51 protein-coding genes, 4 tRNA genes and 1 pseudogene (1 of these 56 running past the window's edge) are annotated in these 57671 nt (G+C 70.0%); 23 read left to right on the top strand and 33 right to left on the bottom strand.

What is annotated here, in order from left to right:
* From ACYVHU_RS25800 to ACYVHU_RS25765, 8 genes and pseudogenes are all read left to right on the top strand, one after another.
* Positions 1-839: the 3' portion of a putative type IV secretion/conjugal transfer ATPase gene (locus ACYVHU_RS25800; protein WP_498949731.1), read on the top strand. The gene continues 331 nt to the left of window position 1, outside the view; the window shows 839 of its 1170 coding nt (coding positions 332-1170); its start codon lies beyond the left edge, outside the window; the stop codon is at positions 837-839.
* Positions 836-1399, top strand: a complete 564-nt coding sequence (locus tag ACYVHU_RS25795) for a hypothetical protein (protein ID WP_498949730.1) — start codon at positions 836-838, stop codon at positions 1397-1399. Before ACYVHU_RS25800 ends, ACYVHU_RS25795 begins: the two co-directional genes overlap by 4 nt.
* A complete protein-coding gene (locus ACYVHU_RS25790; RefSeq protein WP_498949729.1) occupies positions 1396-3180 on the top strand; it encodes a type IV secretory system conjugative DNA transfer family protein in 1785 nt (594 codons plus the stop codon). Before ACYVHU_RS25795 ends, ACYVHU_RS25790 begins: the two co-directional genes overlap by 4 nt.
* A gap of 93 nt (positions 3181-3273) precedes the next feature.
* Complete coding sequence (locus ACYVHU_RS25785; protein ID WP_498949728.1) at positions 3274-3750, top strand: single-stranded DNA-binding protein; 477 nt, start codon at positions 3274-3276, stop codon at positions 3748-3750.
* A gap of 23 nt (positions 3751-3773) precedes the next feature.
* Positions 3774-4382 (top strand): hypothetical protein, encoded by a 609-nt coding sequence (locus ACYVHU_RS25780; RefSeq protein WP_498949726.1) that lies wholly within the window; start codon positions 3774-3776, stop codon positions 4380-4382.
* A 9-nt stretch (positions 4383-4391) separates the two neighbouring features.
* Positions 4392-4589: a hypothetical protein gene (locus tag ACYVHU_RS25775; protein ID WP_498949725.1), complete on the top strand. Its 198-nt coding sequence runs from the start codon at positions 4392-4394 to the stop codon at positions 4587-4589.
* A gap of 150 nt (positions 4590-4739) precedes the next feature.
* A complete protein-coding gene (locus tag ACYVHU_RS25770) occupies positions 4740-5291 on the top strand; it encodes a recombinase family protein (RefSeq protein WP_498949724.1) in 552 nt (183 codons plus the stop codon).
* A pseudogene (locus tag ACYVHU_RS25765) lies at positions 5288-5884 on the top strand (recombinase family protein); the annotation flags it as partial. The gene ACYVHU_RS25770 and the pseudogene ACYVHU_RS25765, both read left to right, overlap by 4 nt.
* 60 nt (positions 5885-5944) lie before the next feature.
* On the opposite strand, the gene ACYVHU_RS25760 reads toward ACYVHU_RS25765, so the two are convergent.
* The 6 genes from ACYVHU_RS25760 to nadD all read right to left on the bottom strand — a co-directional run bounded on the left by ACYVHU_RS25760 (position 5945) and on the right by nadD (position 9097).
* Entirely contained in the window at positions 5945-6346 is a 402-nt protein-coding gene (locus ACYVHU_RS25760) for a hypothetical protein (protein WP_498949723.1), read from the bottom strand.
* A gap of 88 nt (positions 6347-6434) precedes the next feature.
* Positions 6435-6507 (bottom strand) — tRNA-Ala (locus ACYVHU_RS25755).
* Between the two features lie 627 nt (positions 6508-7134).
* Positions 7135-7207 (bottom strand) — tRNA-Ala (locus tag ACYVHU_RS25750).
* 81 nt (positions 7208-7288) lie between these two features.
* On the bottom strand, positions 7289-7915 hold the full coding sequence (locus ACYVHU_RS25745) for a histidine phosphatase family protein (protein WP_498949722.1): 627 nt from the start codon (positions 7913-7915) through the stop codon (positions 7289-7291).
* A gap of 96 nt (positions 7916-8011) precedes the next feature.
* A complete protein-coding gene (gene rsfS / locus ACYVHU_RS25740; protein ID WP_078763010.1) occupies positions 8012-8407 on the bottom strand; it encodes a ribosome silencing factor in 396 nt (131 codons plus the stop codon).
* Positions 8408-8461: 54 nt separating this feature from the next.
* Positions 8462-9097 carry a nicotinate-nucleotide adenylyltransferase gene (gene nadD, locus ACYVHU_RS25735; RefSeq protein ID WP_078763069.1) on the bottom strand — a complete coding sequence of 212 codons (636 nt, stop codon included), beginning with the start codon at positions 9095-9097 and terminating at the stop codon, positions 8462-8464.
* A gap of 194 nt (positions 9098-9291) precedes the next feature.
* On the opposite strand from nadD, the gene ACYVHU_RS25730 reads away from it, so the two are divergent.
* Positions 9292-10335, top strand: a complete 1044-nt coding sequence (locus ACYVHU_RS25730; protein ID WP_078763011.1) for a M48 family metallopeptidase — start codon at positions 9292-9294, stop codon at positions 10333-10335.
* A 38-nt stretch (positions 10336-10373) separates the two neighbouring features.
* Here the strand turns inward: ACYVHU_RS25730 and ACYVHU_RS25725 are convergent, their stop codons facing one another.
* The 4 genes from ACYVHU_RS25725 to ACYVHU_RS25710 all read right to left on the bottom strand — a co-directional run bounded on the left by ACYVHU_RS25725 (position 10374) and on the right by ACYVHU_RS25710 (position 16740).
* Positions 10374-11636, bottom strand: a complete 1263-nt coding sequence (locus ACYVHU_RS25725) for an ROK family transcriptional regulator (RefSeq protein WP_078763012.1) — start codon at positions 11634-11636, stop codon at positions 10374-10376.
* Between the two features lie 97 nt (positions 11637-11733).
* Entirely contained in the window at positions 11734-12705 is a 972-nt protein-coding gene (locus ACYVHU_RS25720) for a hypothetical protein (RefSeq protein WP_078763013.1), read from the bottom strand.
* Between the two features lie 70 nt (positions 12706-12775).
* Positions 12776-15559, bottom strand: a complete 2784-nt coding sequence (locus ACYVHU_RS25715) for a PQQ-dependent sugar dehydrogenase (RefSeq protein ID WP_498949721.1) — start codon at positions 15557-15559, stop codon at positions 12776-12778.
* A 215-nt stretch (positions 15560-15774) separates the two neighbouring features.
* On the bottom strand, positions 15775-16740 hold the full coding sequence (locus tag ACYVHU_RS25710) for a sugar phosphate isomerase/epimerase family protein (protein ID WP_498949720.1): 966 nt from the start codon (positions 16738-16740) through the stop codon (positions 15775-15777).
* Positions 16741-17256: 516 nt separating this feature from the next.
* Between ACYVHU_RS25710 and ACYVHU_RS25705 the strand changes: the two genes are divergently transcribed.
* The 7 genes from ACYVHU_RS25705 to ACYVHU_RS25675 are packed head-to-tail and all read left to right on the top strand — an operon-like array spanning position 17257 to position 24372.
* A complete protein-coding gene (locus ACYVHU_RS25705) occupies positions 17257-18492 on the top strand; it encodes an inositol-3-phosphate synthase (protein ID WP_498949719.1) in 1236 nt (411 codons plus the stop codon).
* Positions 18489-19340, top strand: a complete 852-nt coding sequence (locus tag ACYVHU_RS25700) for an SCO3242 family prenyltransferase (RefSeq protein ID WP_235001089.1) — start codon at positions 18489-18491, stop codon at positions 19338-19340. The genes ACYVHU_RS25705 and ACYVHU_RS25700 overlap by 4 nt, the downstream gene beginning before the upstream one ends.
* Complete coding sequence (locus ACYVHU_RS25695) at positions 19337-20212, top strand: sugar phosphate isomerase/epimerase family protein (RefSeq protein ID WP_235001090.1); 876 nt, start codon at positions 19337-19339, stop codon at positions 20210-20212. Before ACYVHU_RS25700 ends, ACYVHU_RS25695 begins: the two co-directional genes overlap by 4 nt.
* Positions 20209-20940: an EboA domain-containing protein gene (locus tag ACYVHU_RS25690; RefSeq protein WP_078763017.1), complete on the top strand. Its 732-nt coding sequence runs from the start codon at positions 20209-20211 to the stop codon at positions 20938-20940. Before ACYVHU_RS25695 ends, ACYVHU_RS25690 begins: the two co-directional genes overlap by 4 nt.
* A gap of 21 nt (positions 20941-20961) precedes the next feature.
* Complete coding sequence (locus ACYVHU_RS25685) at positions 20962-21819, top strand: TatD family hydrolase (protein WP_078763018.1); 858 nt, start codon at positions 20962-20964, stop codon at positions 21817-21819.
* Between the two features lie 4 nt (positions 21820-21823).
* Positions 21824-22996 carry a metabolite traffic protein EboE gene (gene eboE / locus ACYVHU_RS25680; RefSeq protein WP_078763019.1) on the top strand — a complete coding sequence of 391 codons (1173 nt, stop codon included), beginning with the start codon at positions 21824-21826 and terminating at the stop codon, positions 22994-22996.
* The gene (locus ACYVHU_RS25675; protein ID WP_078763020.1) at positions 22993-24372 is read left to right on the top strand and encodes an alkaline phosphatase family protein; all 1380 of its coding nucleotides are present in this window, start codon (positions 22993-22995) and stop codon (positions 24370-24372) included. The genes eboE and ACYVHU_RS25675 overlap by 4 nt, the downstream gene beginning before the upstream one ends.
* A 46-nt stretch (positions 24373-24418) precedes the next feature.
* Here ACYVHU_RS25675 and ACYVHU_RS25670 read toward each other — a convergent pair whose 3' ends face one another.
* The 17 genes from ACYVHU_RS25670 to ACYVHU_RS25590 form a co-directional block, all read right to left on the bottom strand.
* Positions 24419-25675 (bottom strand): glutamate-5-semialdehyde dehydrogenase, encoded by a 1257-nt coding sequence (locus ACYVHU_RS25670; protein ID WP_432939381.1) that lies wholly within the window; start codon positions 25673-25675, stop codon positions 24419-24421.
* A gap of 160 nt (positions 25676-25835) precedes the next feature.
* Complete coding sequence (gene proB, locus ACYVHU_RS25665; RefSeq protein WP_078763072.1) at positions 25836-26942, bottom strand: glutamate 5-kinase; 1107 nt, start codon at positions 26940-26942, stop codon at positions 25836-25838.
* A 157-nt stretch (positions 26943-27099) separates the two neighbouring features.
* Positions 27100-28464: a GTPase ObgE gene (gene obgE / locus ACYVHU_RS25660; RefSeq protein WP_078763022.1), complete on the bottom strand. Its 1365-nt coding sequence runs from the start codon at positions 28462-28464 to the stop codon at positions 27100-27102.
* Positions 28465-28615: 151 nt separating this feature from the next.
* Entirely contained in the window at positions 28616-28876 is a 261-nt protein-coding gene (gene rpmA, locus ACYVHU_RS25655) for a 50S ribosomal protein L27 (protein WP_078763023.1), read from the bottom strand.
* A 12-nt stretch (positions 28877-28888) separates the two neighbouring features.
* Positions 28889-29200 (bottom strand): 50S ribosomal protein L21, encoded by a 312-nt coding sequence (rplU, locus tag ACYVHU_RS25650; RefSeq protein WP_078763024.1) that lies wholly within the window; start codon positions 29198-29200, stop codon positions 28889-28891.
* Positions 29201-29427: 227 nt separating this feature from the next.
* Positions 29428-32316 carry an Rne/Rng family ribonuclease gene (locus ACYVHU_RS25645; protein WP_078763025.1) on the bottom strand — a complete coding sequence of 963 codons (2889 nt, stop codon included), beginning with the start codon at positions 32314-32316 and terminating at the stop codon, positions 29428-29430.
* A gap of 156 nt (positions 32317-32472) precedes the next feature.
* Complete coding sequence (locus ACYVHU_RS25640) at positions 32473-33288, bottom strand: TIGR03936 family radical SAM-associated protein (RefSeq protein ID WP_078763026.1); 816 nt, start codon at positions 33286-33288, stop codon at positions 32473-32475.
* 524 nt (positions 33289-33812) lie between these two features.
* The gene (locus ACYVHU_RS25635; protein WP_078763027.1) at positions 33813-35747 is read right to left on the bottom strand and encodes a TIGR03960 family B12-binding radical SAM protein; all 1935 of its coding nucleotides are present in this window, start codon (positions 35745-35747) and stop codon (positions 33813-33815) included.
* 103 nt (positions 35748-35850) lie between these two features.
* Positions 35851-37017 carry a rod shape-determining protein RodA gene (rodA, locus tag ACYVHU_RS25630; RefSeq protein ID WP_078763028.1) on the bottom strand — a complete coding sequence of 389 codons (1167 nt, stop codon included), beginning with the start codon at positions 37015-37017 and terminating at the stop codon, positions 35851-35853.
* A 9-nt stretch (positions 37018-37026) separates the two neighbouring features.
* Positions 37027-39210 carry a penicillin-binding protein 2 gene (mrdA, locus tag ACYVHU_RS25625; protein ID WP_235001091.1) on the bottom strand — a complete coding sequence of 728 codons (2184 nt, stop codon included), beginning with the start codon at positions 39208-39210 and terminating at the stop codon, positions 37027-37029.
* Positions 39207-39755 (bottom strand): rod shape-determining protein MreD, encoded by a 549-nt coding sequence (mreD, locus tag ACYVHU_RS25620; RefSeq protein WP_235001092.1) that lies wholly within the window; start codon positions 39753-39755, stop codon positions 39207-39209. The genes mrdA and mreD overlap by 4 nt, the downstream gene beginning before the upstream one ends.
* Positions 39752-40867, bottom strand: coding sequence for a rod shape-determining protein MreC (gene mreC / locus ACYVHU_RS25615; protein WP_078763030.1), 1116 nt, complete (start codon positions 40865-40867; stop codon positions 39752-39754). Before mreC ends, mreD begins: the two co-directional genes overlap by 4 nt.
* Before the next feature lie 51 nt (positions 40868-40918).
* Complete coding sequence (locus tag ACYVHU_RS25610; RefSeq protein WP_078763031.1) at positions 40919-41953, bottom strand: rod shape-determining protein; 1035 nt, start codon at positions 41951-41953, stop codon at positions 40919-40921.
* Positions 41954-42183: 230 nt separating this feature from the next.
* Positions 42184-42591: a nucleoside-diphosphate kinase gene (gene ndk, locus ACYVHU_RS25605; RefSeq protein ID WP_078763032.1), complete on the bottom strand. Its 408-nt coding sequence runs from the start codon at positions 42589-42591 to the stop codon at positions 42184-42186.
* Between the two features lie 155 nt (positions 42592-42746).
* Complete coding sequence (locus ACYVHU_RS25600) at positions 42747-43142, bottom strand: DUF4233 domain-containing protein (protein WP_078763074.1); 396 nt, start codon at positions 43140-43142, stop codon at positions 42747-42749.
* 2 nt (positions 43143-43144) lie between these two features.
* Positions 43145-44473 carry a bifunctional folylpolyglutamate synthase/dihydrofolate synthase gene (locus ACYVHU_RS25595; RefSeq protein ID WP_078763075.1) on the bottom strand — a complete coding sequence of 443 codons (1329 nt, stop codon included), beginning with the start codon at positions 44471-44473 and terminating at the stop codon, positions 43145-43147.
* A 189-nt stretch (positions 44474-44662) separates the two neighbouring features.
* Positions 44663-46117: an LVIVD repeat-containing protein gene (locus ACYVHU_RS25590; RefSeq protein WP_078763033.1), complete on the bottom strand. Its 1455-nt coding sequence runs from the start codon at positions 46115-46117 to the stop codon at positions 44663-44665.
* 246 nt (positions 46118-46363) lie between these two features.
* Here ACYVHU_RS25590 and ACYVHU_RS25585 point away from each other — a divergent pair, with 246 nt between their 5' ends.
* Positions 46364-47056 (top strand): DUF305 domain-containing protein, encoded by a 693-nt coding sequence (locus tag ACYVHU_RS25585; RefSeq protein ID WP_078763034.1) that lies wholly within the window; start codon positions 46364-46366, stop codon positions 47054-47056.
* 32 nt (positions 47057-47088) lie between these two features.
* Here the strand turns inward: ACYVHU_RS25585 and ACYVHU_RS25580 are convergent, their stop codons facing one another.
* Positions 47089-47619, bottom strand: coding sequence for a hypothetical protein (locus ACYVHU_RS25580; protein WP_078763035.1), 531 nt, complete (start codon positions 47617-47619; stop codon positions 47089-47091).
* 102 nt (positions 47620-47721) lie between these two features.
* On the opposite strand from ACYVHU_RS25580, the gene ACYVHU_RS25575 reads away from it, so the two are divergent.
* The 3 genes from ACYVHU_RS25575 to ACYVHU_RS25565 all read left to right on the top strand — a co-directional run bounded on the left by ACYVHU_RS25575 (position 47722) and on the right by ACYVHU_RS25565 (position 50372).
* Complete coding sequence (locus ACYVHU_RS25575; protein WP_078763036.1) at positions 47722-48429, top strand: response regulator transcription factor; 708 nt, start codon at positions 47722-47724, stop codon at positions 48427-48429.
* Entirely contained in the window at positions 48426-49697 is a 1272-nt protein-coding gene (locus ACYVHU_RS25570) for a HAMP domain-containing sensor histidine kinase (protein ID WP_078763037.1), read from the top strand. Before ACYVHU_RS25575 ends, ACYVHU_RS25570 begins: the two co-directional genes overlap by 4 nt.
* 102 nt (positions 49698-49799) lie before the next feature.
* Positions 49800-50372, top strand: coding sequence for a PepSY domain-containing protein (locus ACYVHU_RS25565; protein ID WP_078763038.1), 573 nt, complete (start codon positions 49800-49802; stop codon positions 50370-50372).
* Positions 50373-50443: 71 nt separating this feature from the next.
* Here the strand turns inward: ACYVHU_RS25565 and clpX are convergent, their stop codons facing one another.
* The 5 genes from clpX to ACYVHU_RS25540 form a co-directional block, all read right to left on the bottom strand.
* The gene (clpX, locus tag ACYVHU_RS25560) at positions 50444-51718 is read right to left on the bottom strand and encodes an ATP-dependent Clp protease ATP-binding subunit ClpX (RefSeq protein ID WP_078763039.1); all 1275 of its coding nucleotides are present in this window, start codon (positions 51716-51718) and stop codon (positions 50444-50446) included.
* A gap of 276 nt (positions 51719-51994) precedes the next feature.
* A complete protein-coding gene (locus ACYVHU_RS25555; protein WP_078763076.1) occupies positions 51995-52654 on the bottom strand; it encodes an ATP-dependent Clp protease proteolytic subunit in 660 nt (219 codons plus the stop codon).
* Positions 52655-52721: 67 nt separating this feature from the next.
* Positions 52722-53285 carry a ClpP family protease gene (locus ACYVHU_RS25550; RefSeq protein WP_078763077.1) on the bottom strand — a complete coding sequence of 188 codons (564 nt, stop codon included), beginning with the start codon at positions 53283-53285 and terminating at the stop codon, positions 52722-52724.
* A gap of 284 nt (positions 53286-53569) precedes the next feature.
* Positions 53570-54964: a trigger factor gene (gene tig / locus ACYVHU_RS25545; RefSeq protein ID WP_078763040.1), complete on the bottom strand. Its 1395-nt coding sequence runs from the start codon at positions 54962-54964 to the stop codon at positions 53570-53572.
* A 236-nt stretch (positions 54965-55200) separates the two neighbouring features.
* Positions 55201-55275, bottom strand: a tRNA-Pro gene (locus ACYVHU_RS25540).
* A 109-nt stretch (positions 55276-55384) separates the two neighbouring features.
* On the opposite strand from ACYVHU_RS25540, the gene ACYVHU_RS25535 reads away from it, so the two are divergent.
* The 3 genes from ACYVHU_RS25535 to ACYVHU_RS25525 all read left to right on the top strand — a co-directional run.
* Positions 55385-55455 (top strand) — tRNA-Gly (locus tag ACYVHU_RS25535).
* Between the two features lie 198 nt (positions 55456-55653).
* Positions 55654-56157, top strand: a complete 504-nt coding sequence (locus ACYVHU_RS25530; RefSeq protein WP_432941679.1) for an adenylyltransferase/cytidyltransferase family protein — start codon at positions 55654-55656, stop codon at positions 56155-56157.
* Between the two features lie 187 nt (positions 56158-56344).
* Positions 56345-57671, top strand: a 1327-nt coding sequence (locus tag ACYVHU_RS25525; protein ID WP_498949743.1) for an ABC transporter ATP-binding protein, incomplete at its 3' end; no start/stop codon positions are given.

Genomic DNA, 57671 nt, shown 5'->3' with positions numbered 1-57671 from the left:
CCGTGGCGTCCCGACGCCGCGACCTCATCGGCGCGCTGGCAGAGACCGTGCTCGCCCGCCCGCTGACACCGTTGGAGCACACCGCCATCGACCTGGCTCTGACCGCCGTGGTGCGGGAGAACGACGTGCCGATCCTGCCGATGGTGGTCGACCACATCCTCAACCCCGCCGATACCCGCGACGACGAGAGACGGATCGCGGAGGACGGGCGTCTGGTCGGGCATGCGCTGCGCCGCCTCGTCGCCAGGGATCTGGCTGGCCTGTTCGACGGTCCTTCAACGGTCGCGTTCGATCCCGACCTGCCAATGATCAGCCTCGACCTCTCCCGCGTCACCGAGAACTCCACCCTGATCTCGGTGCTGATGACCTGCTCCTCGGCGTGGATGGAATCAGCGCTGCTGGACCCGAACGGCGGGCAGCGGTGGGTGGTCTACGACGAGGCATGGCGGCTGATGTCCCATCCGGCGCTGCTGAAGCGGATGGATGCGCACTGGCGGCTCGCCCGCCACTACGGGATCGCGAACATGCTGATCTTCCACAAGCTCACCGACCTCGACAACGTCGGCGACCAGGGCTCCGCCATGCGGTCCCTGGCCACCAGTCTGTTGGCCAACGCGGAGACCCGCATCGTCTACCGGCAGGAGTCCGATCAGCTCGGTCCCACTGCCAAGGCCCTCGGCCTGACCGGCACCGAGCAGAAGCTGCTGCCCACGCTCGGGGTCGGGCAGGGGCTGTGGCGGATCAAGGAACGCTCCTTCGTCTGCCAGCACCAGCTCCGCCCCGCCGAACTCGCTCTCTTCGATACCAGCTCGCGGCTCACTCAGGGGGTGAACCGATGAACCGCCGTCACCGCGAGGACGAGGAGACCGTAGTGCCGCCGGTGCTTCCACACGTGGTCATCACCGTCACCGACACCGGCTCCCTCCAGGTCACGATCGATGACGAACGGCTGGCGCCGCCAGAGGGCGTGACGTGGACGCGCAACGACTTCGGCCGCGTTCTCGACGTGGTCACGCATGAACGGAAGGTGCCGGTGCGGATCGAAGTCCGTGAGAGCGACGGCACAGTCTTCACCGACCTCATCCACGCTCGACGCCAACGCCCCGCCCCTGCCGAGCAGGACCACACCGAGGATCGAAGTGATTCCGGGGTGTCGCGGCGCGGACGTCGAAGGCGCTCCCGAGGCGTCGACCTGGTGGAGATCACCGGACAAGGATTCGTGCCCGGTGAGGATGTCGCCGTCGCGGTGATCATTGCCCACACCGATGCCACTACCGCTGGCGAGGCCCGTGCTCTCCTCGACCAGGCCACGATCCGGCCACTGGTGAGTGACAGCGTGGGTGAGGTTGTGCTCGTCGGCCGAGTCTCCGGCACCCTGTGCGTGCGGGGGCTGCGATGAACGCGCCGCGCCGACCGTCCAGGGCCGTCGGCGAAGAACTCACCAACACCGCCCTGATCCTCCTGATCGCCCTGTTCGGTGTCGCCCTCGTCCTCCGCGCCGCTGGCTCCCTGGCAGCGCTTCTCACAGGGGCCGCCCAACCGGCCGCAGGTCCGGCTGCGGGACTCGGAGTGCTGCTCGATCCCACCGATCCGGCCAGGGCGCTCGATGCGCCGGGCCTTCACCCGCTCACCTACTGGGCCACCACCGGACTGATCCTCGCCGCTGTAACAACCAGTGGGGTGTGGGGGTGGTCGCGGTGGCGCCACCACACCCGGGCAGTGGAGACAGATCCACGCCGGCTCGCCGGTGTGGCAACCCGGCGCGAGGTCGCCCAGACCGCCTCGACGAAAGCGCTGCTGCATCGCGCCGAGGCCCTGCGTCCCGCGCTCGACAAGCCCAAGCCGGCCGACGTGGGCTACCGCCTCGGGACATCAAAGGGCCAGGACGTGTGGGCATCGGTAGAAGACTCGATCCTTCTGATCGGACCACCACGCTCCGGGAAGGGCCTGCACGTGGTGATCCCCGCGATCCTCAACGCCCCTGGCGCAGTCGTCACCACCAGCACCCGACCGGACAACCTCACCGCGACCCTGCGGGCACGTCAGCGCATCGGCCCGGTCGCCGTGTTCGATCCACAGCGCCTCGCCGAGGGCATCCCCGCGGGCATGCGGTGGTCACCGATCCGCGGCTGTCAGGACCCGCTGACCGCGATGATCCGCGCCACCGGCCTCGCCTCCTCGACAGGGCTCGGCGCCGGTGGTGTGGAGTCCGGAGGATTCTGGGAAGGCAAGACCCGCACCGCCCTCCAAGCGCTCCTGCACGCCGCAGCCCTCGACGCCAGGTCCCCTGCAGAACTCTTCCGGTGGACGCTCGACCCGTCTGCCGCCGCAGAGGCCGTTGCGATCCTAACCGCGCACCCGCACGCTGCCGCCGGATGGGCCGACTCCCTGGAATCCATGATCGACGCCGACCCGAAAACCCGGGACTCAATCTGGCAAGGCGTCGCCCTGGCGCTGTCCGCCTTGGCCGATCCGCGGGTACTCGACGCCGTCAGCCCCAGTCCCGGCGAAGGATTCGACCCCGAAGAGTTCCTCACCCAGCGCGGCACCCTCTACCTGCTCGCCACCGGGGCTGGCGCAGGCGCGTCAGCGTCGCTGGTGGCGGCGTTTGTCGAAGACCTCATCGAGACCGCCCGCAAGATCGCCGCCCGATCTCCCGGGGCACGCCTGGACCCTCCGCTGCTGCTCGCGCTCGATGAAATCGGCAACCTCGCACCCCTACCATCGCTGCCAACGCTGATGGCCGAAGGCGGCGGCACCGGAATCACCACGCTGCCGGTCTTGCAGTCGCTCGCGCAGGCGCGCGATAAGTGGTCCGAGCATCAGGCCGGCGCGATCTGGGACGCCAGCATCGTGAAACTCATCCTCGGCGGCGCCTCGAACTCCCGCGACCTCCAAGACCTCTCCACCCTCATCGGCGAGAAGGACGAATACACCGACTCCACCACGATCGGCGATCACGGCATCCGTTCGAACCAGCGCTCCATCCGCCGCGTGCCGATCCTGCCCCCGGATCGGATCAGGACGCTGCCATTCGGCACCGGCGTCACCCTGCTGCGCAGTGCGCCGCCGATCATCACCGACCTCCACCCCTGGCCCAAGCGCCCCGACGCAGGCCAACTCAAGAAAGACCGCCGCGACCTGGAGACACTCCTGCGCCATCGCCCGGGCGACGAATAAGTCCGCGGTGCCGGAAGCGGCTGTGCACCTGCCTAGTACGAGCAACCTCCGAATCCGCGAGGGGTTGCGTGTCACCAGGAAGGGATCAGTCCGATGGCTATCCGCACCCAGGAATCCCTGTCAGGGTTCATCGCCACCGACCCACAGCTGACCTACACCGAGCGCGGTGAGGCCCGCTTCTACGCCCGGTTCGGGCAGGAGAACTTCCGCCGCGAGGACAGCGGCGAGTTCACCAAGCTCGACCCCTCGTTCGGGAACCTCGTCCTCTACCGAGCAACCGCCGAACGTGCCTACGAGCGATTCTCCAAGGGGGATCAGTTCGTCGCAGAGGGCTACACCCACGACTACTCCTACGAGCGCGACGGGCAGCAGATCGAGGGCAGCGAGTTCGTGGCCAAGAAGATCGGCCACGACACCGCCCGCACCCGCTACGACGTTGACCGCACACCCCGCCGCGGCCTCGACCGCGAAGCCGCCAGCCGCGGCACTCCGGCCTGGGAACAGGACCGTTCTTTCGACCCGCCCGAACGCACCCGCCCGGCCGCCGAGGCGCCCGTCCTCGGACACTGACCCCACGGAGCGGAGCAGCGACAATGAACGAACACACCCCAGAGCCTCCCTCCGGAGTAGATCCTGACGAGTTCGACCTCGATGACGACTTCGGCAACGAGCCCGCCGGTAGCGATGTGGCGGTGGGACCCCCGCATCCGGTGAACTGGAACCTGCTGTCCGCCCATAACCTGGAGCAGGAATGGCTGGAGCTGAACCGATGGGTCGACTGGATCCGGCACACCTACGGCCTGCCCGCCTCGGTGATACCTCCGTTCTGGCACCACCACCCTGAACTGGTCTGGGAACTCTCCGCCCTGCACCTGCACTGGCTGTGCGCCTACGACCCGGACCAGAACGGGTCCGCACCCCTGGGCTGGCACCGCGACTTCGCCGACGCCCGCCAGCGTCTGCGGGACTGGGTCACGGCCTCGGGCACCCGCCTGGACCGTGACCGTCCCACCCGCCAGACCTCCTGGCCCGGCGAAGACCCCGCCCCTGCCGTCGAGGACATCGTGATCACCGACCGGGACGCCGAGTTCGTGCAGTTCGTCCAGGACCAGGTCCGCGAACGGCAAGAGGCCGAGGACGCGTTCTACGCCAACCTCGACCAGACCAGCGGCGAACTCCGAGACCACGGTCAGGGCCGGTGAGCGACTGTGGTGCGGAAGTATCAGCGGAAGACGGACCGGTCGGCCGCGAGCCGGTCGGTCCGCGTCCGCTACCAGCGCCGCGATGAGATCGACGCGGAGAAGGTCGCTGAGGTCCTCATCCGCATCGCTCTGCGTCAGGCCGACGACCCGACGCAGACCGGTCGCACCGGCGACTACCTCCGCGGCCTGCTTACCAGCACCCGGTAGAATCGACCAAGTACCACGACGATTCGCGTCGATGGCACCGACCTATTAAGCCCCTACCTGTGGGGTGTTCTTTCCGCATTCTGACGTGACCGCCACTCGGCGCCCCAGCCGCCCAGCCCCGTGGGGTTGGGCTTTGGAAAGGCGGTCACCATGACACTGCTCGATCTCCCGGCAGGGCTCGACCTCGCATCCCTCCGAGCCCTCGCCGCAGGCACGAACCACAAGGCGAAGCAGACCACCAAGAGTGGAACCGCTGAGGGATTGGTACCGGCGATCTCCTACCTGCGGGTCTCCACGAAAGACCAGGCCAGCCGCTACGGGCAAGAAGAAGGGCTGTCCATCCCCGCTCAACGGGAGGCCGCGCAGCGCAAGGCCGAACAGCTCGGCGCGGTCATCGTCAAAGAGTTCATCGAACCCGGCGAATCCGCCAAGTCCGCCAGGCGGCGCGCCTTGCAGGACATGCTCGACTTCATCGCCGCGAACCCTGTCCGCTACTGCATCATCAACAAGGTCGACCGCATCGCCCGCAATCGCCTCGACGACGCGATCATCCACGCCACCCTCCGTGGCGCGAACACCACCCTCGTGTCGGTGACCGAGAATATCGACGAGACCCCGTCGGGCATGCTCATGCACGGCATCCTCGCCTCGATGGCCGAGTTCTACTCCCTCAACTCGCCCAAGAGGTCATCAAGGGAATGACCCAGAAGGCCACCATCGGCGGCACCCCCACCAAAGCACCGCTCGGGTACCTGAACGTGCGTACCACCGACGCCAAGGGCCGCGAGATCCGCGACATCGCCGTCGACCCCGACCGGGCCGACCTGATCCGTTTCGCGTTCACCGCCTACGCCACCGGGGACTGGTCACTGTCCTCCCTGGCCAAGGAACTCAACGCGCGAGGTCTCACCACGCGGCCTACACCGGCACAGCCGGCCCGGCCGATCACGACCACCACGCTTCACAAGGTGCTGACCAACCCCTACTACCAAGGCACAGTCACCTTCCGCGGCCTCACCTACGACGGCGCTCACACCCCGCTCGTCGACTCCGAGACCTGGCTGCGAGTCCAGGCCCAGCTCGACGCGAAGAACGCCGTCGGCGAACGGCCCCAGAAGTACGACCACTACCTCAAAGGCTCCCTGTACTGCTCATGCGGAGCCAAGCTCATGATCGAACGGCCCCGCGACAAGAACGGAGACCGGTACGAGTACTTCACCTGCTCCGGACGACGCCGCAAGCGCACCCCCTGCACCCGCTCCGCGATCCTCGCAGAGCGGATCGAGCAGCGCATCGAAGCCACCTACAACACCAACGGCCTCACCAACAACGAAGCCGAACGGGTACAGGACGTGCTACACCGGGTGTTCGACCAGCTCGAAGCCACCAGCGACGACGAACGCAAGCTCCTCGAAGCCCAGAAGGACAAGCTCGAAGCAGAACGACTCAAGCTCGTCCAGGCCCACTACGCCGACGCGATCCCTCTGGACCTGCTCAAGAGCGAGCAGGAACGCATCCACACCAGCCTCGACCAGATCACCAGACGCCTCGACACCATGACGGCCACCTATACCAGCGCCCGAGACGGCCTCGACGAGATCCTCGACCTGCTCACCGACCTCGGCGATCTCTACAACCGATGCGAACCCGCTGAACGCCGCATGCTCAACCGACCCCTGTTCGACCGCATCATCATCGACGAGGACGAGAACATCAGCGTCGTCCCTGCCGAACCCGCCGCCAGCGTCCTCGCCCACGTCAACACCGACGTCCCCGAGCCAGTGACCGCAGAAACGAACCTGCCCCGCACTCAGGCGGGGCAGGTTTCGATTTTCTCAACTTATGTGGAGCTATGGGGATTCGAACCCCAGACCTCCTCCATGCCATGGAGGCGCGCTACCAACTGCGCCATAGCCCCGAGCTGCACGTATAACGGTACCGGATCACCGACACTGCTCCGTACCACCCCGGCGGCTCTGAGGGCGTCGGTCCGAACGGTCCCACCGCTGGCGCCCCTCATCGTCTGGGCCTCGGGCACCCGGCCGCGCCGGGGGAGCACGCCCACAGCCGACGGCCGTCACCGCCGAGGGCCGGGTGGAGCGCCCCGACAGGTGGCGACGCGGCTGGTGGGAGAGCCAGCGAGCGCGGCCCGCTCCCCGATGCCGGCGATCTCCCGGCTACGCGGACCCGCGCCGGGGAGCGGGCCGCCGACAACGGCCGCGAAGCACGCCACCTCGGTCCCGTACCGACTTGTTCGATCCGTCCGAAGCCTCCACGACGGCGAGCGCGCCGTCCGCACCGGCTCGACGCCGAACGCCCACGACACCGCCCACACCGGACCCGACCGGCTCATCGGCGGCGTCTGCGGCGACCTCCCCGCCCGAGGTTGGGCCACACGTCCTGTTCGCCGAGATCGTCGGAGGTGCCCAGGAGGACGTTCCCCTTGCCCCCGCCCGCGCTCCCAGCGGCGAGGCGGTCGGTCCTGGCTCAGACACGAAACCGCCCCGTCGTCGGACGGGGCGGATCGCGATCTTCTCGAACAACGTGGAGCTATGGGGATTCGAACCCCAGACCTCCTCCATGCCATGGAGGCGCGCTACCAACTGCGCCATAGCCCCGAGTGGGAGTCGGTTCCGGGTCTCCCCGCCGACTCCCAGAACAATAGCGGAATCCGCGCGATCCGTCGAAACGGGCGGTGTTCAGCGGTCGTCGCCGAGCACCCGCTCCTCCGGCAGCGACCCCGCGTTGTGCTCCAGCAGCCGCCAGCCGCCGGAGCGCATCTCCTCCAGCACCGACCAGGAGCAGTTACCGAGGGGGCCCAGGACCTCCTGGTGGGCGGCCGGCAGACCGAGCAACCGGTTGATCCCCGCGCGCAGCGCGGCGCCGTGGCTGACCACGACGAGCAGGCCGTCGGCCGGAACCCGGTCCAGCCCTCGCTGGACGGCCTCGGCCACCCGCTCCCCCACGACCGTCATCTCCTCGCCGCCGGGGATCCTCCTGCTGACGTACTCCTCGGGCCAGCGTTGCTGGATCTCGGTGTTGAGCAGCCCCTCCCAGGGGCCGCCGAACCGTTCGCGCAGGGCCTTGTCCTGCTCGACCGTTAGCCCCGTGCGCCGGGCCAGCGCGGCCGCGGTGTCGGCGGCCCGGCGCAGGTCCGAGGCGACGATCGCGTCCGGCTCCAACGTGGCCAGCAGCCGGGCGGCGTGCTCGGCCTGCGCCTGGCCGGTGCTGTCCAGCGGGATGTCGGTCTGTCCCTGGAACCGCTTCTCGGCGTTCCAGGAGGTCTGGCCATGCCTCCAGCACAGTACGCGGCGCATCCGGGTCACGCTTTCACTCCTGTCACTCCAGGTGGACGGGCCCGGGAACGCACGACCGGGCGGGAAGGGTCGAGGCCGGCCGGGGAAGGACCTCACGGCCGGGGATCAGGCGTGGTCCTCCTCGACGCGGGCGGTCCCGCGCGCGCTTTCGGGCAGCTCGATCTCCGGGCAGTCCTTCCACAGCCGTTCCAGACCGTAGTACCCGCGCTCCTCCTCGTGCTGGATGTGCACGACGATGTCGACGTAGTCCAGCAGCACCCAGCGCCCGTCGCGCTCTCCCTCGCGGCGGACCGGCTTGACGCCGGCCGCGCGGAGGCGGTCCTCGACCTCGTCGACGATGGAGCGCACCTGGCGGTCGTTCGGGGCGGAGCACAGGAGGAAGGCGTCGGTGATGACGAGCTGGTCGCTGACGTCGTAGGCGACGATCTCCTGTGCGAGTTTGTCGGCCGCCGCCTCCGCGGCGATGTTAACGAGCTCGACGGCCCTGTCCGTGGCGGTCACGTGTAGCGGATGCCTCCAGGTGGGCCCGTCCCCGATGACGGTCGCGCGGAGCGGCTAACGCTCGCCACCCGCCATCCGGTCATCGAGGTAGAGCCCGGTCTTGTTGATGTAGCGGACGATGCCATCCGGCACCAGGTACCAGATGGGTTCGCCCTTGCGGACGCGTTCCCGACATTCGGTCGAGGAGATCGCCAACGCGGGGATCTCGACGAGACTGACCTTGCCGTCGGGCAACCCGGTGTCGGTGAGCCGATGTCCGGGCCGGTTACAGCCTACGAAATGCGCGAGATCGAAGAGTTCATCCACGTTGTGCCAGCTCAGGATAGCGCCCAGGGCGTCGGCTCCGGTGATGAAGAAGAGTTCGACCTCGGGACCGTAGATGCTGCGGAGTTCGCGCAGCGTATCGATGGTGTAGGTGGGGCCGTCCCGGTCGATCTCGATTCGGCTCACCCGGAACTGCGGGTTCTCCGCCGTGGCGATCACCGTCATGAGATAGCGGTGCTCGGCGGGGGTCACCTTGCTGGTGTCCTTCTGCCAGGGCTGCCCCGTCGGGACGAAGACCACCTCGTCGAGCTGGAACAGGTGGGCGACCTCGCTGCCGGCCACGAGGTGGCCGTGGTGGATCGGGTCGAAGGTCCCGCCCATGATGCCCACGCGACGCGGGACGGGTCGGCCGGGCGACGCCGTCATGGGCGCGGGGGTCGGCTCGTCGGACACCTGATCGCTCCGTTCCAATCCGGCTGTCGGAAATCGGTGGTCACCGCCGAGGTTAACCCGAGAGGCCCCACGGCTATTCCACCGCCCTCCCCTTCCCACGCGAAACGCGGCATATCTCGTTCCCTGCGCCCATGGCGTCCTCGCGCCCCGCGGCATAGCATGCCCGTATGGCCAACGTTCCCGACCGTACCCGCGTCCGGCTCGCCGACATCTCCTCCCGAGCCTACGAGCACCCGGCCGATCGAGGCGCCCTCGTCGCGCTGCGGTCGCTGCGCGGCTTCGACGAGGTCTTCAAGCGCATGTCCGGCCTGTTCAACGAGCGCGCCCTGCGCCTGATGTTCCTGGCCGGGGCGGTGAAGGTCGGCGAGCGCCAGTTCCCCGAGCTCCACGACCAGGTCCGGGACGCCGCCTACGTCCTCGACCTCCCCGACGTCCCCGAGCTCTACGTCCGTCTCGACCCCCAGCCCAACGCGATGGCCATCGGCAGTCAACGGCCGTTCATCGTCGTGACCACGGGGCTGGTCGACCTGCTCGACGCCCAGGAGCGGCGCTTCGTCGTCGGCCACGAGGTGGGACACATCCTCTCCGGCCACGCCGTCTACCGGACGATGCTGCTCGCGCTGATCCGGCTGGCCACACGGGTGGCCTGGGTCCCGCTCGGCTACATCGGGCTGCGCGCCATCGTGACGGCGTTGGAGGAGTGGTACCGCAAGTCCGAGCTGTCGTGTGACCGCGCCGGCGTGCTCGCCTCCCAGGACCCCGACGCCGCCAAACGCGCCCTGATGAAGATGGCCGGCGGCTCCCGCCTCGTCGAGATGAACCCCGACGCCTTCCTCGAACAGGCCAAGGAGTACGACCGGGGCGGTGACGCCCGCGACGGCCTGCTCAAACTGCTCAACCTCACCGGCCAGACCCACCCGTTCGCGGTGGTCCGCTTCTCCGAGCTCGACCGCTGGCTCAAGGACGGCTCCTACCAGCGCATCCTCAACGGTGACTACCCGCGCCGCGCCGACGACTCCAGCGCCTCCGTCGGCGAGGAGGTCCGCAACGCGGCGGGATCCTACCGGGAGTCCTGGGAACGCAGCGCGGACCCGCTCGTGGGGGCGTTGCGCGACGTGGCCGGCAGCGCCGCCAGCGCCGGGGGCCGTCTGTTCGACACCGTCGCCGACCGCTGGAAGAACTCCGGGCGCCGCGGCGAGACCTCCTCTTGACGTGCTCCTGACGTGCCTTCGCCCCGGCGGCGGGGCCGTCACTCCAGCGCGTAGAGCGCGTCGCTGACCATGCGGGCGGCGCCGACCACGCCGGCGTCGTCCCCCAACTCGCTCAACACGATCGGCATGTTCCCCGTGGCCAACGGCAGGGAGCGCCGGTAGACCACGCCGCGGATCTCCGACAGGAGGAGATGGCCGAGGTTGGCGACCCTGCCCCCGATGACGATGAGGCCGGGGTTGATGAAGGAGACGAGCCCGGCCAGGGTCAGCCCGACCCGGGCCCCGCCCTCGCGCACCATCCGCACCGCGCAGGGGTCGCCGCGCGTGGCGGCGGCGCCGACGTCGGCGGCGGTGAGGGCGCCCTTGCGCTCCAGGATCTCCGACAACACCGGCGAGCGGCCCGCCTTCGCGGCGGCCAGGGCGTCGCGGGCCAGCGCCGCGCCGCCGAACACCGCCTCCAGGCATCCCTTCTCGCCACAGGCGCACACCGGACCGGTCTCCTCGACGGTGATGTGCCCGATGTCGCCCGCGCAGCCGTTGACCCCGCGGTACATCTGCCCGCCCACCATGATCCCGCAGCCGATCCCGGTGCCGATCTTGACGAACAGGAAGTCCTGCGCGGCGCGGGCCACCCCCGAGTGCTGCTCGCCCAGGGCCATCACGTTGACGTCGTTGTCGAGCAGGACCGGACAGCCCAGCTCGCGCGCCATGGTGTCGCGGACGGGGTAGCCGTCCCAGCCGGGCATGATCGGCGGTGAGACCGGCACCCCCCGGTTGAAGTCCACCGGGCCCGGCACACCGATGCCCGCGCCGGCCAGCCGCCAGGGCCCCGGCTGGGCCTCCAGCAGGTCCCGCAGCAGGCGCAGCACGGCGGGCAGCACCGTCTCGGGGCCGTCCCGGACGTCGATCTCCTCTGCGGCCTTGGCCAGGACCCGCAGCCGGCCGTCGGTGATGGCGACGTCGAGCGAGGTGGCCCCGATGTCGACGCCGGCGAACCTGAGATCGGTCCGGAAGTCGAGGATGGTGGAACGCCGCCCGCCCCGGGAGGTCGCGGGACCGGCGTCCTCGGTGAGTTCGAGTTCGACCAGGCGTCCGACTTCGGCGGCGACGGTGGTCCGCGAGACCCGGAGCCGATCGGCCAGTTCGGCTCGCGACAGCGGCCCCTCGTCGCGGAGCAGCCGCAGGATCCTGGCCTGGGTCCGGGTCTCGACCCGACTCGCGAGCGCTGCTGCCACGTGAGCATCCTGCCACACCGCGACCTCGGCCACGCCGGGCCGGGACGGTCCCTCCACGTCGCTCATACGCCGTTCCCACCTGGTCGCCGGGACGCTCGCGGGGCGGGGGCGGGCCCTCTGGACGGACCCGCCCCCCGACCGGCGCGCCGTGGCGAAGGCGGTGTCAGAACGCCTCGCCGGCCTGCTGGGCCTCGGTCCGGGCCGCCTCCCTGCGGTCCTCGGCCTTCGCCTCCAGCTCCGCGGCGCGGTCCTGCGCGGCCGCGACGCGGGAACGGGTCGCGACGATCTCGCCGAACTCGCCCTCGACGTCGCCGCGCACCCGGTTGTGGGCGCCGGTCAGCGCAACAGGGTCGTTTCCTGTGGCGACCAGATCGCCGCGGATGATGTTGTGGTCGATGTGGACGGTCGCGGTGTTGTCCTTCACCGTGACGTTGCGGTCCCAGTAGCTGGTGGCCGCGCAGGAGGAGCCGGGACCGTCCGAACCGATCTGGACGATGCCGGAGTTGGCGAGGTAGGTGGCGTTGCCGTAGACCTCGCCGCCGCAGAAGACCGAGCCGTGCTCGTTCCCGGCGATCCTCAGGTTGCCCTCGACCACGGTGTCGTGGAGGTCGGCGTATCCGGTCCCGTCGCCGGTGGCCGATCCCCCGATCGTCGCCGACTCGACGAACAGGTCGCCGGTGCGGGCGTTGAGCGCGCCGTCGACCTCGGAGCCGACGGCGAAGAGGAAGCCCTCCACCTCCGAGCCGCTGATGGCAGTGGCGCGGAGGTCGCCGGAGACCTGCCCGCCGTCCAGGTAGGCGCCGAAGGCGCTGCGCGCGGTCACCGTACCGCCGATCTCGGTGTCGGTGACGTCGAGGTAGCCGTTCTCCTGGACGGTGACCTTGCCCTTGAAGACCGCGTCGGTGGCGATGAGGTCGGCCCCGGCGCGGACGGTGACGGCGCCCTCGACCGTGGTTCCGGTCAGCGTGCACGACTTGCCGGCCGGGACGACGAGGTCGCCGGGGACGGTGACGGCGCCGCCCACGCCGTTACAGGAGGTGACCAGGTCGGCGGCCGCCGGAGAGGCGAGGGCGATGACGCCGCCCACGGCGCTGAGGGCGACGAGGGAGGCTGCGGTGGTGGTTCGGAGTCTCATTGCGAATCCCTTTCCGGGAGGTATGGGGGATGAGGCCCGGCCGCCGCGTCCACGGCGGCCGGGCGCGGTCTCATTCGTCGATGCTCTCGATGACTTCCTGAGCCGCCCAGAACAGGTTCTCGGCGGTGCCGGAGTCGGGCACGTTGGCCGTGTCCCGGGCCAGGTCCTGGAACTCCTCCAACTCGGTGATCGCGAGGTCGCCCTTGCCGTTGCCGTGATGGCGCGTGGCCACGGAGACCTTGTTGGACAGCAGCTTCTCCACCCTGCCGTCGAGCTCGGTGGCGGCGACCGTCTCGGCGAGCGCGTCGAGCCCCTCATCGGCGCCGACGGGCTCGGCCACGCCGTTGCCGCGGAAGAGCAGCGAGTCCAGCTCGACACCACCGGTCGTGGTGACGTAGAGGGAGCCGGTCTCGCCTCCGGTGTCCTCCAGGAAGGTGGAGGCGCTCACGTAGCCGTCGGCGGCTTCGAGGGGGATCTCACCGATGACCGGGCCGTCCGGAGCGTTCCAGCGCAGCGTCACCGTTGCGCCCGCGGGAGCCGCGGCGCGCAGGGTGACACCGCTGATCCCGGTGAAGTTGAACCGGTCGAAGGAGATCCAGTCCCCGGCCTCCAGGGCGGTCACCTTGCGCTGTCCGCTGGCGGTGGAGTCGTCGACGATCTGGCCGCCGTTGATCTCCCCCGCCCACTCGGCCTCCCGCAGCTTGGGGGTGAGGTAGACCGAGGCGTCACCGGTGGCCGGGGGGACGTCGCCGTCACCGGCGTCGGTGTAGGTGAGCAGGAAGATGCCGTAGGTGTTCTCGGTCTCGCCGTGGTCGGAGTCCGAGGGGGTGGGGATGGTCCCCGAGCAGCCGGCCCCGGTTCCGCCCGGGTGGGCGTGGCCGTCGTGGCCGATGCCGAACTGCCAGGCGGCGCGGTCACAGTCGATGGCGTCGCCGTCCTCGACGTCGGTGATCACCGAGTCGTAGGGGACCGGGTCCCCCCAGTCGAAGAAGCCGCCGTCGGCGGGAAGCGTCAGCTCGACCTCGGGCGCGGTGTTGCCCACCACGACGGCGAGCGAGATCAGGGTGTACTTGCCGGAGGTGTCGGTGACCCGTAGGCGCGGGAAGTACTGTCCCTCCTCGGTGTAGGTGTGGGAGGCGGTGACGCCGCCCTCGCTGAACTCCCCCCGGCCGGTGAAGTCCCACTCGTAGGTGAGCTCGCCCCCTTCGGGGTCGCTGGAGGCCGAGGCGTCGAACTCCACGGTCAGCGGAGCCTGCCCGGAGCGCGGCGTGGCGGTGAAGGAGGCCTGGGGGCTCTTGTTGCCCTCGGCGTAGTCGATCCGGTAGAGGCCGGCGTCGGGGTTCTCCTGGAAGAACCCGGTGCCGTACTCCAGGACGTACAGCGAGCCGTCGGAGCCGAACTCCATGTCCATGATCCCGCGCCACGGCGGTGCGGCGATCGAGTCCAGGTGCTCCTCGGGCAGGAAGTTCTCGATCTTGGTGACCTCGCCGTCGGGCCCGTCGATGGTGAAGGCCGCCATGTAGTTCTGCGAGAACTCGCCGAAGAAGACCTTGCCGTCCCAGTACTCGGGGAACTTGCCGGGAGCGGTGTTGTCCGGGTCGTAGTGGTAGAAGGGTCCGCCCATGGGGCCCTGTCCGCCGCCGCCGAAGTCGGTCAGCTCCGGCCAGGGCTGGTCGTCCGCGGAGTCGCCGTACCACAGCTGCGGTTCGGTGGCCGGGACCGGGATCTCGGTGAGGCCGGTGTTCCAGCGCGAGTTGTTGACCGGTGCCGCGCAGTCGAAGAACTCGCCGGGGGTGGAGGAGGCGAAGTCCCATTCGTTGTAGGCGGCGTTGGGGCCGTGGCAGTAGGGCCATCCCGCGTTGAGGGGCCGGCTCGTGGACTGCCATTCGACGTAGCCCATGGGACCGCGCTGGGGGTTGGCCGTGCCCGCGTCGGGCCCGTAGTCGCCCCACGTCAGGGCGTCGGTCTTGGGATCGATCTCCATCCGGAAGGGGTTGCGCACGCCCATGACGTAGATCTCGGGCCGCGTCCCCTCGGTCCCCGGTTCGAAGAGGTTGCCCTCGGGGACGGTGTAGGAGCCGTCCTCCTGGACCGTGATGCGCAGGATCTTGCCCCGCAGGTCGTTGGTGTTGCCGGCCGAACGGCGCGCGTCATAGCCGGGGTTGTATCCGGGCGCGTCGTTGTTGGGCGCGTAGCCGTTGGCCCCGGGCGCCGAGGCCGGCGTGTTGTCACCGGTGGCGAGGTAGAGGTGGCCGGCGGAGTCGAAGGCGATGTCGCCGCCGACGTGGCAGCACTGGCCCCGCTCGGTGTCGACCTTGATGATGACCTGTTCGCTGGACAGGTCCAGGGCGTCGGCCTCTTCGTCCCACTTGAACCTGGAGAGCTGGTTGTAGCCCTTCCAGGTGTCCCAATAGGACTCGTCCGCCCCGGCCGGCAGGGTCTGGGGCGCCGACCCGCTCGGCGTGTCCAGAGGCGGGGCGTAGAAGACGTAGACCCAGTTGTTCTCCTCGAAGGCGGGGTCGAGGTGGATCGTCTGGAGGCCGTCCTCGGAGTTGGCGTAGACGGGGATGTTGTTGATGACCTCGGTGACACCGCTGTCGGGGTCGGTCATCCGCACGTCGCCGTTGCGCGCGGTGTGCAGGACGCGCCCGTCCGGCAGGATCGCCATGTCGATGGGCTCGCCGACGCTCTTGGTCAGCGTGATCCGCTCGTAGTTGTTCCAGTCCGTGGCCTGCTCGTCGGAGACGGGATGGTCGGGATGGGCGTAGGCGGTGGCCGGGAGTGCGACCGCGGTCGCACTCAACAGGACGGTGCCCGCTACGAGGGCGAGCAGGCGTCGTGGGGCGGGGTTCACAGGGACTCCTTGCCGGGACGACGGTTCCTGGCTTTCGGTGGGCACAGCGCGATTCCGCCGTTGTGCGGCCCCGGGGCCGGCGTGGCCTGGGCGTCCTCGCGCGAGGCGCGGACGGGCGCGCCGGGACGGGGACGGCCCCCGCGCCTACGGGCGGGGTCGCACGGAGGGGGATCGTGGGCGGGGCGCCGGCGGGCGGCGCCTAGGGGGATCGCCGATCAGCCGCGCAGGCGGTACATGGCGTCGTAGCTGCGTTCGGCGTTGCCGAACGAGTCGACGGGGTGCGGGGGCGCGGCGGTGCTCGCCGCGTTGTCCTGCTCCCAGATTCCGTGGTGGGCGCCGCGGCTGCGCAGCGAGCTGAAGAAGCGACGGTAGGGGAGGTCTCCGGCGCCGAACTCGATGATGTCGTAGCCGTTGTCGTTGGCGGGGTTGCTCTTGCCGTCCTTGACGTGGAAGAGGGGGTAGCGGCGGGGGTGGGCGTTGACGTAGTCGACGGGGTCGAAGCCGGGGTAGCGGTGCTGGCCGGCGAAGGCCCAGTAGATGTCCAGCTCCAGGAACACCAGGTCGGGATCGGTGTTGTCGAGGAAGACGTCGTAGAGCCGCACGTCGGGGCGGTCCTGGGCGAACGCGAACTCCCCGGCGTGGTTGTGCTGGTAGAACTTGATGCCCCGGGCCGCCGCGGCCTCGCCGAACCTGTTGAACTCCTCGGCCGCGGCCTGGTAGCCGGCCACCGTGTTGACCGAGGTGGGGGCGTTGGCGGTGCCCGCGTACTTGAGGCCGAGGATCTCGGCGTTGTCGAGCTCGCGTTCCAGTCCGTTGCGCCACGCCGAGAGCCCCACGTGGGTGCCGACCGCTTTGAGGCCATTGTCGTCGAGGAGCCGGCGGATCTCGGGAACGGTGATCGGGCCGACTCCGGGTTGGCTGTATCCGGCGAACTCGACCTCCTTGTATCCGATGCGTGCCAGCTCCTCGAAGACCACGCGGAAGCCCAGGCGTTCGACCTTGTCCCGGATGCTGTAGAGCTGGATGCCGATCTTGCCCGGCGGAATGAGCCGGCCGTTGGCGGCGTGGGCGGGGGCCGCGGTCGCCGTGGAGAGCGCGCCGGCGCTCACCGCCACGGTGCTCGCCGCCAGGGCGCGGAGGAAACCGCGTCTTTTGAACTCGCTCCTGTCGATTCCGGCCATACCTTCTCCTTTGCGCGATCCGTTGTCGGGGGGACGGCTTCGCTGCGTCTGCGGTGGGCCTGTGGTTGGTGCGGGCGGGGACTCGGGCCGCGTCCCCGCGGGGCGTCGACGCTCTAGCACACGCTGTTTACCCCTAGCGTCATTCCAGGCGTGAAGTTACACACATAATCCGGTGAGGGGAACGGCTTTCAGCGAAAAAAGTCAAACTTTGTCCAATCGTCTGACAAAGACGCACACCCCTCCCCCTCGACCGTCGACGCCACCTCCCCCCACTCGCCGGCAGCACGGAGGCGAAATCCCCGATCAGAGGCCGCCTCTCCGTCCCCCACCCTCCCCCTCACCTCCTCCACGGCGACCATCGGTCGCGACTTTGGCCAGTGACTTGACGAAGATCCGAAAGAACCCCCTTCGCGACTCTTGACCGTTCGTAGCCACGCGGTTTACGTTTTCGAAATGTCCGGAACCTGATGTGACCGGAAACACAGGCTCCCCGCCTGCGCATCGCGAGGAGGACGCATGTCGGCCCCCCTTCCCCCGCACCCCCCGTCCCCCGGCCCCCACTCCCGCGACAACGGGGACGGGCTCCCCGCACGCGAACGGATCGGCGCCTGGTTCATCGGAGCCCGAGGTTCCGTCGCGACCACCGCGGCCGTGGGGATCTCGGCCCTCGGAGCCGGACTCGCCGACGTCACCGGCTGCGTCACCGAGCTTCCCGGTGTCGCAGGTCCCGACCTGCCCCTCCCCGGCGACATCGTCATCGGAGGACACGACATCACCGCGGTCCCGCTGGTCAAACGCGCGGAGGAGCTCTCCACAGCGGGCGTCCTCCCCGCCCACCTGCCCCGTGTGCTGGCCGGCCCGCTGGCCGACGTCGAGACCCGCCTGCGTCCCGGGATCCGCCACGTCGGGGCGGCGTCCCGGCGCGAGGCCGCCGACCGTGTCGAGGCCGACCTGCGCGCCTTCCAGGCCGAGCACCGGCTCGACCGCGTCGTCGTCGTCGACCTGTCGGCCACCGAACCGCCCGCGCCCGTGGACGACGTGTTCGCCACGCCCGCGGCCTGGGAACGCGCGCTCGACGGCGGCGCCGCGGCGCCGCCGACCAGCTCGCTGTACGCCTACGCCGCCCTGCGGGCCGGCTGTTCCTTCGTCGCCTTCACCCCCAGCCCGTCGATACGCCTGCCCGCGCTGACGACGATGGCCCGACAGATGGGGATCCCCTGGGCCGGGTCCGACGCCAAGACGGGGGAGACCCTGGTCAAGGCGGCGCTCGCGCCGATGTTCGCCACGCGCGCGCTGCGCGTCCGCTCCTGGTCCTCCGTCAACCTCCTCGGCGGGGGTGACGGCGCCACCCTGGCCGATCCCGACAACGCCGCCAGCAAGATCGCCTCCAAGGCCCGCGGGCTGGAGGCGATCCTCGGCCACCCCGTCGAAGGCCCCCTGCACATCGACCACGTGCCCCACCTCGGCGACTGGAAGACCGCCTGGGACCACATCTCCTTCGAGGGCTTCCTCGGAGTGCGGATGAACCTCCAGTTCACCTGGTCCGGTTGCGACTCCGCGCTGGCCGCTCCCCTCGTCCTCGACCTCGTTCGCCTCATGAGCAGGGCGCACCGGGCCGGAGAGAACGGTCCCGTGGGCGCGCTCGGCTTCTTCTTCAAGGACCCGGCAGGCAGCGACGAACACCGCCTGGCCGCCCAATGGGACGCGCTCGTCGCCTGGCGCGGCCGGCACGGAGCGGAGGGCCGGGCGTGAAACCGGGCGACCTGGCCGAACTGGTACGTCTTCCGGCGGCGCTGACCGTGCCCGGTGACACGCTCGCCGGAGCGGCGGCGGCCGGCTGGCCGGACGGACGCCGTACCTGGGCCCTGCCGATCGCCTCGACCCTGCTCTACTGGGCGGGCATGGCGCTCAACGACTACGCCGACCGGCACGTCGACGCGGTGGAGCGTCCCGAGCGGCCGATCCCCTCGGGGCGGGTACGCCCCCGCGAAGCGCTCGCGCTGGCCGCGGCGCTGACCGCGAGCGGCGTCACCGTCGCCGCCTGGGGCGGTGGACGGCCGGCGCTGCGGGTCGCCCTCCCCCTGACAGGGGTCATCTGGTGCTACGACCTGGTGGGACGGCGCGGCCCCCTCGGTCCGGCCCTCATGGCGGCGGCCCGTGGGCTCGACGTGCTCATGGGCGCGGGCGGGCGGAGGGCCGCTGTTCTTCCCGCCCTCGCCGTCGCCACGCACACCGCAGGACTGACCGCGTTGAGCCGTGGCGAGGTGCACGGCGCCTCCCCCGCCACCGCGCGCGCCGCTGTCGCGACCACGCTCACCGCGGCCGTTCTCGGCGGGCTCCCCCGCAGGGCCTCCCCTCGCCCGGTCCTGGCGCCCGCTCTCGCCGCCCTGTTCGCCGCGTCCACCGGACGCGCGCAGGCCGCCGCCGCGCGCACGCCCGACGCCGACACCGTCCGCGCCGCGACCGGCGCCGGCATCCGCGGGATGATTCCCTTGCAGGCGTCGCTGCTGGCGCGGGCGGGGCACCCGGTCGCCGCGGTCGCCCTGGTCGCGGCGGTCCCGGCCGCGCGACGCGGGTTCCGGGCGGTGTCGCCGACGTGAGCCTGCGCTTCGGATACGGGACCAACGGTTTCGGCGACCACCGTCTCGACGACGCCCTCGCGGTCATCGCCGACCTGGGATACGACGGTGTGGCGCTGACCCTGGACCACCCCCACCTGGACCCCTTCGACGACCATCTCGCCGCGCGCACCCGTGAACTGGGCCGCCGTCTGTCGGGCCTGGGCCTGGCCGTCGTGGTCGAGACCGGGGCCCGCTACCTGATGGACCCCTGGCGCAAGCACGAGCCCACCCTGGTCTCCGCCACCGGCCGGGAACGGCGGGTGGAGTTGCTGCTGCGGGCGGTGCGCATCGCCGCGGAGCTGGGCGCCGAAGCCGTGTCGCTGTGGTCTGGCATCCTCCCCGCCGGAACACCCGAGCCCACCGGGTGGCGGCGGCTCCAGGAGGGACTCGGCCCCGTCCTGGACGAGGCGGCGCGGCGTGGGGTGCGGCTCGCCTTCGAACCCGAACCCGGGATGTTCGTCGACACCCTGGAACGCGCCGTGGAACTACGGTCCCGTCTCGGTGCCCCCGAGCCGTTCGGGGTCACCCTCGACCTGGGGCACTGCGTGTGTAACGAACCGCTCGACGTCACGCGGACCGTCCACAGGGCCGGCCCGCTCCTCGCCAACGTCCAGGTGGACGACATGCGCCCGGGCGTCCATGAGCACCTGGAGCTCGGCACGGGCCAGCTCGACCTGGTGGGCGCGCTCGGCGCCCTGGTCGACGTCGGCTACACCGGGCTGGCCTCGATGGAACTGCCCCGGCACGGTCACGCCGCCCCGACGGTGGCGGCGCGCTCGATGACGGCGCTGCGCGCGGCGCTGGCCGAGGCCCTCGAACGACGTCACCAGCGGGTGGGAGGGGCGCGATGAGCGCGGAGGCCGGACATGGACCGCGCCTGCGGGACCTTCTGGCCCCGCCCGCGCGGCGGAGGCTGGACGAGCTGACCGCCGAGATCTCGGCCACCCCCTCGGCCGTCGCGACGCGCTTTCCCGCCGCGGCGCGGCTGGTCGCCCGAGGCCCCGTCCGGCCCGGCGACCCCTCGGGTCTGCTCGGACCGACCCTGGAGGATCTCGTCCGCCTGGTCCTGCTGGAGGCGCTGCGCGACGCGCTCGCCGACGTCCCCGGCCGCCTCGCGCAGGAGGTCACCGCCCTCTACCGGTTCGGCGACTCCGATGAGAAGCGCGCCGTCCTGCGCGCGCTGGACCGCCTCGACATCGGCGAGACCGCCCACGACCTGCTCGGCGACGCCCTGCGCAGCAACGACCCGCGGTTGGTGGCCGCCGCGCTGGGCCCCGGTGGCCACCGCCATCTCGACCAGGCCGGCTGGCGGCACGGCGTGCTCAAGTGCCTCTTCCTGGAGGTCCCCCTCGCCGCGGTGCACCGGTTGGCGGAGCGGGCGGACCCCGAACTCGCCCGCATGGTCGGGGGGTTCGTCGTCGAACGGGTCGCCGCGGGACGCGGCGTCCCCGCCGACGCCTGGCGCGTGCTGGGGGACCACCCGCCGACGGTGCGCGCACTGCGCGCCGAACTGCGCTCGCCACACGCCGACCGCCGCACGGCGGCGGAGCTCGCCCTCGCCCAGCGGCGAGACGTCTGACGTGCCTTGGGAGGAGACGGCATGCGCATTTTCGACCCGCACATCCACATGACCTCACGGACCACCGACGACTACGAGGCGATGTACTCGGCGGGGGTGCGCGCCGTCGTCGAACCGGCCTTCTGGCTGGGCCAGCCCCGCACGAACCCGGGCTCCTTCCTGGATTACTTCGACGGCCTGGTCGGGTGGGAGCGGTTCAGGGCGGCCCGGTTCGGCATCCGCCACCACTGCGCGCTCGCCCTCAACCCCAAGGAGGCCAACGACCCGCGCTGCGCCGACGTGCTCGACGTCCTGCCGCGCTACCTGGCCAAGGACGGGGTGGTCGCCGTGGGCGAGATCGGCTTCGACTCGATGACCGCCGCCGAGGAGGAGGCGTTCGCGCGACAGCTGGACATGGCCGTGGCGGCCGACCTGCCGGTCCTGGTGCACACCCCGCACCGGGACAAGGCCGCGGGGACCCGGCGGACCCTCGACCTGGTCGCCGCCTCCGGTATCGCGCCGGAACGCGTCCTCGTCGACCACCTCAACGAGACGACCGTGGACATCGTCGCCGCCAGCGGCTGCTGGATGGGGTTCTCGATCTACCCGGACACCAAGATGGACGAGTACCGCATGGTCCGCATCCTCGCCGAACACGGGCTGGACCGGATCCTCGTCAACTCCGCCGCCGACTGGGGGCGCAGCGACCCGCTGAAGACCGCCCGGACCGGCCGGGCGATGCTCGACCACGGATTCGACTCCGACGACGTCGACCGGGTGCTGTGGCGCAACCCGGTGGAGTTCTTCGGGCAGAGCGGCCGGCTCCTGCTCGACGACGTCGCCCCCGACACCGGGGCGACCTTCGCCGGCAACTCCGTGCTGCGCGGCGGAGGGGAGTGAGCCGATGCGGCTGCGCCACCCCGACGGCACGCTCGTGCACGTCGCCTACTGCACCAACGTCCACCCCGCCGAGGACCTCGACGGCGTCGTGGAACAGCTTCGGCGCTACGCGGCCCCGGTCCGGGCCACCCTCGGCCTCCCCCGTCTCGGGTTGGGATTGTGGCTGCCCGCTCCGCTGGCCCACCGCCTGGCCCGCGACCCCGGCGAGACCGCCCGGTTGAGGGCGGCGCTGACGGGCTCGGGGCTGGAGGTGGTGACCCTCAACGCCTTTCCCTACTCCGGGTTCCACGATCCCGTCGTTAAGGGACGGGTCTACCGCCCCGACTGGACCGAGCCCGAGCGTCTGGCCTACACCCTCGACTGCGCGCGGGTGCTCACCGAGCTCCTTCCCGACGAGGCGCGTCGCGGCAGCGTCTCCACTCTGCCGCTGGCCTGGCGCGAACCGTGGGGGCCGCGGCACGCCCGGCTCGCCGCCGCGAACCTGGAACGGCTGGCCTCGGGACTGCGCGCGCTCGCCGCCGAGACCGGACGCCCCGTGCGCGTCGGCCTGGAGCCCGAGCCCGGGTGCCGGGTGGAGACCACCGGGGACGCCGCCAGGCTGCTCGCCGGAACCGACCACGCCCACATCGGCGTCTGCCTGGACACCTGCCACCTCGCGGTCGCCTTCGAGGAACCGGAGCGGGCCTTGAGCCGGCTCTCGGCGGCCGGTCTGCCGGTGGTCAAGGTGCAGGCCTCGGCGGCGATCCAGGCCGGCGCCCCGGACTCCCCCGCCGCCCGTTCGGCTCTGGCCTCCTTCGCTGAGGACCGGTTCCTGCACCAGGTGCGCGGGAGCACCGCGGAGGGCGTCCGCGCCTGTGACGACCTGCCCGAGGCCCTGGGGGACGGCTCAGTCCTGGACGGCGCGGAGCCGTGGCGCGTCCACTTCCACGTTCCGTTGCACCGGGAGCCGATCGCCCCATTGGAGAGCACCCGGCGGCACTTGGAGCAGACCCTCTCGGCCTTGTTCGGGGGCGGTACCGCCGTCACCGACCACCTGGAGGTCGAGACCTACACCTGGTCGGTGCTGCCCGAACGGCAACGCCCCCGCGACGCCCGGGGGCTGGTCGACGGCCTGGCCGGGGAGCTCGCCTGGGTGCGTGACCGGCTCGTCGGACTCGGACTGAAGGAGGAGACGTGACCCGGCTGTTGGTGATCGACGTCGTCGGGCTGACCCCGGCCCTGCTGGAACACGCGCCACGGCTGAGCGCCCTGGCGGCGGAGGGGTGGAGCGCCCCTCTGAACACGGTGCTGCCGGCCGTGACCTGCTCCGTGCAGTCGACCTTCCTGACCGGTGGCCTCCCCCGCGACCACGGGATCGTCGGCAACGGATGGTACTTCCGCGACGTGGGAGAGGTCCATCTGTGGCGCCAGCACAACCGCCTGGTCGGCGGCGAGAAGGTGTGGGAGACCGCGCGCCGGCACCGGCCGGACTTCCGCACGGCGAACGTGTGCTGGTGGTACGCGATGGGCGCGTCCACCGACTGGACCGTGACCCCCCGGCCGGTCTACCACGCCGACGGCCGCAAGTCCCCCGACTGCTACGCCCGGCCGGCCCGTCTCCACGAGGAGCTGACCCGGGACCTGGGGCCCTTCCCGCTCTTCCAGTACTGGGGGCCGACCGCGTCGCTGCGCTCGACCGAATGGATCGTGGCCGCCACCCGGCGCCTTCTGCCCCAGGCCGACCTCACCCTGTGCTACATCCCGCACCTCGACTACGACCTCCAGCGCCACGGCCCCCACGGCCCCGAGGCGATCGCGGCGGTACGCGCCGTGGACGCGGCGCTGTCCCCCCTACTGGAGGACGCGCGGCGGCTCGGCGCGACCGTGGTGGCGCTCAGCGAGTACGGGATCACCCCCGCGTCGCATCCCGTGCACGTCAACCGGGCGTTGCGCGAGGCGGGACTCCTGGAGGTCTACACCCAGCACGGCATGGAGTACCTGGACCCCTGGGCGTCGAGGGCCTTCGCGGTCGCCGACCACCAGGTGGCGCACGTCTACGTCGCCGACCCGGCCGACCTCAGCGCGGTCGCCGATCTGTGCCGCGCCCTCCCGGGGGTGGACCTGGTGCTGGACCGCGCGGACCAGGCGGCCCACGGCCTGGACCACGAACGGTCGGGGGAGCTGGTGCTGGTCGCCGAGCCGGAGGCCTGGTTCACCTACTACTACTGGTTGCGGGACGAGCGCGCCCCCGACTTCGCGCGCGGGGTGGAGATCCACCGCAAGCCCGGTTACGATCCCGCCGAACTGTTCCTGGACCCCGCCGACCGGACGGCGCGGATCCGGGCGGGTATGGGGCTCGTCCGCAAGAAGCTGGGGCTGCGGTACGCGATGGACGTGGTTCCGCTCGACCCCGGTTGCGTCCGGGGAACCCACGGGCGGCTGCCGCAGGACCCCGCGCACGGACCGGTGCTGATCTGCGGGGACGGGTCCACGGCCCGCGCCGGGATGGCCGCGACCGAGGTACGCGACCTACTGCTGGAGCTGGCCGGGATACCGGTAGCGGCCTCCGCCTGAGAGGCGGGCCCACAAGCGTCTTCGGGCCCGCCCACGATCATCCGGCTCAGCGCACGTGCCCGTCGCCGGTGATCACGTACTTGGTGGAGGTCATCTCCGGCAGCCCCATGGGGCCACGGGCGTGGAGCTTCTGGGTGGAGATGCCGATCTCGGCACCGAACCCGAACTCGCCGCCGTCGGTGAAACGCGTGGAGGCGTTGACCATGACGGCGGTGGAGTCGACCCGTTCCACGAAACGCCGCGCGGCCGACTGGGAGTCGGTCACGATCGCCTCGGTGTGGGCGGTGGAGTAGCGCCGGATGTGGTCGACCGCCTCGTCGAGGGAGTCGACGACCTTGACCGCGAGGTCCAGGGACAGGTACTCGGTCGCCCAGTCGTCCTCGGTCGCCGGCACCACGTCGGCGTCGTAGGAGCGGGTCCGCTCGTCACCGTGGACGGTGACGCCGAGGTCCTTGAGTTCGGCCAGGACGGCCGGAAGGAAACGGTCGGCGATGGCGGAGTGGACCAGCAGGGTCTCGGCGGTGTTGCAGGTGGAGCAGCGGTGGGTCTTGGAGTTGACGGCGATGGCCACCGCCTTGCCCAGGTCGGCGGCCTCATCGACGTAGACGTGGCAGTTGCCCTCGCCCGTCTCGATGACGGGCACCGTGGACTCGCGCACGACGGTCTGGATGAGTGAGCCGCCGCCGCGGGGGATCAGCACGTCGACCAGGCCGCGCGCCCGCATCAGGGCTTGGGCGGAGTCACGCCCGGTACCGGGGACCAGCTGGACCGCGTCGACCGGCACCCCGGTGCCCTCCAGCGCTTCACGGAGGACCCGCACGATGGCGGTGTTGGAGGCGTAGGCCGAGGAGGAGCCCCGCAGCAACGCCGCGTTGCCGCTCTTCAGGCAGAGCGCGGCGGCGTCGACGGTGACGTTGGGACGCCCCTCGTAGATGATGCCGATGACGCCGAGGGGAACCCGGATCTGGCGCAGTTCCAGACCGTTGGGCAGGGTCCGACCGCGTACGACCTCGCCCACCGGGTCGGGGAGTTCGGCGATCGCGCGCACGGCGTCGGCGATGGCCTCGATCCGCCGCGGGGTGAGCGCGAGCCGGTCGATCATGGCCTCGGCCGCACCGGACTCGCGCGCGCGGGTGATGTCCTCGGCGTTGGCCGCGACGATCTCGTCGACCTGTTTGACCAGCGCGTCGGCCATGGCCAGCAGCGCGGCGTCCTTGACCGCCCTGCTGAGCGGGGCGAGGTCGACGGCGGCGTCCTTGGCGCGCCGCGCGACCGCGTGGACATCCCGCTCGATGTCGCTCATGTGAGTTCTCCGCTCTCTTCCCTTGGAGCCCAGCGCCGATGGACGAGGACCTCCGAAACGGAGGGGTCTCCCCGCAGACCCCGGTGACAGCACGATATAGCGCCGCCCTTTCGGCGCCCAGGCTTTTGCCCGACCCTCGCGGACGCCGGGGTCCCCTCGTTCACGCCTTGATCAGCACCAGATCGTCCCTGTGGACGATCTCACGTTCGTACTCGGCGCCCATCTCGCGGGCCAGCCAGCGTGTGGAGCGCCCCATCAGGTCGGGGATCTCGGTGGAGTCGTAGTTCACCAGGCCGCGTGCCACGATCCGGCCGTCCTCGTCGCGCAGGTCCACCGGGTCGCCCGCGCCGAACTCCCCCTCGACCCTGACCACCCCGGCCGGCAGCAGCGAGGCGTGCTCGTCCACCACCGCCCGCACGGCTCCGGGGTCCAAGACGACGCTGCCGCGCCCAGCGGTCGCGTGGGCCAGCCAGAGCTGCCGGGTGGAGGGGCGACGCCGGCGCACCGGGGAGAACAGCGTGCCGACCGGCTCCCCCTCCAGCGCGGCGCGGGCGTTGGCCGCGGAGGTGAGAACCGTGGGAACGCCGGCCTGCGTGGCGATGCGCGCCGACTCGACCTTGGTGACCATGCCCCCGGTGCCGACCCCGCGCTTGCCGGTCCCGCCGATGTCGACGCCCTCAAGGTCGGCGGGACCGCGCACCTCCGCGATCCGGCTGGTGCCGGGCAGGCTCGGGTTGCCGTCGTAGAGCGCGTCGACGTCGGAGAGCAGCAGCAGCGCCTCGGCCCGGAGCAGGTGCGCGACCAGCGCGGCCAGGCGGTCGTTGTCGCCGAAGCGGATCTCGTGCGTGGCCACCGTGTCGTTCTCGTTGACGATGGGCACCGCTCCGATGTCGAGCAGGCGGGTCAGCGTGCGCTGGGCGTTGCGGTACTGCACCCGGCGCGTCATGTCCTCGGCGGTGAGCAGGATCTGCGCCGCGGTCAGCCCGTGTCTGGCGAAGGCCGCGGTGTAGTGGGCCACCAGCAGCCCCTGGCCGACGCTCGCCGCGGCCTGCTGTGTGGCGAGGTCCTGGGGCCGACGGGACAGCCCCAGGGGGGTCAGTCCCGCCGCGACCGCGCCCGAGGAGACCAGGATGACCTCGATCCCCTGGGCCCGGCGCGCCGCGAGGACGTCGGCGAGCTCGCCGATGCGCTCCCGGTCGATGTGACCGTCCGGTGTGGTCAGCGACGACGATCCGACCTTGACGACGACGCGGCGGGCCTGCGCCATGACCTCCCGCACCGGCTCGACCTGTCCGTCGACGACCCCGGTCGCCCCTTCAGACTGTGCGCTGTACACGTCCCTCGTTCCCATCTGCGTGTCAGGACCCCGGTCCGCGACGCGATCGGGGCGATTCGATGGCTGACGTCAGGGCCCGCGCGACGGGTCAGCCCAGCCGGGAGTCGGTTCCGCGCGGACCGATCGGAGTGCTCTCGCTGTCGATGGTCGGGTCCCAGTCGAACACCACGGAGTCCTCCTCGGTCCCGATGTACACCTCGGCCCCGATGGTGGCGCCGGCCTTGGCCAGCGCCTCCTCGATGCCCAGACGGTTGAGTCGATCGGCAAGATAGCCGACCGCCTCGTCGTTGGAGAAGTCGGTCTGGCGGACCCAGCGCGCCGGCTTGTCCCCGCGGACCCGGAAGGTGTTGTCCCCCAGGGGGACGACCTCGAAGGGCACCTCGCCGATCTCGCGCGGCCGCAGCACGATGCGGGTGGCTTCGGGCGCGGGGCGGGCGGCGCGTGCCGCCGCGACCTGCTCGGCCATGGCGAAGGAGAGTTCGCGCAGCCCCTCGCGGGAGGCCGCCGAGACCTCGATGACCTTGAATCCGCGCTCTTCGAGCATGGGACGGACGAAGTCGGCGAGCTCGCGGCCGTCGGGCACGTCGATCTTGTTCAGCGCCACGATGCGGGGCCGGTCGGAGAGGTCGGTGCCGGTGAGCCCGGCGTAGGCGATGAGCTCGGCCTCGATGACCTCGAGGTCGCTGACGGGGTCGCGTCCCTGCTCGTAGGTCGCGCAGTCGAGCACGTGGACCAGGGTGGAGCAGCGCTCGATGTGGCGGAGGAAGTCCAGTCCGAGTCCCTTCCCCTCGCTCGCTCCGGGAATGAGCCCGGGGACGTCGGCGACGACGAACTGGGTGGCCCCCGCCTCGACCACGCCCAGGTTGGGAACCAGCGTGGTGAAGGGGTAGTCGGCGATCTTCGGGCGGGCCGCCGAGAGCGCGGCGATCAGGGAGGACTTGCCCGCGCTGGGAAATCCGACCAGCCCGACGTCGGCGATGGTCTTCAGTTCCAGCCGGACGTCGATCTCTTCGCCGGCCTCGCCTTTCAGCGCGAACCCGGGCGCCTTGCGCCGGGGGGAGGCGAGCGCGGCGTTGCCCAGTCCCCCGCTGCCGCCCTGGGCGATGACCAGGCGGGTGCCGACCCCCACGAGGTCGGCGATGACCTCGCCGTCCATGCTGGTGACCACCGTGCCGTCGGGGACCGGTAGCACCAGCTCGGCCCCGTTGGCGCCGGCCCGGTGTCCGCCCTGTCCCGGCGTGCCGTTTCCGGCCTTGCGGTGCGGACGGCGCTGGTACTCCAGCAGCGTGGCGGTGTTGGCGTCGACCTCCAGCACGACGTCGCCGCCTCTGCCGCCGTTTCCGCCGTCGGGTCCTCCCAGCGGCTTGAACTTCTCGCGGTGTACGGAGGCACAGCCGTGCCCGCCGTCACCGGCCTTGATGTGCAAGACCGCTTCGTCGACGAAGTCCGGCATGTCTCTCCTCCTACTGCTTGTCCCGCTGTCCCCGGTCTTCCGGGGGCGTTCCCCGCGCCGAGCGGGCGGTGGTGGTGCCAGAACGCAGGAAGGGCGGGCCAGTGCCTGGCCCGCCCTCCGCTACGAGGCAATACGTCGCGTCGCGCCGGCCTTACTGGGCCGGGGTCGGGACGATGTTCACGGCCTTGCGGCCACGACGGGTGCCGAACTGCACCTGGCCCTCGACGAGCGCGAACAGGGTGTCGTCACCGCCACGGCCGACGTTGTCGCCCGGGTGGAAGTGGGTACCCCGCTGGCGGACGAGGATCTCGCCGGCCTTGACGCTCTGGCCGCCGAACCGCTTGACACCGAGCCGCTTGGCGTTGGAGTCGCGCCCGTTACGGCTGGACGATGCGCCCTTCTTGTGTGCCATGTCGAGCTCCTCCTACTTCGCGGCGATGCCGGTGACGCGAACCTGGGTGTACTTCTGGCGGTGGCCCAGGCGCTTCTTGTAACCGGTCTTGTTCTTGTACTTCAGGATGTTGATCTTGGGACCCTTGGTCTCGCCAAGGACCTCGGCGGTGACCTGGTAGCCGCCCAGTTCGGCGGCGTCGCTGATGACCTTGCCGTCGTCGACGACAAGCAGCGGTTCCCACGTCAGCGTCGAGCCGACCTCGTTGGTGACCCTGTCGATGTTCAAGACGTCATCGACAGACACCTTCTCCTGCCGGCCGCCCGCTCGCACGATCGCGTACACCGGGAAACTCTCTTCCTGCTCGCTTCAGAAAAAATGCGCTCTAAATTGACCGCAGTCTCAATACCGCCCGCTCCCCGACGGGGGCGGAGGAATCGAAGTCAGGTCTCGGGCGCGCGAACGATTGGGGCGCGCCGACGCACCGACCCTTAGATTACCATCCGCCCGCCGGGGGCGAGCACGTCCGATAACGGTGCCGATCACACCGTTACCGTGCCGGTCGCCGGGCGTTACCCGGCCTCGACCACTGCGGTCTCGGGGGTCGAGGCGGACTTGCCCCGCCGGGTCCGACGCCGCCGTGGACGCTCGGAGCCGGTCTCGGCGCCGTCCGCCTCGGCGGCCGGTGGCGCCTCCTCCGGCTCGGACACCGCCTCGGCGGTGCCCTCGTCCGCCGCCGGCTCAGTGGCCTGCGGCTCGGCGGCGGTGTCCTTCTTCGACTTTCGGGAGGTCTTGCGCGGAGCCTTCTTCTCCTTCTCCTTCTCCGGCTCCGCCGACGCCGCCTCGGGCTGTTCGCCGCTGGGCTGCTCCTCGTCCTGGGAGGCCGGGGCCTCGCCTTCGGTCACGGCCTTGTCGGCCTTCTCAGCGCCGCCCTTGCCCTTCTTCTTGCGGCCGCTTCCACCGTTGCCGTTGCCGCCGCCCTTGGACTCGACCGGTTCGGTCGACAGGATCAGACCGCGACCGTTGCAGCACTCGCAGGTCTGGGAGAACGCCTCCAGGAGGCCCTGTCCGACCCTCTTGCGGGTCATCTGCACCAGTCCGAGGGAGGTGACCTCGGCGACCTGGTGCTTGGTGCGGTCGCGTGACAGGCATTCGAGCATGCGGCGCAGGACGAGGTCGCGGTTGCTCTCCAGCACCATGTCGATGAAGTCGATGACGATGATGCCACCGATGTCGCGCAACCGGAGTTGGCGCACGATCTCCTCGGCGGCCTCCAGGTTGTTCTTGGTGACCGTCTCCTCGAGGTTCCCGCCCTGACCGGTGAACTTGCCGGTGTTGACGTCGACGACCGTCATGGCCTCGGTGCGGTCGATCACCAGCGAACCGCCGCTGGGCAGCCAGACCTTGCGTTCCAGCGCCTTGGCGATCTGCTCGTCGACCCGGTAGGCCTCGAAGACGTCGCGTTCGTCGGTCCAGTGCGCCAGGCGGTCGGCCAGGTGCGGGGCGACGTAGTCGACGTACTCGCGGACGGTCTCCCAGGCCTCGTCACCTGAGACGACGAGGCTGGAGAAGTCCTCGTTGAACACGTCGCGCACGACGCGGACCGTGAGGTCGGGCTCGCTGTAGAGCAGCGCCGGGGCGGTCGCCGACTTCGACTTGCGCTTGATCGACTCCCACTGGCCGGCCAGACGCGCGATGTCGCGCTCCAGCTCCTCCTCGCTGGCCCCCTCGGCGGCGGTCCGCACGATGACGCCGGCGTTCTCCGGCATGACCTTCTTCAGGATCTGCTTGAGCCGGGCGCGCTCCTTGTCGGGGAGCTTGCGGCTGATGCCGGTCATGGTCCCGTCGGGAACGTAGACCAGGTAGCGGCCGGGCAGGCTGATCTGGCTGGTCAGGCGGGCGCCCTTGTGTCCCAGGGGGTCCTTGGTGACCTGCACCAGGACCGACTGGCCGGACTTGAGGGCCGACTCGATGCGCTTGGGCTGCCCTTCCAGTCCCGAGGCGTCCCAGTTGACCTCGCCGGCGTAGAGCACCGCGTTGCGCCCCTTGCCGATGTCGACGAACGCCGCCTCCATCGAGGGCAGGACGTTTTGCACCCGCCCCAGGTAGACGTTGCCGACGTAGGACTTGTGGGTCACCCGGTCGACGTAGTGTTCGACCAGGACGTCGTCCTCGAGAACGGCGATCTGGGTGCGTTCGCCGATGCGGCGCACCACGAGGTCGCGCTTGACCGACTCGCGGCGGGCCAGGAACTCCGACTCGGTGATGATCGGGGCGCGTCGCCGGCCCTGCTCGCGCCCTTCGCGTCGGCGCTGCTTCTTGGCCTCCAGGCGGGTGGAACCGCGGACGGCCTGCACCTCGTCCTCGATCGGGGACGCCGCGCGCGGCTCGCGGACCCGCACCACCGTGTTCGGCGGGTCGTCGGGGGCCGGACCGCTGTCGTCGACGTCGGCCCCGGAGCGCCGACGCCGACGGCGGCGGCGACGGCTGGAACCGCCGTTCTCCTCCTGCGCCGTCTCCTCTGCGCTCTCCTCGTCCTCGGGGTGTCCTGCGCCCTCGTCCGACTGGTCGTCCTCGTCCGCGCCGGCCTCGGCCTGCTCCTCGTCCCCCTCGTCGGCGCTACGTGACCGGCCGCGGCCACGGCCGCCACGCCGCCGCCGGCGGCGGGAGGGGCGCTCGTCGTCGGAGTCCTCGCGAGCCGAGACCTCCTCGGTCTCCTCGAGCTCCTCCTCCTCGGCGTCGACGTCGGCGTCGGGAAGGGGCGTGGCCGGTTGCTGGGCGACCGGGGGCTGGAAGACGACCATGGGAGGCTGGAAGGTCACCGCGACGGTGCCGGCCGGGGCCGCGACCACGGGCGAATCCGTGGAGCTCTTCTCCGGCTGGGCGGCGGTCTCCTCGGCGGCCTTCTCCTCGGTGTCGGCCTGCGCCGGTTCCGCGGCCTTGGCGCGCTTGCTCCGAGTGCGGGTGCTCCGGGTGGTCTTCGCGCGCGTGCCCCTCGCGCCCGTGCGGGGTTCCTCGGCCGTGACGGTCTCCTCCGGTTCCTCGGAGGAGGGCTGCTGCGGCTCCTGCGCCGCGGGCGGCGTCACCGGGGGCGCGGGCTCGGGCTCGGGTGGCGGCCCCGCCGGGCGGGTGCGGGTACGCCCCTTCTTCACCGTGGTCACCCGGACCGCGGTCTTGTCCTCGGCGGGCGGCTCGGCGTCGGTCGGCACGGATTCCACCGGGACATCGGCGGCGGCGACCGTGATGGGGCCCGTCGGGGCCGCCGCGGGCGCCGGCTCGGGCTCGGGCGGCGGCCCCGCCGGGCGGGTCGCCACCGCGCGGCGGGAGGCGGTACGCCGCCTGCCGGCCGTCCCGTTGCCTACGGCCTGGACCTCCGGGGTCTCGGTCGTGTTGGGTTCAGTTGTTTCAGTTGTGCGTCCCGCGGTGCCCTCGGCACCGCTGTTGGGCTCGTTCTCGAGCATCCGGGTGGTCTCCCGTCAGAGTCCTCGGGCGCGGCAGTGGCCTTTTCCGCCACGGCCGCTGCGCGCGAGAACTGTCGTCGCTATGTCGGCGCCGGCAGCGCGCCTGGCACCGCCGGGTCAAAGTCCTGAGGGCGCGCCCACGGTCCCCGATGGAGGTCACTCATGTGACGTGCTCCGCGTGGGCGCCGACGGCCGTGATGTCCTCTCCTCGGGTCCGGCGGAGACGGGGTGATCCGTCACCTCGCCGGACTCGGCCCGTTTCCGCCCGGCGTCGAGGGCGGCCGCGTCGTCCGCGGCGAACGGGTCGGCGATCTCGCCGGAGGCTCCGTCCAGCGGCCCCTGCGCCAGCCTGGTCATCAGTGGTGATGACGGGGGCGCGAGGCCGGCCACCTGGCGGAGGCCGGACACCACGTCGTCCGGTCGGACGGCAGGTGTCGTATGCCGTACGACCATCCGAAGTATGGCATATGTCTCGTCTTGTTCCTTTGCGGCGCGCCCGTCCACTTCCAACTTGAGAACGGCCGAGCGGACATCGAAGCGGCGACGGCCTTTCTTGGTGAGCCGCTCCACTTCGATCGTGTCGGCCGCAAGGAACGCGGCCGCCGCTGCCGCGGCGTCGTCGGGGGCGACGCCCGGCATGTCTACCCGCCACTCCGATGCCTCCAGGCGGTCGACCAGACCACCCGCCGCGGCCGCCACCACTGCGACGACGTCGATGCCCTCGGGCATCGCCGCGTCGAGCCGAACACGCACCTGTTCGGGATCGGCGGTCTCGGTCAGCACGAGTTCGAAGTACTCCGCCTCGCTCGCCACCCCGGTGGGGGCGGCGCCCGTATAGGAGATCTTGGGATGAGGTGTGAACCCTGCCGAGAAGGCGACGGGAATCCCGGCCCGGCGCAGTGCGCGCTCCAGCGCGCGAGCGATGTCGCGATGGCTCGCGAACCGCATCCGACCGCGCTTGGCGTAACGCACACGCAGCCGTTGGCCCTGGATTCCGGTGGAGGGCGAGGTGGTGCCCTCGGGTGCGGGGGGCAGCGCTGCTCCTTTCCTCGAGTACTCCCGCGCAGGTGCATTCCGCGAGCGGCGCGCACCCACCTGGGAGATTCACGTCCTATTTAGCGTACGGTGCGCTCCGGGAGCCTCGCGCCATCGGCCCGGGCGAAACACCCGGCGCGCAGCGCGCGACGCCGTCGACGAAGGAACCGAACGGTACCGGACTCCGTGACGGATCACACACTTAACAGCTGTTCCCATCCAAGGACGACTTGAAAAGCGTTCAGATCAGTTGCCTCCCCCACAGTTCACCATGTGGACACCTTGACCCACCGGGACGCCGCTGAACTGGGACGATCCATGCCGAAAATATTTTTCTCGGCATTTCGCAATCTTTGGCAACCTTTTCCATCTCTTGATCGTCAAGTACACGTACGGCCCGGCGCGAGCGGGGCGCCGGGCCGTGCCCAGGTGAGAATCCGGCCCGTTGGGGCCGGAGGAGGTCAGACGACCGTGAGCGGCAGCAGCTTGGAACGGTCGGTCGGACCGATCTGGATCTGGGTCCCCATACTGGGGCACACCCCGCAGTCGTAGCAGGGGTTCCAACGACAGTCGTCGACCTCGAGCGACTCCTCGCCGTGCAGCGCGTCCTGCCAGTCCTGCCACAACCAGTCGCGGTCGAGACCGGCGTCCAGGTGGTCCCAGGGGAGCACCTCGTCACGCTCCCGCTCGCGCACCGTGTACCAGTCCAGGTCCACGGGTTCGCCGCTGAGCCCCTTCTCCGCACACGACGCCCACCGCTCGTAGGAGAAGTGCTCGCTCCAGCCGTCGAAACGCCCGCCGTCGCGCCAGACCGCCTCGACGACCCGGCCGACGCGGCGGTCCCCCCGGGAGAGCAGTCCCTCGATGATGGAGGGGCGTCCCTCGTGGTAGCGCAGGCCGATCGACTTGCCGTACTGACGGTCGCCGCGCAGCCGGTCCCTGAGCTTGCGCAGCCGCGCGTCGACCACCTCGTGCGAGGTCTGCCCGGCCCACTGGAACGGGGTCTGCGGCTTGGGGACGAACCCGCCGATGGAGACCGTGCACCGGATGTCCTTGCGTCCGGTCACCTCGCGGCCGGTCTTGATGACCTCGCGTGCGAGGTCGGCGATGGCGAGCACGTCCTCGTCGGTCTCGGTGGGCAGTCCGCACATGAAGTAGAGCTTGACCTGTCGCCACCCGGCCGCGTAGGCCGCGGTGACCGTGCGGATCAGGTCGGCCTCGGTGACCATCTTGTTGATCACCCGGCGCATCCGCTCGCTGCCCCCCTCGGGCGCGAACGTCAGCCCCGAACGGCGCCCGTTGCGGGTGAGCTCGTTGGCCAGGTCGATGTTGAAGGCGTCCACCCGGGTGGAGGGGAGCGACAGCCCGGTGTTGGTGCCCTCGTAGCGGTCGGCGAGGCCCTTGGCGATCTCACCGATCTCGCTGTGGTCGGCGCTGGACAACGACAGCAGGCCGACCTCCTGGAAGCCCGAGGAGGCGACCCCCTGTTCCACCATCTGGCCGACCACCTCCTTGCTGCGCTCCCGGACGGGGCGGGTGATCATCCCGGCCTGGCAGAACCGGCAGCCCCGGGTGCACCCGCGGAAGATCTCCACGCTGTAGCGCTCGTGCACCGACTCGGCCAACGGGACGATCGGGTTCTTCGGGTAGGGCCATTTGTCCAGGTCCATGACGGTGTGCTTGCGCACCCGCCACGGCACCCCCGGCCGGTTCGGGGCGACCTTGCCGATACGGCCGTCGGGCAGGTAGGTGACGTCGTAGAAGCGCGGCACGTAGACGCCGCCGCTCCCGGCCAACCGCAGCAGCACGCCGTCGCGTCCACCGGGCCGCCCCTCGCGCTTCCACTCGCGGATGACCTCGGTGATGGCCAGCGAGATCTCCTCGCCGTCACCGAGGACGACCGCGTCGAGGAAGTCCGCGATGGGTTCGGGGTTGAACGCGGAGTGGCCGCCGGCCAGCACGATCGGGTCGTCCTCCCCGCGCTCGGCGGAGTGGATCGGGATGCCCGCGAGGTCCAGCGCGGTGAGCATGTTGGTGTAGCCCATCTCGCTGGCGAAGCTCAGGCCGAACACGTCGAAGGCCCTGATCGGACGGTGGGCGTCGACGGTGAACTGGGGGACGCCGTGCTCGCGCATGAGCCGCTCCAGGTCCGGCCAGACCGCGTAGGTGCGTTCGGCGAGCACCCCCTCGCGTTCGTTGAGGACCTCATAGAGGATCTGGATCCCCTGGTTGGGAACGCCGACCTCGTAGGCGTCGGGGTACATCAACGCCCAGCGGACCTCTGCCTCGTCCCAGTCCTTGGTGACGGAGTTGAGTTCACCGCCCACGTACTGAATCGGCTTTTGCACGCCGGGTAGAAGTCTCTCCAGACGCGGGAAGACGGATTCGATGGGCATGACGATGGGCCTTTCGCGGAATGCCTGCGGTCCACACTGGTAGCACTTATCACTCCAGGCTAGTCGGTGTCGCCGGCCCTGTGCCCGCCCCGCCGGGGCGCTCCTAGCCGAATCCCCGGTCGCGCGCGTAGATCCCCAGTACCAGCCCCACCGCCGTGAGGTTGGCGACGGCCGCGGTCCCACCGTAGGAGACGAACGGCAGGGGCAGGCCGGTGATGGGCATGATCCCCAGGGTCATCCCGATGTTGATGAAGCACTGGAACGTCATCCACACGGCCACGCCGACGCACACCAGCCGGCCGTAGGGGTGGTCGCACTCCCGCGCGATCTGCAGCGTGCGCCAGATGATGAACGCGAACAGGCCGATGATGAGGGAGCTGCCGAGGAACCCGAGCTGTTCCCCGGCGACCGTGAAGATGAAGTCGGTGTGCTGTTCGGGGACGAAGTTCCCCCGGGTCTGTTCGCCGTCGAACAGCCCCGTCCCGATGAACCCGCCCGACCCGATCGCGATGAGCGCCTGGTTGGCGTTGTATCCGGCGCCCCGCGGGTCCGCGGTGGGATCGACGAAGGTCGCGAAGCGGGCGAGCTGGTAGTCCTGGAGCAGCCCGAACCACCACACCGACAGGGCGCCGACCACCCCGCAGCAGATCAGCCCGATCACCCATCGGATGGGGGCGCCGGACAACGTGAGCATCCCCAGGTAGATCGAGCACAGGACCATGGCGGTGCCCAGGTCGGGCTGGGCGAGGATGAGCCCCAGCGGGACGGCCAGGGCGACCAGGCTGAACAGCACGTCGCGGGTCATGGGGGCGTGTTCGCCGTCACGGGGCTCTCCCAACAGCATGGCCACCCCGAGGATCAATCCGATCTTGGCGACCTCGCCCGGCTGGGCCTGCATGCCGCCGATGACGATCCAGGAACGCGAACCGTTGATGACCTCGCCGAGGGGGGTGAGCACGAGCGCCAGGCCGACCACGCCCACCAGGTAGACGATGGGGGCGTAGGCCCGCGGGACCCGGTAGTCCACCGACGCGACCAGGAGGCAGGCGACCAGGCCGATCGCCACGTGCACCAGGTAGCGCCGCAGGTACTGGGTGGACTCCAGCGGATCGCCGTCGGAGGCGGTGGAGGCCCACACCAGCAGGGCGCCCACCGCGCACAGGACGAGCACGCAGGACAACAGCGGCCAGTCGATCCGACGCGGCCGGGCCGCAAGGAGGCGACCGGCGCGCGTGGACCACGAGCGTTGCGAGTTGACATAGAGCGACATCTCAGCGTCCTACTTCTCATAGCCCTCGGGGGCGGCGACCGTGCCGTCCGAACGGACCGTGGGGAGCTCGGCCGGAGGACGACCGCCGGGCAGCGCCGGCGGCCCCACCCTGCCCGGGGGCGTCTGCCCGTCCGCGCCCTGCTGGGCGGCCCCGCCGTCGGCCGGCGTGGCGAACCCGTAGATGCCGTCGTAGATCTCCCTGGCGACGGGGGCGGCTGCGGCACCTCCGGTTCCCCCCTGGGAGATGAACACGACCACGGCGAACTGCGGATCGTCGGCGGGCGCGTAGGAGGCGAACCAGGCCGACTCCCGCTTGCCCACGATGGTCGCCGATCCGGTCTTGCCCGCGATGGACACCTTGTCCTGCGGGAAGCCGGCGAACGCGCCCCGCGCCGTCCCCTCCTTCGGCACGTCCTCCAGGGCGTCTTGGAGGTAGGTCAGCGTCGTGTCGTCGATCGGGAGCCGACCGGCCACGACCGGCTCGATGCGCTCGACCTGGCGGCCGTCCGCGGAGACGAACGCCTTGCCCACGCGCGGCTCGTACAGCGTTCCGCCATTGGCGATGGCCGCGTACGCGCGTGCCGTCTGCAACGGGGTGACGAGCACGTCTCCCTGGCCGATGGCGAAGTTGGCCGCGTCACCGGCCCGCCAGACATGGCCCTCCAGGCACTGTTCGTGCGCGACCTTCTTGAGGTACTCGGCGTGGGCCGGGTCCTCCTTCGCCACCTCGGGGTAGCCGGTCTCGGCGCGTTTGCAGCTGTCCTCCCTGGTGGCCTCCCAGTACTCCTGTTTCCAGCGCCTGTCGGGGATGCGACCGGAGGACTCGTGCGGCAGGTCCACCCCCGTGGGCTGGCCGAACCCGAACCCCTTGGCCATCCTCGGCATCGGGTCCTTGGGGTTGGCCACCGGCCTGGTCCCCCCGTCGGCCCGCCACATGTCGTATCCGAACTGGTAGAACACCGTGTTGCAGGAGACGACGATCGCCTTGTGCAGGCTGATGCTGCCATGGGCGCTGCTCTCGTAGTTGCGAAACGCCCGGTCTCCGACGTTGATCGAGCTGGGGCAGGCGTAGGACTGCTCCAGCGGCGCGCCGTTCTCGACCGCGGCCGCGAGCGAGGCCACCTTGAACGTCGAGGCCGGCGGGTACTGCCCCTGCAACGCCCGGGAGGTCAGGGGCTCGCCGGCCTCCTTCGAGAGCAGACGGTCATAGGTCTCCTGGTCGATCCCGCCGTTCCAGACCTCGGGGTCGTAGGTGGGCACGCTGGCCATGGCGATGACGCCACCGGTGCGCACGTCCATGACCACCCCGGCCGCCGAGTCGGCCGGGTAGCCGGCCTGCTTCGCCCGTTCGATGCCCCTGGCCAGCGCCTTCTCCACGATGTCCTGGACGTCTGCGTCGATGTGGGTCACCAGGTGCTGGCCGGGCCGGGGCGCGGACTCCGAGACGATCCCCGTGACGTTGCCGTGGTTGTCCACCGCGAAGGTGCGTACGCCCGGCTCGCCGCGCAGCCGGTCGTCGTAGACCGCCTCCAACCCGTCGCGCCCCACGCGGTCCACCCCGCTGAAGCGCGCGCGCAGCTCCTCCCGCTCCTCCAGCTCCTCCTGGGTGACCGGTTGCAGGTACCCCAGCATCTGGGCGGCGTTGTCGGCACCGGGGTACTCGCGTACGGCCTGTTGCTGGGCGGAGATCCCCGGGAACTCGTCCTGTCGTTCCATGATCTGCAGGGCCACGCGGGGCTCGACGTCCTCGGCCAGCGTGATGGGCTGGTAGGGCGATCCCGGCCAGCAGGGCCGGCTCACCGTGGGGCCGCACAGGCGTGTGCGCCCGCGGACCTCCTCGAAGGGGCGGTCGAGGATGTCGGCCACCCTGCGCAGTACCGCGTCTCCCCCGTCCTCCTGCTCCAGCAGGGCGTGGTAGTCGGCCGAGACGACCAGCTCGGTGCGGTTGCGCACGAGCGGTACCCCGGAGGCGTCGATGATCTGACCGCGCGTCGCCGGAACGATCAGGTCCTGGGTGTGGTTGGCCGCGGCCAGGCGCGCGTAGTGTTCGGCCCTGGGCACCTGGAGATACCACAGCCGGCCGGCGAGCACGGCGAACAGGCTGAGCACCAGGATCTGGGCCAGGAACAGGCCGAAACGGCCGGGCCGGCGGGCTTCGTGCCGCGCGTGAGCGGCGCGTCGTCTGGTTTTCACCTGCGGATCCTCCCTCCAGCCCAGGGGACATCGCCGATGGAGGCGTACTCGTCCCGGTCGAAGAGCCGCATCAGGCGGTTCACCGGGTAGACCACGAACGGCGCGACGATCATGGTCAGCAGCAGGCTCAGCGGGAGGTCGTGGAGGATCGTCTCAGCGCTCACGCGAGGGTCACCGACCGCCAGGCCGACGAAGGCGTGTCCCAGGCCGACGCCCACCGTGGTCGCCGCGACCACCCCCAGGGGCCACAGCCCCGACCTCCACGAGGTGTCCCGCAGCGCTCCCACCAGATATCCGGCCACGGCCAGCACCAGCGCGTAACGTCCGATCTGGGAGTCGGCCGGCGGCAGGACGTCCACGGCGAGGCCGGCCGCGAACCCGAGGAGCGCCCCGACCGCGGAGGAGGTGCGCAGGGCCACCACGGCCAGGACGAGGACCACCAGGTTCGGCCCCACCCCCCATGGGAACGGAATCCGGTTGACCAGGGCCGTCTGGACCAGCACGGTGAACGCCACCAGGGCGAACGCCGTCAATCCCCGCCTCACGTCTGCTCCCCCTCCGCCGTGTCGTCGGGTCTCCCGCTCTCCCCGGGGACCGGCCGCGCCTCCTCCAGGACCCCCTGGGGAGGAGCGGGCTCGATCGTCTCGATCGTGGAGTCCTCGTGGCCGCCCCCTCCGTCGGCGCCCGGTCGCCCGGGAATCGTCTCCCCCGGCAGCGGGACGCCCTCCTCACGCCGGGTGGGGGGCGGGACCGTCGCCTGACCGGCGAGTTCCTCCTGGGGGGTGGAGGGGGCGAGGGGTTCGCGCGGCTCGGTCTCGGGTTGCCCGACGACCACACCGACGATGTCGATGCGGCTGATGTCGACCGCGGGTGTGACGTCCGCGGTGCGGGTCAGCGCTCCGGGGGTGTCCCGGACGGAGTGGATGGTCCCGATGGGGACCCCGGGGACGAAGGGCGTGCCGTCGTGGGAGCCCAACGTGACGATGCGCTGGCCCTTCTCCACCGTCGCGCTGCCGTCCAGCAGCTCGAAACGCAACGGCGCCCCGTGGACCAGCGACCTGGATCCGCCCCTGATGACCCCGATCTCCTTGGTCTCCTCCATCCGGGCCCCCACCGCGGAGGAGCCGTCGGTGACGAGCAGGACGGTGGAGGTGCGTTCGCCCACCCCGGTGACGCGGCCGACCAGTCCCTCGCCGTTGATGACGGTCATGTTCTCGCGCACCCCGTCACGGGAGCCGACGTCCAAGACGATGTTGTCGGCGTATCCCTGGGTCGTCATCCGGGTCACCGCCTGGGCGGGAACGACCTCGTAGCCGCCCAACCCGGCCAGCCCGAACAGGCGGTCCAGCTCCGCCGCCCGGGAGGCGTCGACGTCACGGCTGCGCAGGGCGTGCACCAGTTCCGTGTTGCGCGCCTCCAGTTCCTCGATGCGCTCACGCGCCCCGGGAGCCGTCACCAGCGCGGCATAGGCGTCGGAGACCGGCCCGGTGACCGAGGAGACCGCCGCGGAGACCGGGAGGAAGACGGCCCGCCCCGCCGCGCGGGCGCCATCGGTGACCGGGTCCTCCTCGTCCCTGGAGTCCAGTACCAGCAGGACAACGGACACCACGACGAGCAGGCCCAGGAAGAGGCGGGAGCGGGCGTTGTCACGCAGCATGTCAGGGTCGCCTCCCGCTCCAGGTTTCGGTGGATCGGATCGGCGTCATGCTCATCGCCGCCGTTCGGGGACCAGCACCTGGTTGAGGCGCTCGTAATCCTCGACGCAGGTGCCCGAACCGATCGCGACGGAATCGAGCGCGTTGTCGGCGATGTGGATGGGCATCCCCGTCTCGTGCCGCAGACGCTCGTCCAGGCCGCGCAGCAACGCCCCGCCCCCGGTCAGGGCGATCCCCCGGTCCATGATGTCGCCGGACAGCTCCGGCGGGCACTTGTCCAACGTCGTCCGGACCGAGTCGATGATGGTGGCGACCGGTTCCTCGATGGCCTGGCGAACGTCGGCCGCCGACAGGACCACCGTCTTGGGCAACCCGCTGACGAGGTCGCGGCCGCGCACCTCGGCGTGCGGCTCCTCGCTTCCGGTCGGGTAGACCGAGCCGATGGCGACCTTGAGCTCTTCGGCCGTGCGCTCCCCGATCATGAGGGAGTACTCCTTCTTGACGAAGGACATGATCGCCTGGTCGAGTTCGTCCCCGCCCAGGCGCATGGACTGGGAGATGACGATTCCCCCCATGGAGATGACGGCGACCTCGGTCGTGCCCCCGCCGATGTCGACGACCATGTTGCCGGTCGGTTCGTGCACGGGCAGTCCGGCGCCGATCGCGGCGGCCATGGGCTCTTCGATGATGTAGACGCGGCGTGCTCCGGCCTGGTACCCGGCCTCCTTGACGGCACGGTGCTCCACGGAGGTGATGCCGCTGGGAACGGCCACGACGATGCGCGGTTTGGCGAAGTGGCGTCGTCGGTGGATCTTCTGGATGAAGTAGCGCAGCATGCGCTCGGTGATCTCGAAGTCGGCGATGACGCCGTCCTTCAAGGGGCGCACGGCGATGATGTTGTTCGGCGTACGGCCGATCATCTGCTTGGCGTCGATGCCGACGGCGACGATCTTGCCGGTCGAGGTGTTCAGGGCGACGACCGAGGGCTCGTTGAGAACGATTCCCCGACCTCGCACATACACCAGCGTGTTCGCCGTACCGAGATCGACCGCCATGTCACGGCCGAGAAAAGCAAGGTTATTGGTCATGAAACGTCCTCAGCGGCGCCAATCGGGTGCTGCCTACCCGGGGCGGTCGATACGGTGCCGATCAGCATGGAAGCGGATCGAGTTACCCGTATCGTAACGCTCAGCAGTTGCATCGTTACGCAAACACACCGATTGGGTCACCGCGAGAGGACGTAATCGCGATGGCGGCGGGTCCTTCGGTGGGGGTTCGGCGTGCCGCGGCACGCCGAACCCCCACCGAAGCCGGGCGATCAGGCCAGCTCGGGGAAGAAGAGCTTGATCTCGCGCTCGGCGGAGTAGGTGGAGTCCGAACCGTGCACGATGTTCTGCTGGACCTCTAGGGCGTAGTCGCCGCGGATCGTGCCGGGGGCCGCCGCCACCGGGTCGGTGGCTCCGGCCAGGGCGCGGAAGGCCTCGACCGCGCGCTCCCCCTCGACGACCATCGCGACGAGCGGCCCGCCGGTGATGAACTCGACCAGCGACTCGAAGAACGGCCGGGAGGCGTGCTCCTCGTAGTGGGCCTTGGCCGTGTCGGCGTCGAGCGTGCGCATGTTCATGGCGGTGATCTTCAGGCCCTTGCGCTCGATGCGCGCGATCACGTCACCGATGATGTTGCGTCGCACGCCGTCGGGCTTGATCAGGACAAGGGTGCGCTCCACGATGGTTCTCTCCTCGGCAGGTAGACGTCGATGCGTGGATTCGGGGGTTTCGATACTTCCCAATGCGGGAACCCACCTCCGGCCGTGCGACACCCTATCGGCTCCGCCCCCACACCACCCGCGTGACAAGGGATCCCGCTCCGCCGCGGAAAGGGTCAGGAAGGACGTGGAGCACCGGGCTCGCCGGTTACGGACGGCCCCGAAGCCGCCGCCTGACCTGCCTGATGGGCCGCGTAAGCCGCCTGCATCGCGTCGGTGCGTCGCCCCAGGAGCACGCCCGCCACCCACAGTCCCACGAACACCACCCCCAGGAAGAGCAGCCCGTCGACCAGGAAACCGCTGAGGAGGAGAAGCCCCTGCAGGACGCAGGCCGCGTAGAACCCCCAGCGGCGGCGCTGGAGGAAGGCCAGCACCAGCGCGGCGAAGGCCAGGCCACCCCAGACGCCCCCGGCCAGGGCCGGGGGATGGTCGCTGATCTGGATCGCGACGGGAACCGCGAGCCCGATGACGATGACCTCGAAGGCCAGGACGACGGCGCAGATGGTACGCAACTTCACTGCCTCTCAGAGGACGCGGAGGGGCCGCCGGAAGCGCCCTTGAACAGGTGCTGGGCGTCCCCGGCGGTGACCACGGAACCGGTGATGAGCACACCCGCCCCGCCGAACTCCCCCGTCTGTTCCGCCAGCGTGACCGCCAGGTCGATCGCGTCGTCGAGCCGTCCGGCGAGATGGACCCGTTCGGCGCCGAAGACCTCCTCGGCGAGCTGCTTGAGTTCCTCCGGCGCGAGGCTGCGCGGCGAGGAGTTCCGGGTGACCACGACCTCGCTGAGCACCGGCTCAAGCGGACCGAGAATGCCCTCGATGTCCTTGTCCGCCATGATGGCGACGACCCCCACCAGCCGGGTGAAGGTGAACGCCTCCTCCACCGCGCGGACCGTCGCGGCCATGCCGGCCGGATTGTGCGCGGCGTCGACGAGCACGGTGGGGCTACGCCGTACGACCTCCAGACGGCCCGGCGAGCTGACACCGCCCAGGGCGGCGCGCACCAGTTCGGTGTCGAGCTGCTCGTCACCGTCGCTCGGGGCGGCGAACGCCTCGACCGCGGCGACCGCCACCGCGGCGTTGTTCGCCTGGTGCTCGCCGAACAGCGGCAGGAAGACACCCTCGTAGGAGCCGCGCAGGCCCTTGAGGTCGAGCTGCTGACCGCCCACCGCGATGTCACGGTGGACGACGCCGAACTCCATTCCCTCCCGGGCCACCCGCGCGTCGACCTCGACGGCACGGCGCAACAACACCTCGGCCGCCGCGACCTGCTGCTGGGCCAGGACCGCGACGGAGCCCGGCTTGATGATGCCGGACTTCTCCTCGGCGATGCCCTCGACGGTGTCGGACAGGTAGTCGGTGTGGTCGAGGCCGATCGGGGTGATGACCGCGACGTCGGCGTCGATGACGTTGGTGGCGTCCCAGGTGCCTCCGAGGCCCACCTCGATGACCGCCACGTCCACCGGCGCGTCGGCGAAGGCCGCGTAGGCCATGGCGGTGAGGATCTCGAAGAACGACAGGGGGACCTCGTTGCCGGCGTCCACCATCTCCACGTAGGGCAGGATGTCGGTGTAGGTCTCGACGAAACGCTGTTCGGAGATGGGCTCGCCGTCGATGACGATCCGTTCTCGGATGGTCGTCAGGTGCGGGCTGGTGTAGCGCCCCACGCGCAGGTGCCGTTCGCGCAGCAGCGCGTCGATCATGCGCGCGGTGCTGGTCTTGCCGTTCGTCCCGGTCACGTGGATGGTCCGGTAGTTGCGCTGTGGCTCGCCCAGGAGGTCCATCAGCGCGCGGATACGGTCCAGCGTCGGATGGATGAGCGATTCGCCGGCGCGGGCCATGATGGCCGCTTCGACGGCTGCGTAGTCGGAGGTCGAGGTCACGGTCTTCCGAAGGTCGAGGTCGGTGGAGATCCACTCCGAGTCTATGTCCTGGTCCGCGGCTGCCCCGTCCGGCCCGCTGGAGGTGGGTGCGACGCGGCGTGGCCCGCCGTCTCCGGGACGGCGGGCCACGCTCAACGGACTCGGGTCCTACCCTCTACCCGGCTTGTAGTGGGGCTGGGTCTGCGGGTTGAACTCGGTGTACTCCACCTTCTCCGCCTGCTTGAGGCGTCGGTCCTCCACCTTCAAGACGTCCAGTCCCTTCTGGATGTCGGAGGAGTAGATGTAGCCGTTGTAGTAGTAGGCCGACCAGGAACCGCCCATGCTGAGCTGCTCGGAGAGCGGGCCACGGTCGAAGTAGCCGATCTCCCTGGCCCGGGCCGGGTTGTTGAAGTCGATGATCGACACGCCGCCCTGGTACCACGACTGCACGAAGTAGTCCTTGCCCTGGACGGGGATCAGCGACCCGTTGTGCGCGACGCAGTTCTCGTTGGCGCCCTGCAGACGCGGGATCTTGTAGTACCCGGCGAAGTTCAGCTCCGGGTCGTTGGCTCCCGGACCGATCCTGCCCTTCAGGGTGAAGATCGCGTTCGCCCCGTGTTCCGGTGCGGTCTGATCGGTGCAGGTCGCCGCGCCCCCGCCACCGAGCTCGTCGGTGAAGATCACCTTCTTGCCGTCGTTGCTGAAGGTCGCGGAGTGCCAGAACGCGAAGTTCTCGTCCTGCACCCTCTCCACCACGACCGGTTCGACCGGGTCGCTGATGTCCATGAGGATTCCGTCACCCATGCAGGCGCCGGCGGCGATGTCGCGTTCGGGGTAGACCGTGATGTCGTGGCAGCCCTGGGTCGGCCGGGACAGGCCGGGCTGGTCGTGGTTGCCGCCGTCCGGGAACAGGACGGGCTCGTTGACGATCGCGGCCGAGGCCGGGTCGTCGAGCGGCACCTCGATGATCGCGATCTTGTCGTGCGGAGGCTGGCAGTTCGGGAAGTTCGCCGAGGGAGCGTAGGAGGAGACGTAGAGGTAGTCGGTCTTGCCGTCCTCGCCGGGAACCAGCGTGTGGGTGTGCGAACCACAGTCCGTACGCACGGCGGCCACGTACTGCGGTGCGCTCTTGTCGGAGATGTCGAAGATCCGGATGCCCTCGAAGGCGTCGGCGTTGCCGGCGTTGCTCGCCGGGCTTCCGCAGTTCTCGTCGGCCCGGGGATAGTCGACGGAGAAGTAGAGCAGGTCCCCGCTGACGGAGATGTCCCCCTGTCCCCCTTCACACAGCACCTTGCTGACGATGCCGGGCTCGGTCGGGTCGGAGATGTCGTAAATGACAAAACCGTTGTAATTGCCGTCGATGACGTAGTCACCGGTGAAGGCGAGATCGGTGTTGTAAGCGGCCTGAGTGTCGAACGGTGCGGGCTTGGGGACGTTCGCGACATGGGTGATGTTGTCGCTCATCACGACTTCACCGATGCCGGGAAGCTCATCGGCGGCCGCGGGAACGGCGCCGAGCGAGGTGGTCAACGCCAGGGTCACCGCACCGGCGAGTGCGCCGGTACGCCAGAGCCCTCGGGTCCGGGGCGCGCGTCCTGTGGACGGCCCGGGGGATGTCGGCATGTGCTCTCCTCTTCCGATGCACACCGGAAAATACCGCGAAGATACATAGCGGCATCGACCATTGCATAGAGGTTGAGAATCACTAAAACCACTCACTCAGCTATTAACGCAGATCAAACGTCATAAATACATACAGTCACCGGTTCCGGGGGAGACCGGTACTGGACAGGACGCCGCTCAAGTGAGTAGACAGGCGCCGACGGGCGTTCCCATGGGCGTCCGGCCCACCCGACGGAAGGAGCACCCATGCGGCGTTGGCTTGCCGTGGTAGGAGGAACCATCCTGGTGGTCCTCGCGTCCGCCTGCGCCCAGGAGACTCCTCCCGTGTCCGACGGCACCCCGGTGCTCGCTCCCGGGGCCCCCGGGGAGTCGGCCTCTCCCGCCACCGAGGAACAGATCGCCGACGCCACCGCCGGCGTGCGACACAACGAGGCCGACGTGGAGTACGTGCGCAAGATGATCGCCCACCACGAACAGGCATTGGAGATGACCGCTCTGGTGGAGGGGCGGGCCCGGCTCGAGGAGATCGAGGGGATCGCCGGCCGCATCTCCGCCGCCCAGGGGCCCGAGATCGAAGCGATGCAGAGCTGGCTGGAGATCAACGTCCACGGCCCCGCCCGCGGTAACCCCGCCCACCAGGACTACTGCGGCCTGGAGGGCGAGGACTCCCACCACGGGGGAGTCTGCGCGCCGGTGGACCACGCCGACATGCCCGGCATGGCGACCCCCGACCAGCTCGCCGAACTCGAGGCCGCCGAGGGCCGGGAGTTCGACGAGCTGTTCGTGGAACTGATGACCGCGCACCACGAGGGCGCGATCAGCATGGCCGAAGAGGTGCTCGGCGACGGCGAGAACCCCGTGGTCAACCAGATGGCCTCCGACGTCATCGTCGAGCAGCGGGCCGAGATCGAGCGCATGGCCGAGGTCGTCTCCGACTAGGCCGGCTCCCCGCGGACCCGCGGCTGCGCCGATCAGTCGTCGCTGTCGTCGTCACCGTCGTCGTCTCCCTGGGGTGCCAGGGCCGGCTTGCCATCGGCGCAGTGGATCGTCATCTCGACGTCGTCCTCGGTCCCCTCGAACTCCACCCACACCTGGGGGGCCGGACCGTCGTCGTAGTCGTCCACCGTGTGCCCCTGGGCCGGCGCCCACCATTCGAGCACCGCGGTGGTGCCGGAGCAGCTGGCCGCGACCGTTCCGGCCGTGCTTTCGAGGATCTCGACCCGGTTGTTCGAAGGCGCGTCGGGATTGCGCTGGGCCCCCTCCGGCGGGTCCGCGGTCCCTCCCGTCTCCGAGGGGCTGGGCTGCGGTTCGGTCGAGGGACCACCGTTCCCCGGCGCGGCCTCGGCCTCCAGGCGCTGTTCCACGCTGGCCTGGGACAGCGGTTCCGCGGACTCGGAGGTGATGCCGGTGCCGAGCAGGTTCACCGCGGTGATGCCGACCCCGACGGCGACGACGGCCGCGGCCAGCCAGCCGCCGACGGCGAAGAGGGACTGACGCTTCATGGTCCTACTGTGCCAAGAGCACCCCTAACACAGGGTTAAGGCCCCACTATCTGCACCTTTCAGAGGGCCTGCGGGCTTCGCGCATTCGTTAACGTTCACAGCGTGGCCCAGCTACTGCTCATCGAAGACGACCCCACGATCCGTTCCTCCCTCTCCCGCGCGCTCGGTGAACGCGGGCATGCCGTCTCCTCCGCCCCGACCGCCATGTCCGGCCTGCGCGAAGCCGTCGACGCCCGTCCCGACCTCGTTGTTCTCGACCTGGGACTGCCCGACCTCGACGGGCTGGAGATGCTCCGGATGCTCCGGGCGGTCTCCCGGGTCCCCGTCATCGTGGCCACGGCCCGCGACGACGAGGCCGAGATCGTCCGCGCGCTGGACGCGGGCGGCGACGACTACGTCGTCAAACCGTTCAGCGCGGCGCAGCTCGACGCGCGCATCCGGGCGGTGCTGCGCCGACTGGGCAGCGACTCCAGCGGCGACGAATCGGTGACCGTGGGCGAGCTGCGGGTCGATCCCGCGTCACGTGAGGCGACCCTGGAGGGACGCCAGCTCGACCTCACCCCCAAGGAGTTCGACTTGCTGCACTACCTGGCGGCGCGGGCCGGTCAGGTGGTATCGAAGAAGGAACTGCTCACCGAGGTGTGGCAGGTCCCCTACGGGGGAGCGGACAAGTCCGTGGACGTCCACCTGTCGTGGCTGCGCCGCAAGCTGGGCGAGACCGCGCAACGTCCCCGCTTCCTCCAGACCGTGCGCGGTGTGGGGGTGAAGCTCTCCGCACCGCGTGACGGCGAGGAGGGCGGCAAACGATGAGAAGACGTCTCACCCTGCTGGTCGGCGCGACGACATCGTTGATCCTCGTCGCCTTCCTGGTCCCGCTCGCCCTGTTGGTCCAGCGGGTGGCCTATGACCGCGCCCTCAGTTCGGCGTCGCTGGAGGCCCGGACGCTGAGCGTGTTCGCGGCGACCGGCAACGAGGACGCCCTGCGTCAGGTCGTGCAGAAGACCAACACCAGCGAGCCGTTCCCCGTGACGGTGTACCGCCCCGACGGCAGTGTGATCGGGGAACCGGCCCCCGAGTCGGACGCGGTCCGCCTGGCCCGCAGGGGCCAGACGCTCAACGTGGAACTTCCCGACGGCGGGATCGAGGTGCTGTTCAGCGTCGGCGCGCGCGACGGCACGTCGGTGACCCGTGTCTACGTCGCCGAGGAGCACCTGCGGGCCGGGGTGTACCGGGCGTGGCTGATCCTCGCCCTGCTGGGGGTCGCCCTGCTCCTGATGAGCCTGCTCGTGGCCGACCGGCTGGCCCACTCGCTGGTCCGCTCCATCGACGAGCTCGCCGACACCTCACGGAGACTCGGCGAAGGGGACCTGAGCGCGCAGGCCAAGCCCAAGGGACCGGCCGAGATCAAGGCGGTGGCGGCGACGTTGAACACCCTCGCCGCGCGCATCAGCGACCTGCTGGTCCGCGAACGCGAACGGGTGGCCGACCTGTCCCACCGGGTCCGCACACCGTTGACCGCGCTCAAACTGGACGCGGAGTCCCTGCGCGACCCCGATGACCGTGAACGGCTGGAGTCCTCCATCGCGGCGCTGGAGCGCGCGGTCACCCAGAGCATCAACGACGCCCGCCGTCCCGCCGCCGATGGCGGGCGCTGCGACGCGACACGGGTCGTGCGCGACCGGGTGGAGTTTTGGACCGTGCTCGCCGAGGACCAGGAGCGGCGGCTGGACGCGGACCTGACGGACCGTCCCCTCATGGTCGGCCTGGCGGCCGACGAGCTGGAGTCCGCCGTGGACGCGCTGCTGGGGAACGTGTTCGCGCACACCCCCGAGGGCACCGCGTTCTCGGTCCGGTTGAGCGCCCTGGCCGAGGGCGGGGCGATCCTGGTGGTCGAGGACGAGGGCCCCGGCCTTCCCGAGGCCGCCACCGAGCGTGGCCACAGCGGCGCCGGTTCCAGCGGTCTGGGCATCGACATCGCCCGCAGGGCGGCGGAGTCCTCCGGCGGGTCCTTCTCCGCCGAGTCGCCCGCCGGCGCCCGCATCACGTTGCGGCTGGGACCGCCGGCCCCGGTCGTCTGACCGCCCGGCTCCACCTGTTCCTCGGTCCGCCAAGGCATCGACACCTCCCTCCTGGGAAGCGGGAGACAGCGTAGGCGACCACCGAGGGAGAGGAGCCGGAGAATGCGCGGAGCGCGGAACACACGGACGGGACTCGTCGGCGCGGCGGTGCTGGCGTTGACGCTGCTGGGCGGCTGCGGTGACGACGACACCGCCGATCAGACCCCACAGGCCACGCCAACGGCCGGCGCGGAGGACACCACCGGAGCCGCCCAGACCCCTGGAGGGTCGCCCTCCCCCGGCGGCGGGGTGGACATCCTCGCCGCCGCCCAGAAGGCGCTGGAGCAGTACCCCGAGGGCCGGGTGCAGGAGATCGAGCTCGAGGACGGCCGGGAGTGGCGTGTCGACCTCATCGAGGGCCGGAACGGGCACCGGGTGGTCGTGGACGCCTCGACCGGAGCGGTGACGGAGAACGACGAGGATCCGTTCACCGCCCCGGACAAGGCCCACACCCCCGACATCTCACTTGAGCAGGCCGTGGACGCCGCCCTGGCCGAGACCGGTGGTGGACGGGCCACCGGAGCCGAGATCGACAGCGAGGACGGGGGCCTGCTCGTGTGGCAGGTCGAAGTGGACGACGACGTGACGGTCGACGTCAACGCCGGCAACGGGGAGGTCGTCGAGCGGGACTCCTGAGGGGCCCGCTGACGCGCGATGCCCCCGGCCGTCCGTGAGACGGCCGGGGGCATCGGAGTGGAGAGGCGAGCCTAGGCGCTCTTCTCCTCGCGCTCGTCGGTGATCTTGGCGCGTGGCACGATCGTGGGGTTGACGTGCTCCAGCACCGCCTCGCGGGTGATGATGACCTGCGCGACGTCCTCGCGGCTGGGCACCTCGTACATCACCGACAGCAGGACCTCCTCGATGATCGCGCGCAGTCCACGGGCACCGGTGCCGCGGATGATGGCCTGCTCGGCGATGGCCTCCAGGGCGTCGTCGGTGAACTCCAGCTCCACGTTGTCGAGTTCGAACAGGCGCTGGTACTGCTTGACCAGGGCGTTGCGCGGCTCGGTGAGGATGCGGATCAGCGCGTCGCGGTCGAGGTTGTGCACGCTGGTGATGACCGGGAGCCGGCCCACGAACTCGGGGATCATCCCGAACTTCAGCAGGTCCTCGGGCATCACGTCGGAGAACGGGTCGGTGGAGTCGGTACCGCTCTTGGTGCGCAGCACCGCGTTGAACCCCATGCCCTGCTTGCCGATGCGGGACTCGATGATCTTCTCCAGGCCCGCGAACGCCCCACCGCAGATGAACAACACGTTGGTGGTGTCGATCTGGATGAACTCCTGGTGCGGGTGCTTGCGCCCGCCCTGCGGGGGAACGCTGGCGGTGGTGCCCTCGAGGATCTTCAGCAGCGCCTGCTGGACCCCCTCGCCGGAGACGTCGCGGGTGATCGAGGGGTTCTCGCTCTTGCGAGCGACCTTGTCCACCTCGTCGATGTAGATGATGCCGGTCTCGGCCTTCTTGACGTCGTAGTCGGCGGCCTGGATCAGCTTGAGCAGGATGTTCTCGACGTCCTCGCCGACGTACCCCGCCTCGGTCAGGGCGGTGGCGTCGGCGATGGCGAAGGGGACGTTGAGGATCTTGGCGAGGGTCTGGGCCAGCAGGGTCTTGCCCGACCCCGTGGGGCCCAGGAGCAGGATGTTGGACTTGGCGATCTCGACGTCCTCGTCGCGGGGGCGGTCCCCCTCGGACTGGACCCGCTTGTAATGGTTGTAGACCGCGACGGAGAGCGCCTTCTTGGCCTGCTCTTGACCGATTACATAGGAATCAAGAAATTCGTATAGCTCACGCGGTTTGGGGAGGCTGTCCCATTTGAGCTCGGTGGCGTCTGCGAGTTCTTCCTCGATGATCTCGTTACAGAGATCAATACATTCATCGCAGATGTACACGCCGGGTCCGGCAATGAGCTTCTTCACCTGCTTCTGACTCTTGCCGCAGAACGAGCACTTCAGCAGGTCTCCACCGTCGCCGATGCGTGCCACCCAGCTACTCCTTAAAACGTAGGCCACCCCGCTACGGGGCCGCTCTGCGCGGCGCGGGAGGGAGGCACCCGGCCTCCCCATATCCGAAAGCGCTCAAGCCCTCTGAGAGCAAGCTACCGCTTTTCAGGATATGCGCTCCTCGCGGACCAGCCGACGGGATGATCTGTGCGTCGTTCCTCCGAGCCTAAGCGAAGAAGAGGGCCGGCTTTGCCACGTCCCCTCCGGCGCGTGCCACGCCGGCCCTCTTCATCGCCTCACGACCTCGTCGTTGCGACCCTACTTCGCGGAGGACTTGCGGTAGGGCAGCACCTCGTCGACGATGCCGTACTCCTTGGCTTCCTCCGCGGTGAGGATCTTGTCGCGTTCGATGTCGCGCGACACCTCCTCCGGGGTCTTATCCGTGTGGCGGGCCAGCGTAACCTCGAGCTGCTTACGGATCCGCATGATCTCGTTCGCCTGGATCTCGATGTCGCTGGCCTGGCCGTAGCTGCCCTCGGTCGCGGGCTGGTGGATCAGGATCCGCGCGTTGGGCAGGCACAGCCGCTTGCCCTTGGTGCCACCGGCGAGGAGCACCGCCGCCGCCGAGGCCGCCTGGCCGATGCAGATCGTCGAGATGTCGGGCCGGACGAACTGCATCGTGTCGTAGATGGCCATCAGGGCGGTGAAGGACCCACCCGGCGAGTTGATGTACATCGTGATGTCACGATCGCTGTCCAGGTGCTCCAGCGTGATGAGCTGGGCCATGATGTCGTTGGCCGACGTGTCGTCGATCTGCACCCCCACGAAGATGATGCGCTCTTCGAAGAGCTTGTTGTAGGGGTTCATCTCCTTGACGCCGTACGTGGTGCGTTCGACGTAGGAGGGCAGGACGTAACGGCTCTGCGGAGCCGCCGGGGCGATCCCGCCACCGTAGAGGCTGGGGTTGTACTGGGTCATGTTCTGGCCTTCCACACTGCGGATGTCCACACGAACTGCTCCGTCGGGAACCGATGCGGGCCGTCGGCTACTGCCGGCCCCCGGTCGTCACGTCCAGGGTGTCGGCCAGCACCTCGTCGATGAAGCCGTACTCCTTGGCCTCCTGGGCGGTGAACCAACGGTCCCGGTCGGCGTCCTTCTCGATCTGCTCCGGGGACTGACCGGTGTGCAGCGCCACCCGGTCCAGGAACATCCTCTTCACGTAGAGGAGCTGGTCGGCCAGGATGCGGATGTCGGAGGCGGTGCCTCCGATACCACCGGAGGGCTGGTGCATCATGACCCGGGTGTGCGGCAGCGCGTAACGCTTGCCGGGGGCACCGGCGCACAGCAGGAGCTGGCCCATGGAGGCGGCGAGCCCCATGCCCACGGTGCGCACGTCGTTGGGGATGTACTGCATGACGTCATAGATCGCCATACCGGCGGTCACCGAACCACCGGGGGAATTGATGTAGAGGGTGATGTCCCGCTGGCGGTCCTCGGCGGACAGCAACAGCAGCTCGCCCACGATGCGGTTGGCGATGTCATCGTCGACCTGCTGGCCGAGGAAGACGATCCGCTCACGCAGCAGCCGCTGCGACGTCTGATCGAACATCGGGGGAAGAGGCGACTCGGCCGTACGGGCGTCGATTCGCATGGACTCATTGAAGGTCGGCGGCACTCTCGTCACCTGCTCCGGAATCGAAACGGTTGCGACGCTTGCGACACTAACGCGCTTCACTGCTCTCCTCGCACGGTTCCCGGCCCTGTTCGCTTTGAGCGCAGGTGCTCTACCCGAACAACCCGGACATTCCGCAATGGGCGAACGCACGCGAGCCCCGCACCACCCGCTGGCGGGGTGGTACGGGGCTCGCGACGTTCCTCGTGCGAGGTGGGAGGCTACTTCTCCTCGGTCTCCGCGGCGCTCTCCTGCTCCGGGGTCTCCTCGGCGGCGGGGGCCTCGGCCTCCTCGGCCTCCTCGGTCTCCGGCGCGTCCTGCTTGACCTCGTTACCCGACTCGTCGACGACCTTGGCCTTCTCGATGATCAGGTCCATGGCCTTGCTCCGCACGACCTCGGTGTAGGCGACGCGGATCTGGTTGGACTGGACGAGGTGCTGGGCGAGCTGGTCGGGGGAGACGCCCATGCGCTGGGCCTGCTCCACGACGTACTGCGTGAGCTCCTCGTTGCCGGCCGACAGCTCCTCCTGGATGGCGAGCTGGTCGAGGATGAAGCCGGCCTTGACCGCGGAGCGGGCGCCCTTGGTGAGCTCCTCCTCGAACTCCTCCTCGGTCTGCTCGCGCGACTCGAGGTAGGCCTCCTTGGTCAGCCCGCTCTGCGTGAGCTGCTGCTCCAGGCTGTCGCGGCGGCGGGTGATCTCCTCGTCGACGATGCTCTCGGGCAGCGGGATGTCGATCGAGTCGACCAGCTTCTCCAGGGCGCGGTCACGGGCCTGGGAGAGCTGCTGGATGCGACGGACCTGCTCCATACGGGAGCGGACGTCGGCGCGCAGCTCCTCGATGGTGTCGAACTCGCTGGCGAGCTGGGCGAACTCGTCGTCGAGCTCGGGGAGCTCCTTGACCTTGACGCTGTGCACGGTGACCGTGACGTCGGCGTCACGGCCCTCGTACTCGCCGCCCACGAGCTTGGTGGCGAACGTCGCGCTCTCGCCGGCGCTCAACCCCTCGAGGGCGTCGTCGAGGCCCTCGAGCATGGTGTTGGTGCCGATCTCGTAGGAGACGCCGCTGGCCTGGACGTCCTCGAGCTTCTCGCCGTCAATGGCGGCGGAGAGGTCGATGGAGACGTGGTCGCCCTTCTTCGCCGGACGGTCGGCACCGGTCAGCGTGGCGAAACGCTCGCGCAGGTTGTTCACCTGGTCGTCGACCTGCTCGTCGGTCACCTCGGCGTCGTCGACCGTGACCTCGAGGCCCTCGTAGTCGGTGACCTCGAACTTCGGGCGGATGTCGACCTCGGCGGTGAAGGCGAGCTCCTGGCCGTCCTCGAGCTTGGTGATCTCGAACTCGGGCTGGCTGAGAGCGAAGACGTCCTCCTTCTGGACGGCCTCGTTGTAGAGCTCGGGAACCGCGTGGTTCACCGCTTCGCTGAGGACCGCGCCGCGGCCGATGTAGCGGTCGATGAGCCGGGCCGGCGCCTTCCCCGGGCGGAAGCCCTTGATCCGGACCTGCTTGGCGAGCGACTTGTATGTCACGTCGAAGGCGTGGTCGAGTTCCTCGAACGGAACCTCGATGGTCAGCTTGACCCGGGTCGGGCTGAGCTCCTCGACATCGGTCTTCACGGGGCGGTACTCCTAGATTTCCGGCTGTTTTCCGGTACGACCCGGCACAGGACACGACACACGACCACGACGTGGACAACGACGACCGGCCGGTGCCGACTGCGGGGCGCCACGAGAGGCTAGATCTCTGGCGTGATCGACGGATTGTTGCTAATCACGCCAAGTCTAGGGCAGGCACACGGCGGCTCACGGCCGACAGACTCCGAAAAGGAGTCGCGGAGCCACGAGTCTGCTCGTCGGGGAGGCGGGATTCGAACCCGCGGCCTCATGCTCCCAAAGCATGCGCGCTAACCAAGCTGCGCTACTCCCCGTGGACCGCGCGCCGGAGACCCGTTCGGGTGCAACCAACGCTCCGGAGACTGTACTCTTGTCTCCGTCGGCTCCACGAGTCTAGAGGAAACTCGCGGCGGCTGATGCCAGGCGGGCGTAGTTCAATGGTAGAACCCCAGCCTTCCAAGCTGGTCGTGCGGGTTCGATTCCCGTCGCCCGCTCCGCTTCGAAAGGCTCCGTCCCAGTTCACCGGGACGGAGCCTTTCGCTCGTGCCGGGCCGTCCGGGTCAGACTCAGGAATGAGACCTCCTCCGAGTATGTTGACTTATCGGGCGACCCTCGCCCCAACCGACTGACGAGGCGACGCGCATGTGAACAGGCGGGAGACGCCCACCACGTGCCGGGCTGATGGGTGGATGATGACGACGACCGATCCGTTGGGGGGCCGAACGCCCTCGCTCAGGCTGAGCTGGTTCGTGTCTCCGTCGACGACGGCCGCCCCCGTCGTCGTGACCGGGGTCTTCGACGTACTGCACGTCGGGCATGTTCGTTTCCTGACCAGCATCCGGGAACGCGGGTTGCCGCTCCTGGTCGGCGTGGAGTCCGACGAGCGGGTCCGCGCCTGGAAGGGTCCCCACCGGCCGGTCAACCACGAGGACGAGCGCGCCGAGCTCCTGGCCGCCCTGCGCTGCGTCGACGGGGTCTTCGTCATCTCCGGTCCCCCCGCGGTGGCCGACTGGGCGCACTACGCCGAACTGCTGCGTCCCCTGCGCCCCGCCGCGTTGGCCTACACCGCGGGCGACGCCCACACCCTCGCCAAGCAGCACGGCGCCGCGGCCCTGGGCGCCGAGCACTGGGAGCTGCCGTTGACCGAGGGGCGCTCCACCACGGCGATGCTGGGTCAGCTCGCCCGCTCCCTGTGAGCCCGCCCCCCTGAGCGACGCTCCCCGCGGGTGGTCGGCCCGGACCGCGGCACCGTCCCCGCCACGCCCGTCCCGCCGTATGGGCGCACGGCGGTCCCCCCTCCCGGACACGCGCGTTCGGGAGACCGTGTCCTTGTGGCCGTCGTCGCGCCCACGGCGGCGAGAAGGGTGGTCCGAGATGGCGATGATGATGGGTGGCCGGCCCGGGTTCCGGTCACTGGTCAACGACGGTTCCGCCAAGGGCGCCCGCCTGTCCCCCGGGCTCCTGCGACGTGTGGCCGGATACGCGCGCCCCCACTGGCGTTCGATCCTGTTCTTCCTCCTGGTCACCTCGCTGAGCGCGGGGATCGTGGTGGCCAACCCCCTCCTGCTCAAGGCGATCATCGACCAGGGCGTCGCCGCGGGCGACACCTCACTGGTCGCCTGGCTCGCCCTCGTGGTGGGGCTCTTGGCCCTCGCGGAGGCCGGGCTCGGGCTGACCGGCCGATGGCTGTCGGCGCGGATCGGCGAGGGCGTCATCTACCTGCTGCGCACCCAGGTGTTCGCGCACGTGCAGCGCATGCCCCTGGCGTTCTTCACCCGCACCCAGACGGGTTCGCTGATCAGCCGGCTCAACACCGACGTGGTGGGCGCGCAACGGGCGATCACCTCGGTCCTGCAGTCGGTGGTGTCCAACCTGATCAGCACCGTCGCGGTGATCGTGACGATGATCGCGCTGTCGTGGCAGATCACCCTGGTGGCGCTGCTCCTCGTCCCCCTGTTCGTGCTGCCGGCCAAGCTCATCGGCCGGCGACTGGCCACGGTCGCCAACGACGGGATGCGGCTCAACGCCGAGATGAGCTCCCTGATGACCGAGCGGTTCAACGTGGGCGGCGCGATGCTGGTCAAGCTCTACGGGCGCCCGGATGAGGAGAACGCGGGGTTCGCCCATCGGGCCGCCCGGGTCCGTGACATCGGTGTGCGCCAGACGGCGTTGAGCGCCCTGCTGTTCACCCTCATCGGCCTGATCACGGCGTTGGCGACGGCGACGGTCTACGGCGTCGGCGGCACGCTCGTCATCACCAACGCGTTCGACCTGGGCACGCTGGTCGCGTTGACCACCCTGCTGACCCGCCTGTACGGGCCGTTGACGGCGCTGTCCAACGTCCACGTCGAGGTGCTGACCGCGCTGGTCAGCTTCGACCGGGTGTTCGAGGTCCTGGACCTGCGTCCCATGATCGAGGAACGCGAGGACGCCGTCGCGCTGCCGGAGGAGGGGTTGTCGGTCGAGTTCGACCACGTCTCCTTCCGCTACCCCTCGGCCGCGGAGGCCTCGCTGGAGTCCCTGGAGCTGTCCCCCACGACCGAGACGGCCGACGAGACCCAGGTGCTCAGTGACGTGTCGTTCTCGGCGGCGCCGGGGGAGATGGTGGCGTTGGTGGGGCCGTCGGGGGCGGGGAAGACCACGTTGACGCATCTGGTGACCCGGTTGTACGACCCGGTGGAGGGTGTGGTGCGCGTGGGCGGGGTGGACC

The sequence above is a fragment of the Marinactinospora endophytica genome (assembly GCF_054780875.1).
Note: the sequence above shows the minus strand (reverse complement) of the source record. Positions and strands in the feature narration are given on the sequence as shown.

Coding starts and splice junctions, on each gene's coding strand:
- ACYVHU_RS25795 (WP_498949730.1), top strand. CDS start 836: ATGAACCGCCGTCACCGCGAGGACGAGGAGACCGTAGTGCCGCCGGTG.
- ACYVHU_RS25790 (WP_498949729.1), top strand. CDS start 1,396: ATGAACGCGCCGCGCCGACCGTCCAGGGCCGTCGGCGAAGAACTCACC.
- ACYVHU_RS25785 (WP_498949728.1), top strand. CDS start 3,274: ATGGCTATCCGCACCCAGGAATCCCTGTCAGGGTTCATCGCCACCGAC.
- ACYVHU_RS25780 (WP_498949726.1), top strand. CDS start 3,774: ATGAACGAACACACCCCAGAGCCTCCCTCCGGAGTAGATCCTGACGAG.
- ACYVHU_RS25770 (WP_498949724.1), top strand. CDS start 4,740: ATGACACTGCTCGATCTCCCGGCAGGGCTCGACCTCGCATCCCTCCGA.
- nadD (WP_078763069.1), bottom strand. CDS start 9,097: ATGACGGCGTCGCCCGGCCGACCCGTCCCGCGTCGCGTGGGCATCATG.
- ACYVHU_RS25730 (WP_078763011.1), top strand. CDS start 9,292: ATGGCCAACGTTCCCGACCGTACCCGCGTCCGGCTCGCCGACATCTCC.
- ACYVHU_RS25725 (WP_078763012.1), bottom strand. CDS start 11,636: ATGAGCGACGTGGAGGGACCGTCCCGGCCCGGCGTGGCCGAGGTCGCG.
- ACYVHU_RS25720 (WP_078763013.1), bottom strand. CDS start 12,705: ATGAGACTCCGAACCACCACCGCAGCCTCCCTCGTCGCCCTCAGCGCC.
- ACYVHU_RS25710 (WP_498949720.1), bottom strand. CDS start 16,740: ATGGCCGGAATCGACAGGAGCGAGTTCAAAAGACGCGGTTTCCTCCGC.
- ACYVHU_RS25705 (WP_498949719.1), top strand. CDS start 17,257: ATGTCGGCCCCCCTTCCCCCGCACCCCCCGTCCCCCGGCCCCCACTCC.
- ACYVHU_RS25690 (WP_078763017.1), top strand. CDS start 20,209: ATGAGCGCGGAGGCCGGACATGGACCGCGCCTGCGGGACCTTCTGGCC.
- ACYVHU_RS25685 (WP_078763018.1), top strand. CDS start 20,962: ATGCGCATTTTCGACCCGCACATCCACATGACCTCACGGACCACCGAC.
- eboE (WP_078763019.1), top strand. CDS start 21,824: ATGCGGCTGCGCCACCCCGACGGCACGCTCGTGCACGTCGCCTACTGC.
- ACYVHU_RS25670 (WP_432939381.1), bottom strand. CDS start 25,675: ATGAGCGACATCGAGCGGGATGTCCACGCGGTCGCGCGGCGCGCCAAG.
- proB (WP_078763072.1), bottom strand. CDS start 26,942: ATGGCGCAGGCCCGCCGCGTCGTCGTCAAGGTCGGATCGTCGTCGCTG.
- obgE (WP_078763022.1), bottom strand. CDS start 28,464: ATGCCGGACTTCGTCGACGAAGCGGTCTTGCACATCAAGGCCGGTGAC.
- rpmA (WP_078763023.1), bottom strand. CDS start 28,876: ATGGCACACAAGAAGGGCGCATCGTCCAGCCGTAACGGGCGCGACTCC.
- ACYVHU_RS25645 (WP_078763025.1), bottom strand. CDS start 32,316: ATGCTCGAGAACGAGCCCAACAGCGGTGCCGAGGGCACCGCGGGACGC.
- ACYVHU_RS25635 (WP_078763027.1), bottom strand. CDS start 35,747: ATGCCCATCGAATCCGTCTTCCCGCGTCTGGAGAGACTTCTACCCGGC.
- rodA (WP_078763028.1), bottom strand. CDS start 37,017: ATGTCGCTCTATGTCAACTCGCAACGCTCGTGGTCCACGCGCGCCGGT.
- mreC (WP_078763030.1), bottom strand. CDS start 40,867: ATGCTGCGTGACAACGCCCGCTCCCGCCTCTTCCTGGGCCTGCTCGTC.
- ACYVHU_RS25610 (WP_078763031.1), bottom strand. CDS start 41,953: ATGACCAATAACCTTGCTTTTCTCGGCCGTGACATGGCGGTCGATCTC.
- ACYVHU_RS25595 (WP_078763075.1), bottom strand. CDS start 44,473: ATGGCCCGCGCCGGCGAATCGCTCATCCATCCGACGCTGGACCGTATC.
- ACYVHU_RS25590 (WP_078763033.1), bottom strand. CDS start 46,117: ATGCCGACATCCCCCGGGCCGTCCACAGGACGCGCGCCCCGGACCCGA.
- ACYVHU_RS25585 (WP_078763034.1), top strand. CDS start 46,364: ATGCGGCGTTGGCTTGCCGTGGTAGGAGGAACCATCCTGGTGGTCCTC.
- ACYVHU_RS25580 (WP_078763035.1), bottom strand. CDS start 47,619: ATGAAGCGTCAGTCCCTCTTCGCCGTCGGCGGCTGGCTGGCCGCGGCC.
- ACYVHU_RS25570 (WP_078763037.1), top strand. CDS start 48,426: ATGAGAAGACGTCTCACCCTGCTGGTCGGCGCGACGACATCGTTGATC.
- ACYVHU_RS25565 (WP_078763038.1), top strand. CDS start 49,800: ATGCGCGGAGCGCGGAACACACGGACGGGACTCGTCGGCGCGGCGGTG.
- ACYVHU_RS25555 (WP_078763076.1), bottom strand. CDS start 52,654: ATGACCCAGTACAACCCCAGCCTCTACGGTGGCGGGATCGCCCCGGCG.
- ACYVHU_RS25550 (WP_078763077.1), bottom strand. CDS start 53,285: ATGTTCGATCAGACGTCGCAGCGGCTGCTGCGTGAGCGGATCGTCTTC.
- ACYVHU_RS25530 (WP_432941679.1), top strand. CDS start 55,654: ATGACGACGACCGATCCGTTGGGGGGCCGAACGCCCTCGCTCAGGCTG.